The organism is Bradyrhizobium sp. 2TAF36, from assembly GCF_052114925.1.
In the GTDB taxonomy this organism is placed as follows: Bacteria; Pseudomonadota; Alphaproteobacteria; order Rhizobiales; family Xanthobacteraceae; genus Bradyrhizobium; species Bradyrhizobium barranii.
Genome location: NZ_JBFRFR010000024.1, coordinates 57,133 through 111,092, shown reverse-complemented (window position 1 = coordinate 111,092; position 53,960 = coordinate 57,133). Strand labels below are relative to the sequence as shown.

General features: G+C 65.0%; 51 protein-coding genes (1 of these 51 running past the window's edge). 25 read left to right on the top strand and 26 right to left on the bottom strand.

Going from position 1 to position 53,960, the window contains the following annotated elements; all coding sequences use genetic code 11:
• Positions 1-330: 330 nt before the first annotated feature.
• The 3 genes from AB4Z51_RS15705 to AB4Z51_RS15695 all read left to right on the top strand — a co-directional run bounded on the left by AB4Z51_RS15705 (position 331) and on the right by AB4Z51_RS15695 (position 3,573).
• Positions 331-1,797, top strand: coding sequence for an amidase family protein (locus AB4Z51_RS15705; RefSeq protein ID WP_441497617.1), 1,467 nt, complete (start codon positions 331-333; stop codon positions 1,795-1,797).
• A 146-nt stretch (positions 1,798-1,943) separates the two neighbouring features.
• Positions 1,944-2,525: a TetR/AcrR family transcriptional regulator gene (locus AB4Z51_RS15700; protein WP_085402515.1), complete on the top strand. Its 582-nt coding sequence runs from the start codon at positions 1,944-1,946 to the stop codon at positions 2,523-2,525.
• A 115-nt stretch (positions 2,526-2,640) separates the two neighbouring features.
• On the top strand, positions 2,641-3,573 hold the full coding sequence (locus AB4Z51_RS15695; RefSeq protein ID WP_085402516.1) for an outer membrane protein: 933 nt from the start codon (positions 2,641-2,643) through the stop codon (positions 3,571-3,573).
• A gap of 76 nt (positions 3,574-3,649) precedes the next feature.
• Here AB4Z51_RS15695 and AB4Z51_RS15690 read toward each other — a convergent pair whose 3' ends face one another.
• The 6 genes from AB4Z51_RS15690 to AB4Z51_RS15665 form a co-directional block, all read right to left on the bottom strand.
• Positions 3,650-3,856 carry a YodC family protein gene (locus AB4Z51_RS15690; RefSeq protein ID WP_028153663.1) on the bottom strand — a complete coding sequence of 69 codons (207 nt, stop codon included), beginning with the start codon at positions 3,854-3,856 and terminating at the stop codon, positions 3,650-3,652.
• A 329-nt stretch (positions 3,857-4,185) separates the two neighbouring features.
• Positions 4,186-4,935 carry an HAD family hydrolase gene (locus AB4Z51_RS15685; protein WP_094184197.1) on the bottom strand — a complete coding sequence of 250 codons (750 nt, stop codon included), beginning with the start codon at positions 4,933-4,935 and terminating at the stop codon, positions 4,186-4,188.
• Positions 4,926-5,813: an oxygen-dependent coproporphyrinogen oxidase gene (hemF, locus tag AB4Z51_RS15680; protein ID WP_441497616.1), complete on the bottom strand. Its 888-nt coding sequence runs from the start codon at positions 5,811-5,813 to the stop codon at positions 4,926-4,928. The genes AB4Z51_RS15685 and hemF overlap by 10 nt, the downstream gene beginning before the upstream one ends.
• A gap of 115 nt (positions 5,814-5,928) precedes the next feature.
• On the bottom strand, positions 5,929-6,294 hold the full coding sequence (locus AB4Z51_RS15675; protein WP_028153666.1) for a 6-pyruvoyl trahydropterin synthase family protein: 366 nt from the start codon (positions 6,292-6,294) through the stop codon (positions 5,929-5,931).
• A gap of 17 nt (positions 6,295-6,311) precedes the next feature.
• Complete coding sequence (gene queE, locus AB4Z51_RS15670) at positions 6,312-6,947, bottom strand: 7-carboxy-7-deazaguanine synthase (protein WP_085402518.1); 636 nt, start codon at positions 6,945-6,947, stop codon at positions 6,312-6,314.
• 24 nt (positions 6,948-6,971) lie between these two features.
• On the bottom strand, positions 6,972-7,424 hold the full coding sequence (locus AB4Z51_RS15665) for a tRNA (cytidine(34)-2'-O)-methyltransferase (RefSeq protein ID WP_085402519.1): 453 nt from the start codon (positions 7,422-7,424) through the stop codon (positions 6,972-6,974).
• Positions 7,425-7,702: 278 nt separating this feature from the next.
• On the opposite strand from AB4Z51_RS15665, the gene petA reads away from it, so the two are divergent.
• From petA to AB4Z51_RS15640, 5 genes are all read left to right on the top strand, one after another.
• A complete protein-coding gene (gene petA, locus AB4Z51_RS15660; protein ID WP_063985148.1) occupies positions 7,703-8,233 on the top strand; it encodes a ubiquinol-cytochrome c reductase iron-sulfur subunit in 531 nt (176 codons plus the stop codon).
• 62 nt (positions 8,234-8,295) lie between these two features.
• The gene (fbcH, locus tag AB4Z51_RS15655) at positions 8,296-10,359 is read left to right on the top strand and encodes a cytochrome b/c1 (RefSeq protein ID WP_441497615.1); all 2,064 of its coding nucleotides are present in this window, start codon (positions 8,296-8,298) and stop codon (positions 10,357-10,359) included.
• A gap of 145 nt (positions 10,360-10,504) precedes the next feature.
• Positions 10,505-11,179, top strand: coding sequence for a dienelactone hydrolase family protein (locus AB4Z51_RS15650; RefSeq protein WP_085402587.1), 675 nt, complete (start codon positions 10,505-10,507; stop codon positions 11,177-11,179).
• Positions 11,180-11,411: 232 nt separating this feature from the next.
• Positions 11,412-13,577, top strand: a complete 2,166-nt coding sequence (locus tag AB4Z51_RS15645; protein ID WP_441497614.1) for an anthranilate synthase component I — start codon at positions 11,412-11,414, stop codon at positions 13,575-13,577.
• A 9-nt stretch (positions 13,578-13,586) separates the two neighbouring features.
• Complete coding sequence (locus tag AB4Z51_RS15640; protein ID WP_038943444.1) at positions 13,587-14,126, top strand: adenine phosphoribosyltransferase; 540 nt, start codon at positions 13,587-13,589, stop codon at positions 14,124-14,126.
• 24 nt (positions 14,127-14,150) lie between these two features.
• Here the strand turns inward: AB4Z51_RS15640 and AB4Z51_RS15635 are convergent, their stop codons facing one another.
• From AB4Z51_RS15635 to AB4Z51_RS15595, 9 genes are all read right to left on the bottom strand, one after another.
• Complete coding sequence (locus tag AB4Z51_RS15635) at positions 14,151-14,483, bottom strand: GIY-YIG nuclease family protein (protein ID WP_085402521.1); 333 nt, start codon at positions 14,481-14,483, stop codon at positions 14,151-14,153.
• Between the two features lie 92 nt (positions 14,484-14,575).
• Positions 14,576-15,244, bottom strand: coding sequence for a hypothetical protein (locus tag AB4Z51_RS15630; protein ID WP_085402522.1), 669 nt, complete (start codon positions 15,242-15,244; stop codon positions 14,576-14,578).
• A 60-nt stretch (positions 15,245-15,304) separates the two neighbouring features.
• Positions 15,305-16,057 carry a hypothetical protein gene (locus tag AB4Z51_RS15625; protein ID WP_085402523.1) on the bottom strand — a complete coding sequence of 251 codons (753 nt, stop codon included), beginning with the start codon at positions 16,055-16,057 and terminating at the stop codon, positions 15,305-15,307.
• A gap of 194 nt (positions 16,058-16,251) precedes the next feature.
• Positions 16,252-17,454: a M48 family metalloprotease gene (locus AB4Z51_RS15620; RefSeq protein ID WP_085402524.1), complete on the bottom strand. Its 1,203-nt coding sequence runs from the start codon at positions 17,452-17,454 to the stop codon at positions 16,252-16,254.
• A gap of 32 nt (positions 17,455-17,486) precedes the next feature.
• The gene (locus AB4Z51_RS15615) at positions 17,487-18,047 is read right to left on the bottom strand and encodes a LemA family protein (protein ID WP_014497379.1); all 561 of its coding nucleotides are present in this window, start codon (positions 18,045-18,047) and stop codon (positions 17,487-17,489) included.
• A 136-nt stretch (positions 18,048-18,183) separates the two neighbouring features.
• Complete coding sequence (locus AB4Z51_RS15610) at positions 18,184-19,161, bottom strand: small ribosomal subunit Rsm22 family protein (protein ID WP_085402525.1); 978 nt, start codon at positions 19,159-19,161, stop codon at positions 18,184-18,186.
• A gap of 134 nt (positions 19,162-19,295) precedes the next feature.
• On the bottom strand, positions 19,296-22,760 hold the full coding sequence (gene smc / locus AB4Z51_RS15605) for a chromosome segregation protein SMC (protein ID WP_441497613.1): 3,465 nt from the start codon (positions 22,758-22,760) through the stop codon (positions 19,296-19,298).
• 218 nt (positions 22,761-22,978) lie between these two features.
• Complete coding sequence (locus AB4Z51_RS15600) at positions 22,979-23,635, bottom strand: DsbA family protein (protein WP_085402527.1); 657 nt, start codon at positions 23,633-23,635, stop codon at positions 22,979-22,981.
• 140 nt (positions 23,636-23,775) lie between these two features.
• Complete coding sequence (locus AB4Z51_RS15595) at positions 23,776-24,267, bottom strand: DUF721 domain-containing protein (RefSeq protein ID WP_028150718.1); 492 nt, start codon at positions 24,265-24,267, stop codon at positions 23,776-23,778.
• A gap of 128 nt (positions 24,268-24,395) precedes the next feature.
• Here AB4Z51_RS15595 and mutY point away from each other — a divergent pair, with 128 nt between their 5' ends.
• Together mutY and AB4Z51_RS15585 are read left to right on the top strand one after the other, a co-directional pair.
• Positions 24,396-25,535, top strand: coding sequence for an A/G-specific adenine glycosylase (gene mutY / locus AB4Z51_RS15590; protein ID WP_085402588.1), 1,140 nt, complete (start codon positions 24,396-24,398; stop codon positions 25,533-25,535).
• A 52-nt stretch (positions 25,536-25,587) separates the two neighbouring features.
• Entirely contained in the window at positions 25,588-26,010 is a 423-nt protein-coding gene (locus AB4Z51_RS15585; protein WP_085402528.1) for a PaaI family thioesterase, read from the top strand.
• A gap of 261 nt (positions 26,011-26,271) precedes the next feature.
• On the opposite strand, the gene AB4Z51_RS15580 is transcribed toward AB4Z51_RS15585, so the two are convergent.
• Positions 26,272-27,552 carry a flavin-dependent oxidoreductase gene (locus AB4Z51_RS15580; RefSeq protein ID WP_441497612.1) on the bottom strand — a complete coding sequence of 427 codons (1,281 nt, stop codon included), beginning with the start codon at positions 27,550-27,552 and terminating at the stop codon, positions 26,272-26,274.
• A gap of 141 nt (positions 27,553-27,693) precedes the next feature.
• Here AB4Z51_RS15580 and AB4Z51_RS15575 point away from each other — a divergent pair, with 141 nt between their 5' ends.
• A complete protein-coding gene (locus AB4Z51_RS15575) occupies positions 27,694-28,314 on the top strand; it encodes a glutathione S-transferase family protein (protein WP_085402530.1) in 621 nt (206 codons plus the stop codon).
• A gap of 125 nt (positions 28,315-28,439) precedes the next feature.
• Here the strand turns inward: AB4Z51_RS15575 and AB4Z51_RS15570 are convergent, their stop codons facing one another.
• Positions 28,440-29,363: a LysR family transcriptional regulator gene (locus tag AB4Z51_RS15570; protein ID WP_085402531.1), complete on the bottom strand. Its 924-nt coding sequence runs from the start codon at positions 29,361-29,363 to the stop codon at positions 28,440-28,442.
• 91 nt (positions 29,364-29,454) lie between these two features.
• On the opposite strand from AB4Z51_RS15570, the gene AB4Z51_RS15565 reads away from it, so the two are divergent.
• The 6 genes from AB4Z51_RS15565 (at position 29,455) to AB4Z51_RS15540 (ending at position 37,965) form a co-directional block, all read left to right on the top strand.
• Entirely contained in the window at positions 29,455-29,898 is a 444-nt protein-coding gene (locus tag AB4Z51_RS15565; protein ID WP_085402589.1) for a nuclear transport factor 2 family protein, read from the top strand.
• A 53-nt stretch (positions 29,899-29,951) separates the two neighbouring features.
• The gene (locus AB4Z51_RS15560; RefSeq protein WP_085402532.1) at positions 29,952-30,119 is read left to right on the top strand and encodes a DUF1127 domain-containing protein; all 168 of its coding nucleotides are present in this window, start codon (positions 29,952-29,954) and stop codon (positions 30,117-30,119) included.
• 131 nt (positions 30,120-30,250) lie between these two features.
• Positions 30,251-30,835 (top strand): biliverdin-producing heme oxygenase, encoded by a 585-nt coding sequence (locus AB4Z51_RS15555; protein ID WP_085402533.1) that lies wholly within the window; start codon positions 30,251-30,253, stop codon positions 30,833-30,835.
• Entirely contained in the window at positions 30,832-33,378 is a 2,547-nt protein-coding gene (locus tag AB4Z51_RS15550; protein ID WP_135216715.1) for an HWE histidine kinase domain-containing protein, read from the top strand. Before AB4Z51_RS15555 ends, AB4Z51_RS15550 begins: the two co-directional genes overlap by 4 nt.
• 270 nt (positions 33,379-33,648) lie before the next feature.
• Entirely contained in the window at positions 33,649-35,658 is a 2,010-nt protein-coding gene (locus AB4Z51_RS15545; protein ID WP_085402535.1) for a HAMP domain-containing methyl-accepting chemotaxis protein, read from the top strand.
• A 297-nt stretch (positions 35,659-35,955) separates the two neighbouring features.
• Positions 35,956-37,965: a methyl-accepting chemotaxis protein gene (locus tag AB4Z51_RS15540; RefSeq protein ID WP_071916158.1), complete on the top strand. Its 2,010-nt coding sequence runs from the start codon at positions 35,956-35,958 to the stop codon at positions 37,963-37,965.
• Positions 37,966-38,023: 58 nt separating this feature from the next.
• Here the strand turns inward: AB4Z51_RS15540 and AB4Z51_RS15535 are convergent, their stop codons facing one another.
• Complete coding sequence (locus AB4Z51_RS15535) at positions 38,024-38,710, bottom strand: glutathione S-transferase family protein (protein WP_441497611.1); 687 nt, start codon at positions 38,708-38,710, stop codon at positions 38,024-38,026.
• A 161-nt stretch (positions 38,711-38,871) separates the two neighbouring features.
• Entirely contained in the window at positions 38,872-39,747 is an 876-nt protein-coding gene (locus AB4Z51_RS15530) for a LysR family transcriptional regulator (RefSeq protein ID WP_085402537.1), read from the bottom strand.
• Positions 39,748-39,850: 103 nt separating this feature from the next.
• On the opposite strand from AB4Z51_RS15530, the gene AB4Z51_RS15525 reads away from it, so the two are divergent.
• On the top strand, positions 39,851-40,741 hold the full coding sequence (locus tag AB4Z51_RS15525; protein WP_085402538.1) for an SDR family NAD(P)-dependent oxidoreductase: 891 nt from the start codon (positions 39,851-39,853) through the stop codon (positions 40,739-40,741).
• A gap of 16 nt (positions 40,742-40,757) precedes the next feature.
• Here AB4Z51_RS15525 and AB4Z51_RS15520 read toward each other — a convergent pair whose 3' ends face one another.
• Complete coding sequence (locus AB4Z51_RS15520; protein WP_441497610.1) at positions 40,758-41,084, bottom strand: hypothetical protein; 327 nt, start codon at positions 41,082-41,084, stop codon at positions 40,758-40,760.
• 179 nt (positions 41,085-41,263) lie between these two features.
• Entirely contained in the window at positions 41,264-42,394 is a 1,131-nt protein-coding gene (locus tag AB4Z51_RS15515; protein WP_071916153.1) for a site-specific DNA-methyltransferase, read from the bottom strand.
• A gap of 401 nt (positions 42,395-42,795) precedes the next feature.
• On the opposite strand from AB4Z51_RS15515, the gene ypfJ reads away from it, so the two are divergent.
• Together ypfJ and moaB are read left to right on the top strand one after the other, a co-directional pair.
• The gene (gene ypfJ / locus AB4Z51_RS15510) at positions 42,796-43,731 is read left to right on the top strand and encodes a KPN_02809 family neutral zinc metallopeptidase (protein WP_441497609.1); all 936 of its coding nucleotides are present in this window, start codon (positions 42,796-42,798) and stop codon (positions 43,729-43,731) included.
• Positions 43,732-43,887: 156 nt separating this feature from the next.
• Positions 43,888-44,451 (top strand): molybdenum cofactor biosynthesis protein B, encoded by a 564-nt coding sequence (gene moaB / locus AB4Z51_RS15505; protein WP_085402539.1) that lies wholly within the window; start codon positions 43,888-43,890, stop codon positions 44,449-44,451.
• A gap of 238 nt (positions 44,452-44,689) precedes the next feature.
• Here moaB and AB4Z51_RS15500 read toward each other — a convergent pair whose 3' ends face one another.
• From AB4Z51_RS15500 to AB4Z51_RS15490, 3 genes are all read right to left on the bottom strand, one after another.
• Positions 44,690-44,818 carry a hypothetical protein gene (locus AB4Z51_RS15500; RefSeq protein ID WP_275552127.1) on the bottom strand — a complete coding sequence of 43 codons (129 nt, stop codon included), beginning with the start codon at positions 44,816-44,818 and terminating at the stop codon, positions 44,690-44,692.
• Positions 44,818-45,795: a bifunctional helix-turn-helix transcriptional regulator/GNAT family N-acetyltransferase gene (locus tag AB4Z51_RS15495; protein ID WP_441497608.1), complete on the bottom strand. Its 978-nt coding sequence runs from the start codon at positions 45,793-45,795 to the stop codon at positions 44,818-44,820. The genes AB4Z51_RS15500 and AB4Z51_RS15495 overlap by 1 nt, the downstream gene beginning before the upstream one ends.
• A gap of 66 nt (positions 45,796-45,861) precedes the next feature.
• Complete coding sequence (locus tag AB4Z51_RS15490) at positions 45,862-46,437, bottom strand: glycosyl transferase (protein ID WP_085402541.1); 576 nt, start codon at positions 46,435-46,437, stop codon at positions 45,862-45,864.
• A gap of 334 nt (positions 46,438-46,771) precedes the next feature.
• On the opposite strand from AB4Z51_RS15490, the gene AB4Z51_RS15485 reads away from it, so the two are divergent.
• Both AB4Z51_RS15485 and AB4Z51_RS15480 read left to right on the top strand, forming a co-directional pair.
• Complete coding sequence (locus tag AB4Z51_RS15485) at positions 46,772-47,611, top strand: RMD1 family protein (protein ID WP_085402542.1); 840 nt, start codon at positions 46,772-46,774, stop codon at positions 47,609-47,611.
• 176 nt (positions 47,612-47,787) lie between these two features.
• Positions 47,788-48,171, top strand: coding sequence for a hypothetical protein (locus AB4Z51_RS15480; RefSeq protein ID WP_071916148.1), 384 nt, complete (start codon positions 47,788-47,790; stop codon positions 48,169-48,171).
• 194 nt (positions 48,172-48,365) lie between these two features.
• Here AB4Z51_RS15480 and AB4Z51_RS15475 read toward each other — a convergent pair whose 3' ends face one another.
• The gene (locus AB4Z51_RS15475) at positions 48,366-49,547 is read right to left on the bottom strand and encodes an acetate/propionate family kinase (protein WP_135215914.1); all 1,182 of its coding nucleotides are present in this window, start codon (positions 49,545-49,547) and stop codon (positions 48,366-48,368) included.
• Positions 49,548-49,551: 4 nt separating this feature from the next.
• A complete protein-coding gene (locus AB4Z51_RS15470) occupies positions 49,552-51,939 on the bottom strand; it encodes a phosphoketolase family protein (protein WP_167768195.1) in 2,388 nt (795 codons plus the stop codon).
• 210 nt (positions 51,940-52,149) lie between these two features.
• Between AB4Z51_RS15470 and AB4Z51_RS15465 the strand changes: the two genes are divergently transcribed.
• From AB4Z51_RS15465 to AB4Z51_RS15455, 3 genes are all read left to right on the top strand, one after another.
• Positions 52,150-53,313: a PA0069 family radical SAM protein gene (locus tag AB4Z51_RS15465; RefSeq protein WP_085402545.1), complete on the top strand. Its 1,164-nt coding sequence runs from the start codon at positions 52,150-52,152 to the stop codon at positions 53,311-53,313.
• A gap of 23 nt (positions 53,314-53,336) precedes the next feature.
• Positions 53,337-53,792: a VOC family protein gene (locus AB4Z51_RS15460; RefSeq protein WP_085402546.1), complete on the top strand. Its 456-nt coding sequence runs from the start codon at positions 53,337-53,339 to the stop codon at positions 53,790-53,792.
• 76 nt (positions 53,793-53,868) lie between these two features.
• Positions 53,869-53,960, top strand: the start of a protein-coding gene (locus tag AB4Z51_RS15455; protein ID WP_085402590.1) for a ribonuclease HII. 760 nt of this gene lie beyond the right edge of the window; 92 of the gene's 852 nt are visible here — the first part of the coding sequence; it begins with the start codon at positions 53,869-53,871; its stop codon lies beyond the right edge, outside the window.

The following is a 53,960-nucleotide window of genomic DNA, read 5'->3' as shown; positions in this document are numbered from 1 at the left end:
GCCTCCAAAAGCGCAATATCGCGTCGCGATACCCACTTTGGCCAGTCATTGGACGCTCCGACGCGAGACATCGGCCGCCTGCAACGATTGGCGACCACGGCCGCGTGCCGACCTATCCGTTTGCACACACCCAAGACCCAAAGCAGAAATCGCCGTTGAAACCAATCATTGCCCGTAATCCATCGGCACCTCACGCTCATGTGTCCCCGGCGAGGCCACCAATTCTATTGAATTACGATCGTAATTTAATATTGTGACCGTAATGGCATCGAGCTGAGCCGCTGTTGGGCGGCGGCCGGGTGCCGCCAAACAGCTCCTAGCGAGGATTTCATGGACGACACGACCACGGCCTCACGCCACGTCGCATCGCGACAAACCACAGATGTCGACTCGCTTGGGCTCGCAACCGCTGCAGCAGCGATTCGCAACGGCGACATCACCTCGGAGGCCTACACCGCGGCGCTCTTACAGCGCGCCCGAGCGCTTGCCGAGCTGAACGCCTTCATCACTATCGACGAGGCCGGGGTGCTCGCGGCCGCGAGGGCCGCAGACAAATCGCGTGCGGCCGGATCGGCGGCCCCGCTCCTTGGCGTGCCGCTTGGGGTGAAGGACAGTTATTTGACGAAAGGGCTACCTACCAGCCTGGGCGTCGAAGGCCTCGCTCACTTCGTGCCGCGCGAAGATGCCGACGCTGTCCGGTCCATTAAGGGGGCAGGCGCCTTGGTCTTCGGCAAGAACAACCTCGTCGAGATGTCATACGGCTTGACTGGTCACAACGCACGTTATGGCCAGGTGAAGAATCCGCACGCACGAGATCGCGTGTCGGGCGGCTCCTCGAGCGGCTCCGCCGCATCCGTGGCCGCCGGCATCGTTCCCGCGTCCTTGGGCGGTGACACCGTTGGGTCCATCCGGGTACCCGCATCGTTCTGTGGGGTCGTGGGCTTCAAGCCAACCACTGGACGTTGGCCACGCGACGGCGTTGCGCCGATCTCCCATACGCTCGATACGACGGGCGTGTTCGCCCGAAACGTCGAGGACTGCATTTTGGTGGATCAGGTCGTGACCGGTGAACAAGCTGCGGAGTTCTCCAACGGCGGCTACGACCTGAAGGGAGTCCGGCTGGCCTTCGCGCCGCGACAGTTCCTGGATCTGGTGGACTCGGAAGTCGAGACCCGCTTCCGCGAGGTGGTTCGGCGCTTGCAGGACGCCGGCGCCGAGATCGTTGAAGTAGATCTTGGCGACGATTTCAATTCCCTCGTCCAAACCGCAACATGGGGCATCTTCGCTCATGAGACGATGGGCGAAATTTCGGAATTTCTTCGCCGCCATGACATTCCGACCACGTTCGAGGCCATTTATGAGGGCCTTAAGCCCCAACTTCGGCAGGCGTGGGGGCACATCGTGCTGCCGGGTGGCGCAGGTGCTACCTCGGCAGAGGCCTATCAGACTGCGCTCGACGTGAGCCGGCCGGAAATCCAGCGCCGACTCAACACGGCGTTCGTCTCTCATGGGGCGCTGGTCATTCTGCAACCGACCACGCCCTGCACGGCGCCTTTGATCGAGGAGCAGGCGACCGTCCATATCGGGGGGCAGGAAGTTAGCTACCTCGCTTTGGCGAACCGCACCGTGTCGGCAAGCAGCGTGGGGTTGCCCGGTGTCAGCCTTCCTGTTGGCTTGTCTCGCGCGGGGCTGCCGATTGGGCTTGAGCTGGATGCCCCCTTAGGGAGCGACCGAGGGCTTCTAAACCTTGCCCGCGGCATCGAGGGCATCTTGGGCGCAGAGTCGAGTGCGATCTAACGTCGTGATCGACCAGCATCCGTTTTCAGTCGGTTTGGCCGCGATGATGTCGATCCAGTGGCCTAGCAACTTGATCGCGACCTCCAAGCTTTGCTGGAAGCGGCCGCAGCGTAAGGGCTGCGGGATATTGGTGGAGAGGAGAGAAGATGCGCTTCGAGAAAGGTCATAAGGCGGCGACGCGACGGCAGATCATCGATGTGGCGTCGAAGTGCATGCGCCGGAACGGCATCTCCGCCACCGGGATCGCCGGGATCATGGACGAGGCCGGCCTGACCAAAGGCGCATTCTCTCCGCACTTCGAATCCAAAGATGCGCTCGTTCGCGAGGCGCTGGCGAGCGCGCTCGACGACCAGCAACATCGCCTCGATGAGGATCAGCGGAGCGGCCCGGACCTTGAGGGCGCGATCCGGAGATACCTGAACCGTGCTCACCTCGAAGACCCGACGGGCGGATGCCCCTCGGCGGCGTTGCTCCCCGAAATCGCCCGACAGCCCCTGTCCACAAGGAAAGATTACGAGAAGGGGCTGCGAAGCTACGTTGCGACATTGGCCGCACTGCTTCCTGACGCAGATGCATCAGCGAGCCGCCGCCGCGCGACCGCCATCTTCGGCCTCATGGTGGGCACCCTTCAGTTCGCGCGGGCCGTGCCCAACGCTGCGCAGGCGGAGCAGATCCTGGAAGGCGGCGTTGAGGCCGCCTTGCACTTGGCACGAGCTCCCTCTCGCTAGATTAGGAAGCCGGGAGAGGCAGTCCCTCGAGGTCCGCTTCACCAAACAGAGCAGACACGGCGTCGCATTGTCCGCCCCGAGCAGCGAAGGGCGTCGCCGGCTCCGAGCGCAACGATTGGGCGATCTGATTCGCGCATTCAATCGCGCTTTGATGCTGCGTTGGTTTTGCTTCATGATGATTGGCAGGCCGCCAGTGCGGCTCAATAAGGGGGGTGTTGAAATGAGGAAGTTTTCGCTTGTATTGCTGTCGACAGTCGCTCTCGGCCCGATCACAGCCCAGGCTGCGGATCTGGCGCCGGTCCGTATGTCGTCGAAGGCTCCCGCTCAGGTGGGCAACTGGACGGGATTCTATATCGGCGGCAACGTTGGTTATGGCTGGGGCAGCTACGGTGCGTCGAACGCCACCGGGACAATCGTGAACTCGAATGGCGGTTCGGGCATCTATGCCTTCAACCCCGTGTCCGGCAACGGTAATGGGGTCACCGCCGGCATCCAGGCCGGCTACAACTGGCAGATTGAGCAGACGGTGCTCGGCATCGAGGCTGATTGGCAGTATCTCAATTCAAAGGCCAGCACCGGCAACTCGGCTATTGCTGTTCCCGTCTTCATCGGCGGCAATTTCAGCGGCAGCACGTCCGTCAGCACCGATTGGTATGCGACCTTCCGTGGCCGAGTGGGTTATGCGTTTGGGCCGGCGTTGCTCTACGCGACCGGCGGTATTGCGTTGGCCGATACCAAGGTCAGTGCGAACGCTACGGGCAGTATCGTCACTGCCCTCTTCCCGCCAACCCTGGGACCGCTGGGCTCCATGAGCGCTTCTGACAGCGCCGTCCTGATCGGCTACGCGGTTGGCGGCGGTTTCGAATATGCTCTGGGGGCAGGGTGGTCGGTCAAGGGCGAGTATCTGCACATGGGTTTCGGCACGAAAGGCTACAACTTGACCGGCTCGCTTCAATCGCCGGCCGGGTTGACGGGCGTCATCGCGACTCACGTCGATATCAAGCCGAGCTTCGACATCGCCCGCGTTGGTGTGAACTATCGCTTCTGATCAGCGGATCTGAAGACGTGAAGAAAGGGAGACTTCAGGTCTCCCTTTCTCGCAATCGCAGGCCGCTTAGGCGTGCCTACTCGTCATCCTCGTCTTCGTCCTCATCCTCGTCGTGATCTTCCACTTCCAGGCGGTCGAGCGCGGCCAGCGGCAGTGTCTCGCGGAACAGATCGCCTTCCGAGCCCATCCAGAGGCAGAGGATGTCGTCGCCTTTCACCTCTGCGACGGTCAGCGGCTGGCCGCCGGATTTCAGCATCACGACGTCGCCGGTTTTCAGTTCCATGGATGGTCCTTTCGGGGTTGATCGACGAGAGGGGAGGCTAGCAAGCCGTCATGACAGGCCGATCACGGGCTATGGGACCCGTGAATTGGCTGCGGCTTGCACAGACTGCCGAAACGTCGATGGCAGAGGTTCGAGTGGGGGATCGCTCGAGGTCACCAGGGGCTATTCCGTCCCAGGCGCGGCGATGATGGCATCATGCGCCTGTTTTGCCCGACGCGTCAAATGATTTCGTAAAATCAGCAATGCATTGCGTTTGCGGCAAGCTGTTGAAATTGCAGCAGCCGGCTACTGTGCATGGGGTTGTTTTCGATGTTTTGTTTTCGCCTGGGTTACGGCTGGTCCGGCACGAGTTCGGTCAGCGAGCGGATGATGCGGTCGGGCTTGACGGCCGAGCCTTCGGGCAGGCCGTCGCCATGCACGTCGATCCAGATCGAGTAGATGCCGAGGCGCTGCGGCGTCACGACTTCCCATTCCAGATTGTCGCCGATCATCCAGGTGTCTTTCGCGGTGACGCCGAGCGCCTCCATCGCGTGCAGATAGGCGCGCTCCTCGGGCTTGCCGAAACCGTGCTCGCCCTCGATCTGGATGTGATCGAAGCGATGCGTGAGCTCGAAGCGCTCGACCTTGGCGCGCTGCATGTCGGCGGCGCCGTTGGTGACCAGCGCGAGTTTGACGCCGCGTGCCTTGAAAGAGTCGATCGCATCATGCGCACCGGGGAACACGAAGATCGCTTCTTCGCGATAGGTCGTGAAGCGGTTGGCGAGGCGATCGGCGAGATCGTCGGAGAGGGCGCGGTGGCCGTCGGCGGCGAGCGCGGCGAAGCCGCCCCGCACCGTGAGCCGCCGTGCCTCGCCAAGCTTCATCCGCCACGCGGCTTCCGCATTCGCCCAGAAGTTTCGTGCGAAGGCCAAAACTGCGGTCGCGACCTGCTGCGGCGGCAGCGGCGCGAGCTCGTCGGCAAATTCTTCTGCGATCGTATTCCAGGCGATCTCGGGCCGGCCGTAGGCCGAAAGGATGGTGTCGTCCATGTCGATCAGCATGGCGCGCGGCAGCGGAGGCATCGCGGTGCTCATGGCCATTTCACCTCCGGCGGCAGCGACGACAGGATGGAGTCCACGTTGCCGCCGGTCTTGAGCCCGAAGATGGTGCCGCGGTCGTAGAGCAGGTTGAATTCGACATAGCGTCCGCGCCGGATCAATTGCTCCTCGCGATCCTCAGCGGTCCAGGCGCTCGCGAAATTGCGCCTGACGATGTCAGGGTAGATTTTCTGGAAGGCGCGGCCGACATCCTCGGTGAAAGCGAGGTCGGCGTCCCAGTCGCCGCTGTCGTGCCAGTCGTAGAAGATGCCGCCGATGCCGCGCGCCTCTTTGCGGTGCGGCAGGTAGAAATACTCGTCGCACCATTTCTTGTACTTGTCGTAGTCGGCAACGCCGTTCGGGCCCGTGCAGGCCTCCTTCATCGCGGCGTGGAAGGCGAGCGTGTCGGGATCGTCCTGGGTGCGCCGGCGGTCGAGCACCGGCGTGAGATCGGCGCCGCCGCCGAACCAGSYTTTYKTGGTGRCGAYGAAGCGGGTGTTCATGTGCACGGCGGGCACGTGCGGATTGCGCAGATGCGCGATCAGCGAGATGCCGGAGGCCCAGAACTTGGGGTCGTCTGCCGCGCCGGGGATCTGGGCGCGAAACTCGGGCGCGAATTCGCCGTGCACCGTCGAGCAATGCACGCCGACCTTCTCGAACAGGCGGCCGGACATCATCGACATCACGCCGCCACCGCCGGGCGCGCCGGTATGATCGGTGCGCTGCCAGGGCGTGCGTTTGAAGCGGCCGGCATCGCCCGGATAAAGGCTTTGGGGGGCGTCATCCTCCAGCCGCTCGAAGCTCGCGCAGATGTCGTCGCGCAAAGCTTCGAACCAGGCGCGGGCGCGCGTCTTGCGGTCTTCGATTGTCGAGATGTCCATGTCCAATTCCAAAACCGGTCTCGTAGGGTGGGCAAAGGCGCTCTTGCGCCGTGCCCACCATATTCACTGTCGTCTTGATTGGTGGGCACGCTTCGCTTTGCCCACCCTACGAAGTCTAACCCTGCGGACCGTAATAGGTGCAGCTCTCGTTGCAACTGTCGCGGTGGATGCTGACGCGGGTGAGCTTGCCGATATGCTGGAGCCGCTCCCAGACGAAGCGCGAGAGGTTTTCCAGCGTCGGTGTGCCCAGCGCCTCGATCTTGTTGAGGTATTTGTGGTCGAGCGTGAGCCGCACGTCCTCGATGGCGCGCTGGACGAGGCCGAGATCGACCACCATGCCGGTCGCAGGGTCGGGCGTGCCGCGCAACGTCACCTCGGCGCGGAAGGAGTGGCCGTGGATCTCTTCGCTTGCGGCGCCAAAGGTCGTCCCCGACAATGAGTGCGCCGCCTCGAAGCGGAACGATTTCGTCAATTCCCACATCTGTTCGAAAACCAATCCTATCTGATGCCGAGCGATTTATGCGTCTGCACGCTCAGCCGCCATTGCGGATGGCGCAGGCAATAGTCGATCGCACGCACGGTGTTTTGGGCAACCTCGGGTCCGTCCATCGGTTGCAGCGAGAAGCGTTCGAAGGCGAGACCCTCGAAGGTCTCGGGCGCGGCGAGGGCCTGCGGATAGACCAGCTTCAGCTCGTGGCCGCGGCGCTGGACGAGCTCGCTGCCGCCCTTGGGGCTGACGCAGATCCAGTCGAGCCCCTCAGGCGCCACAATCGTGCCGTTGGTCTCGACGCCGATCTCGAAGCCGCGGGCGTGGAGGGCGTCGATCAGGGCGGCATCGACCTGGAGCAGCGGCTCGCCGCCGGTGAGCACCACGTAACGGTTGCTGTCGGTGGCAGCCGTCCATTGCGCGGCGACGGTGTTGGCGAGTTCCGCGGCCGAGGCATAGCGGCCGCCGAGCGTGCCGTCGGTGCCGACGAAGTCGGTGTCGCAGAATTTGCAGGTCGCGGCCTCGCGGTCGGCCTCGCGGCCGCTCCAGAGGTTGCAGCCGGCAAAGCGGCAGAACACGGACGCGCGCCCGGCATGGGCGCCTTCGCCTTGCAGGGTCAGGAAGATTTCCTTGACCGCGTAACTCAATGATCTCTCCTCAACATCTCAAACTTACGGGTTCCGGAGCTGCCGCAGCGCCTCGCCTGCGGCCATCGCCGCGGTCATGGCGACATTGAGCGACCGCAGCCCCGCCGTGATCGGGATCACCAGCCGCGCGTCCGCAGCCTCGACCACCGCGTCGGTGACGCCGGCGCTCTCGCGCCCGAATAGCAGGATGTCCGACGTCTGGTAATGAAAATCGCGGTAATCGGTGGCGGCCTTGGTGGTGAACAGCAGCAGGCGGTAGCCCTGTGTCGCACGCCATTCCTCGAATTTCGACCAGGAGTCGTGGCGGGTCACGCTGACATGATCGAGGTAGTCCATTCCCGCCCGGCGGAACAAGCGGTCGGAGAACGGGAAGCCCGCCGGCTCGATGATGTGGGCGGCCATGCCCAGGCAGGCACAGAGCCTGAGAATCGTGCCGGTGTTCTGGGCGATGTCGGGTTGGAAAAGCGCGATCTGCATGGGCTGTATCGGGGTCGGTGCGGGCCGGAAATGTCTCAATAAAACATCGCTGGCTGCGGAATTCGTGCATTGCACGCCCCCACGCCGTTAGCGGGCTTGCGCTCGCCCGGCAAGGGTGCCAATAGAACGATTCTGGACTGCTGTTTTCGCCTTGTTTCGGTGGGGACAAGTGAAGTTCTGCCGCCGCGGGGGGCCGCGGGCGCCGGCACACTGTTTTGGGGACCTTGGGGGCTCCCGGAACGGTTCCGTCGGCAGCATAAGAAGAAAGGGTTGGAATCGTGACGACAGCGTCTTCGGCGGACCATCCGACACGCCGTGATTTCTTATTCGTTGCAACGGGGGCAGCTGCAGCAGTAGGGGGCGCAGCTGCGCTCTGGCCCTTCATCTCTCAAATGAATCCTGATGCGTCGACCATCGCCGCCGGTGCGCCGATCGAGGTCGATCTCAGCCCGGTCGCCGAGGGGCAGGACATCAAGGTGTTCTGGCGCGGCAAGCCGATCTACGTCAGCCACCGCACCAAGAAGCAGATCGACGAGGCGCGCGCCGTCAACGTGGCGAGCCTGCCCGATCCGCAGTCCGACGAGGCCCGGGTCAAGCCGGGCCACGAGCAGTGGCTGGTCGTGATCGGCATCTGCACCCATCTCGGCTGCATCCCGATCGCTCATGAGGGCAATTACGACGGGTTCTTCTGCCCCTGCCATGGTTCGCAGTACGATTCGTCCGGCCGCATCCGCCAGGGGCCCGCGCCCGCGAACCTGCCGGTGCCGCCGTACCAGTTCGTTTCCGACACCAAAATCCAGATCGGCTGAGCTTCGGGCCTTCGCCCGAAGCTTCGCGCCGTCTCGTCGTTATATTTCCTCAGGATCGCATCATGAGCGGACCATCCGACTACCAGCCGAGCAATCCGGCCCTGCAATGGATCGAGCGACGTCTGCCGATCATCGGTCTCGTCCATTCCTCCTTCGTCGTCTATCCCACCCCGCGCAACCTGAATTACTGGTGGACCTTCGGCGCCATCCTCTCCTTCATGCTGGGGATGCAGATCCTGACCGGCGTGGTCCTGGCGATGCACTACACGCCGCACGCCGATCTCGCCTTCAAGTCGGTCGAGCTGATCGTCCGTGACGTCAATTACGGCTGGCTGCTGCGCAACATGCATGCCTGCGGCGCGTCGATGTTCTTCTTCGCGGTCTACGTCCACATGCTGCGCGGTCTCTATTACGGCTCCTACAAGGAGCCGCGCGAGGTGTTGTGGATCCTCGGCGTCATCATCTACCTCCTGATGATGGCGACGGGCTTCATGGGCTACGTGCTGCCGTGGGGCCAGATGAGCTTCTGGGGCGCCACCGTCATCACCAATCTGTTCTCCGCCATTCCCTATGTCGGCGAGAGCATCGTGACGCTGTTGTGGGGCGGCTATTCGGTCGGCAACCCGACGCTGAACCGCTTCTTCTCGCTGCACTATCTGCTGCCGTTCCTGATCGCTGGCGTCGTCGTGCTCCACGTCTGGGCGCTGCATGTCGCCGGCCAGAACAATCCTGACGGCGTCGAGCCGAAGACGGAAAAGGACACGGTGCCGTTCACGCCGCACGCGACCATCAAGGACGGGTTCGGAGTCGCCTGCTTCCTGCTGCTCTACGCCTGGTTCATCTTCTACATGCCGAACTATCTCGGCGACGCCGACAACTACATCCCGGCGAACCCGGGCGTGACGCCGCCGCACATCGTGCCGGAATGGTATTACCTGCCGTTCTACGCGATCCTGCGTTCGATCCCGAACAAGCTCGCGGGCGTGATCGGGATGTTCTCGGCGATCATCATCCTGTGCTTCCTGCCCTGGCTCGATGCCGCCAAGACCAGGTCGTCGAAGTACCGGCCGCTGGCCAAGCAGTTCTTCTGGATCTTCGTCGCGGTCTGCATCCTGCTCGGCTATCTCGGCGCGCAGCCGCCGGAAGGCATCTACGTGATCGCCGGCCGGGTCCTGACGGTCTGCTACTTCGCCTACTTCCTGATCGTGCTGCCGCTGCTCTCGCGCATCGAGACGCCGCGGCCGGTGCCGAACTCGATCTCGGAGGCGATCCTGGCCAAGGGCGGCAAGGCGGTGGCTTCGGTCGCCATCGCGCTCGTTGCCGCCGGCGCGCTGTTCCTCGGCAGCCTTCAGGACGCTCGCGCCTCCGAAGGCAGCGACAGGCCGCCGGGCAACAAATGGTCGTTCTCCGGCCCTTTCGGTAAGTACGACCGCGGCGCGCTCCAGCGCGGCCTGCAGGTCTACAAGGAGGTCTGCTCGAGCTGCCATGGCCTGTCCTACATCGCCTTCCGCAACCTCGCGGAAGCCGGCGGCCCCGGCTATTCGGTGGCGCAGGCAGCGGCGTTTGCGTCCGACTACAAGGTCAAGGACGGCCCGAACGATGCGGGCGACATGTTCGAGCGCCCGGGCCGGCCGGCGGACTATTTCCCCTCGCCATTCCCGAACGAGCAGGCGGCCCGTGCGGCGAACGGCGGTGCGGCGCCGCCCGATTTGTCGCTGATCACCAAGGCGCGCTCCTACGGCCGCGGCTTCCCTTGGTTCATCTTCGACTTCTTCACCCAGTACCAGGAGCAGGGCCCGGACTATGTCGCGGCGGTGCTCCAGGGCTTTGAGGACAAGGTGCCTGAAGGCGTCACCATCCCCGAAGGCTCCTACTACAACAAGTACTTCCCGGGCCACGCCATCAAGATGCCGAAGCCGCTCAGCGACGGCCAGGTAACCTATGGCGACGGCTCGCCGACCACGGTCGCGCAATATTCCAAGGACGTCACCACGTTCCTGATGTGGACCGCCGAGCCCCACATGGAAGCGCGCAAGCGCCTCGGCTTCCAGGTGTTGGTGTTCCTGATCATCTTCGCGGGCCTGATGTACTTCACGAAGAAAAAGGTCTGGGCCGACTCCCACTGAGCGGATCGAGACGAAAATGAAGAGGCCCCCGCAAGGGGGCTTTTTTGTTGGACACGAGCGTGTGTTGTTTGGCGCGATTGCCTATCGCTCGCTCAAACGCCAAAATACCGCCAACCGCTCCCCCAGAAACTCATCGGAGGACACCATGGGAACCACCATCACCTTCAAGCGCCCGGACGGCAAGGACGCCTCGGGCTATCTCGCCAACGCCGCGCGCGGCAACGCGCCGGGCGTGGTCGTGATCCAGGAATGGTGGGGCCTGTCGGATCAGATCAAGGGCCTGTGCGACCGCTTTGCGCTCGCCGGCTTCGATGCGCTGGCGCCCGATCTCTACAAGGGCAAGGTGGTGCCGTATCACGACACGGACGCCGCCGGCAAAGAGATGAACTCGCTCGATTTCATGGACGCCACCACGCAGACCGTGCGCGGCGCCACGCAATATCTGTCGCGCAACGGCGCCAAGGTCGGGCTAACAGGCTTCTGCCTCGGCGGCGCCGTCACCATCATCGGCGCGACCAAGATTCCGGAGCTCGCGGCCGGCGTCGTCTTCTACGGCATCCCGCCCGAGCAGGCGGCCAAGCCCGCCGACGTCAAGATCCCGCTCCAGGCCCATTTCGCCAACAAGGACGACTGGTGCACGCCGCAACTGGTCGATGCCTTTGAAAGCGGCATGAAGGCCGCCGGCAAGTCGCTCGAGCTGTTCCGCTATGATGCCGAGCACGCTTTCGTCAACGAGCAGCGCCAAGCCGTGCACGACCGCGAAGCCGCCGAGCTCGCCTGGGGCAGGGCGACGGAGTTTTTCCGGAAGCATCTCGGCTGATCGCCTGGAGCTCGGACGGCGCCCGCCCACCCTTGACGCCGTCCCCGCGCCATGGTGAGTATCCGCCCCATGAGCACCGCCGTCCGCCCAGCCCGTCTTTGGTGGCGCACCTCCTAAAGAGGTGGCCGGTGCGATTTCATTTCTCAAAATCGTCGAAGGTCGCCACGCAGTGCGGCGGCCTGATCGTTTGTCCTGTGTGGCGTTTCCTCGGCAAGTTTCGTAAGAGGACGACATGAACAGGACAGTCTTTGCCCTCCCGGCTCGAAGCGACTACGTGACCCGCGGCGGTCTCGCGATCACGCGTGTGGCGGAGCAGTTCACTGGCGGCGCCAACAGGCTCGACGATCTCATCAACCTGCTCGACCGCCGCCGCGGCGTGATGCTGTCCTCGGGCACGACCGTGCCCGGCCGCTACGAGAGCTTTGACCTCGGCTTCTCCGACCCGCCGCTCAAGCTCGAGACCACAGGCGTCAATTTCAAGCTGGAAGCGCTCAATGAACGCGGCCAGGTGCTGATCGCCTTCCTCGCAGACGTGCTGCACGAGCCCTGCGTCGTGATCTCCGAGAAGACCGCCACGCGGCTTGCCGGCCACATCATCCGCGGCGATGCGCCGGTCGAGGAAGACCAGCGCACGCGGCGCGCCAGCGTGATGTCGCTGGTGCGCGATCTCGTCGCCGCCTTCTCCGCCAACGATGACGGGCTGCTCGGCCTGTTCGGCGCCTTCGCCTACGACCTCGTGTTCCAGATCGAGGACCTCGTGCAGAAGCGCGCACGCGAGCAGGACCAGCGCGATATCGTGCTCTACGTCCCCGATCGCCTGCTCGCCTACGACCGTGCGACCGGCCGCGGCGTGGTGCTGAGTTACGATTTTGCGTGGAAGGGCAAGTCCACCGAAGGCCTGCCGCGCGAGACCGTCGAGAGCCCGTACCTGAAGACACCGCGCCAGGGCTTTGCCGATCACGCGCCTGGTGAATATCAGGCCACGGTCGAGACCGCGCGCGCGGCTTTCGCGCGCGGCGATCTGTTCGAGGCGGTGCCCGGACAACTCTTCGCCGAGCCCTGCGATCGCTCGCCGGCGGAAGTGTTCCAGCGCCTCTGCGTCATCAACCCGTCGCCCTACGGCGCGCTGATGAATCTCGGCGAGGGCGAGTTCCTCGTCTCCGCCTCGCCGGAAATGTTCGTGCGCTCCGACGGACGCCGCGTCGAGACCTGCCCGATATCAGGGACGATCGCGCGCGGCACCGATGCGATCGGCGATGCCGAGCAGATCCGCCAGCTCCTGAACTCGGAGAAGGACGAGTTCGAACTCAACATGTGCACCGACGTCGACCGCAACGACAAGGCGCGCGTCTGCGTGCCGGGCACGATCAAGGTCTTGGCGCGCCGCCAGATCGAGACCTACTCAAAACTGTTCCACACCGTCGATCACGTCGAGGGCATGCTGCGTCCCGGCTTCGACGCGCTCGATGCCTTCCTTACCCATGCCTGGGCGGTGACGGTGACGGGCGCGCCAAAACTCTGGGCGATGCAGTTCGTCGAGGATCACGAGCGTTCGCCGCGGCGCTGGTATGCCGGCGCGATCGGCGCGGTGAATTTCGACGGCAGCATCAACACCGGCCTCACCATCCGCACCATCCGCATGAAGGATGGTCTCGCCGAGGTGCGCGTCGGTGCCACCTGCCTGTTCGATTCCGATCCCGCGGCCGAAGACCGCGAGTGCCAGGTCAAGGCCGCAGCCCTGTTCCAGGCGCTGCGCGGCGATCCGCCAAAGCCGCTGTCGGCCTTCGCGCCCGATGCGACCGGCTCGGGCAAGCAGGTGCTGCTGATCGATCACGACGACAGCTTCGTGCACATGCTGGCCGATTATTTCCGCCAGGTCGGCGCCGACGTCACCGTGGTCCGCCATGTGCATGCGCTCGACATGCTCAAGCGGAAGAGGTGGGATTTGCTGGTGCTGTCACCCGGACCAGGCAGGCCCGAAGATTTCGGGATCAAGAAGACCATCGATGCGGCGCTGGAGAAGAAGCTGCCGGTGTTCGGCGTCTGTCTCGGCGTGCAGGCGATCGGCGAATATTTCGGCGGGGAGCTCGGTCAACTCACGCATCCCGCGCACGGCCGGCCCTCGCGGGTGCAGGTGCGCGGCGGCCGCCTGATGCGCAATTTGCCGAACGAGATCGTGATCGGCCGCTATCACTCGCTCTATGTCGAGCGCGACAGCATGCCCGAGGTGCTTGATGTCACCGCCAGCACCGAGGACGGTGTCGCCATGGCGCTCGAGCACAAGACGCTGCCGGTTGCCGGCGTGCAGTTCCATCCGGAATCGCTGATGTCGCTCAGCGGCGAGGTGGGCCTGAGGATTGTCGAGAATGCGTTCCGGCTGGATGCGCGCGTTGATTGAGAGGCACCAATGACCTTTGACCACGATCTGAAGGCGAGCGTCCGCACCATCGTCGACTATCCCAAGCCGGGGATCATGTTCCGCGACATCACCACGCTGCTCGCGGATGCGCGCGCGTTCCGCCGCGCGGTCGACGAGCTCGTCAATCCCTGGGCCGGCAACAAGATCGACAAGGTCGCCGGCATGGAGGCGCGCGGCTTCATCATCGGCGGCGCGGTGGCGCATCAGCTCTCCGCCGGCTTCGTGCCGATCCGCAAGAAAGGCAAGCTGCCGCACACCACCGTGCGCATTGCCTACTCGCTCGAATACGGCATCGACGAGATGGAGATGCATGTCGACGCGATCCAGCCCGGCGAGCGCGTCATCCTGGTCGACGATCTCATCGCCACCGGCGGCACCGCGGAAGGCGCGGTGAAGCTCCTCCGCCAAATCGGCGCCAATGTCGTCGCCGCCTGCTTCATTGTCGACCTCCCCGATCTCGGCGGCGCCGCCAAGCTGCGCGCGATGGACGTGCCGGTGCGAACGCTGATGACGTTCGAAGGGCATTGAGCCGCGTCGCCACCCCGGCGATCGTCAGATCGCCTCGGCCTTCAATGCGGACCGCCAATGCAGCATGCGCTCCTTCAGGAGCGCGTTCCTGACGTAGTCAGTCTCCTCATTTTCCAGCCGCTCGCATTCGCCGAACGTCAGGCCCGCCTCGCCATGCGCGTTCCACGCAGCCTGGAGGGTACGGCAGGTGTGGCTGCCCTGGCGGAGCGAGAACCAGATGCGGTTCTGGATGGTCTGCAGGTTCGGCGCCTGGCCGACCCAGGCCTCGCCCGATGCCGCGCAGCGGACGACGTAGATGCCCGCAATGGTCTTGCGCTCCTTGTAGGCGGCGATGGCTGCCTTCCGGTCGATGCTCACGGGGGTGGGACCTTGCTGAGAGGGATACCGATCTCCGCCTCAATAGGCGCGGTCAGCCCCGCAGTCAATATTATCCGGGTAAAATTATCGCCTCAGGAGCTTTGTAGGATCAGGCTGAGCTCGAGCTCGCGGAAGGCGAGGTAGTTCCGCCGGGTCCACTGGTGCAGCTCGGTGGAGGCGTCCTTCTCCTGGCGCAGATAGCCGGTGAAGGAGAAGTTGAGCCGGTCGATATAGGTCTTGAGGAAGCCGGGTAGCGCGGGCAAGCGGAACAGCCGCCCGGTCGCCATCGCGGCCGGCAGCTCGCCGCGCACGATGTGCTCATTGTCCACCGTGATCAGGTTCATCCGCGGGATCTGTCCGCGCAGCATCTCGTGGGCGCGGGCCGAGACGCGGTCGGTGTCGGCGACGAACAGGATCATCGGCGCGACGTGCCGGCGTGCGGCCTCCTTCAACAGGCCGATCTCGTCGGTCATCTTGAAGAACTCGTCGAAGGCGTGGAAGCCGAGGTCGATCACCTTGGCTAGGCCGTCATCGACGATGACGCGGTCCATCAGCTGCATCTTGCCGTAGGTGTCGATCACATCAGCCGTTTCGGTGACCTTCGGCAGATAGTCGAGCAGCGACGGTTCCTTCAGGTTGACGTCGAAGGCCGCGACGTCGCCGTTCTTGAGCAGCAAAAATTCGCTCAATAGCCGCGCCAGCAGCGTCTTGCCGACCTGCGGGCGGGGCGAGCAGATGATGTAAAGGGGCGTCGCGGGCATCGACAGCTATATCAGGCGAACTCACCGTCCAATCCAGCCGTATCCGCCCGGGCTCTGCAACTATTTTTCGCTGTTGCGGGTGGCGGGCTTCGAACCGACGATGTCGGTCAGCCGGATCCGGTCGAACTCGCTCCAGACATTCGCCAGCCAGTGGCGGACATAGCCGCGCAGCACGAAGGAATAGTTCGCGGCTTCGTCGTTGATGCCCTTGTTGGCGACGAATTTCAGGAACGGGACGGAGGACACTTCGACCTGCTCATAGGCCATTTCGTTGAGCTTGGGGATGGTCAGCTCGGTCGCGTCCTTGATGCGGTGGAAGTAGGAATTGTAGGTCGCCTGGTCCCACTGGAAGAACTGGGTGTCGTTGATGAAGTTCTTCACCAGGAAATATTTTGCGCCGCCCATGAAGCCTGCGGTCTCGGCGATTTCGTCGAGCGACGCGATCGAGGGGCCCAGGATGTGGAACACCGCGAAGGTGATCTGGCCGGCCTTGGCTGCGTCGAGGAAGCCGATGTCGCGCAGCGAGGCCAGCGCCGGCGAGAGCAGGCCGGCGCGGACGTCGATCACGGTCACCGACGGGCTCGCCGCGTTGAGCGTGTCGAAGATCTTCATCTGGTCCGAGGTCGTCATCATGTCGACGATCTCGGTGATCTCGGGGTGAAAGCGCTTCAGGGTTCCGCGCGGCGACTCCGTGTCGAAGGCGCGCGTCGGTACGTTGTTGGCGGAAAAATAATCGAGCAAGGTGCGCGACACCGTGGTCTTGCCCACCCCGCCCTTGTCCGCGCCCACCACAACCACTGCCGGCTTTGCCATTGCTGTCCCCTAACGCGCCCTCCGATTGCGCCTTGCAATCGGTCGGGCCCCAAATCGATGTCCCAAGTCTGCTGTTGGGCGCGAACATGGCAGAAACAAGGGAGAATTCAAATCCTCGGCCTCTGGTTGTGGCAATTTCCGAGGTTTTTCCCAATCGCAACGCAACCCTTCGCAAGTCGCTTAAAATCCCGCCCTTAACGACGGCCCCATGGACCCATCGGATTGCCGGCTGCAGTTCCGGAGGGGGCGGGCACGGGCGGTGGACCGGCCGAGCTGCCTGCATCGTCCCAAGGCCCCTGGCGCAACGGCGGCGGGCCGTCCTGCCGCTTCACCTGTGCCTCAGGCTCGTCCGCCTCGTCGGGCGGCGGCAGCGGGCCGGGATCATGGCCGCCGGCGAACTTGACCAGCGCGTCGACCCGGGACTGCACCGAGGGATGGGTCGCGAACAAATCGGCAAAGCCCTCGCGCGGATTGTCGACGCAGAGCTCCATCACCGCCGAAGTCGCGCCCGGCAGCTCGCCGCGGTTCTCGATCTTGCGCAGCGCCGAGATCATGGCGTCCGGATCTTTCGTCAGCTCGACGGAGCCTGCGTCGGCGAGATATTCGCGCGAACGCGACAGCGCGAGCTTCACCACCTGCGACAACAGCCACGCCACCACGATCAGCACGACCGCGATGATGATCACGATCACCGCGCCGCCGCCGGAGCTCTTGCTGTCGCTCGACGACGAGGACGATCGCGACGATGAGGACGAGCCCGACGACCACGAGCCGCCGGAGCCGGAGCTCCAGTTGAAGCTCGTGAACAGGCGGAAGAACAACTCGCCGAAGAAGCCGACCACGCCGGCGATGATGACGGCGACGACCATGAGCTGGACGTCGCCGTTCTTGATGTGGGTCAGCTCGTGGCCCAGCACCGCCTCGATCTCCTTGTCATCAAGCGCATTGAGGAGACCCGTGGTCACGGTGATCGAATATTGCCGCGGATTGAGGCCGGTCGCGAACGCGTTCAGCGCCGGGCTCTCCATGATCTTCAGCTTCGGCATGGTGATGCCGCGCGAGATGCAGAGGTTTTCGAGCAGATTGTAGAGTCGCGGCTCTTCCTGCCGGGTGACGTCGTGGCCGCCGGTCACGGCATCGATCATTGACTGGTGGAAGAAATAGGCGATGACGATCCAGACCGCCGCCGCGATCGTCGCGAACGGCGCGGCGACGATGAGGTCGTGGAAAGCGCGGCTCAGATAGTAGGCGACAGTGCCATTGCTGTTGATGACGACTTCCGCGACCAGCGCGCCGGCATAGACCAGCACGTAGACCAGCATGAACAGGCCGGCGAGCAGCAGCATCGAACGAAACTTGTTCGAGGCGATGTGCGTGTAGAGACCATACGCGGCCATGACGCGATGCCCTGCCGGCCTATCGGCTCAACTCAGAACTTCACCTGCGGAGTGGCCTCGACTTCGGTGCGGCTGGCGCCGAGATCGAAGAAGTCCTTCTTGGTGAAGCCGAACATGCCGGCGAACAGGGCGGCGGGCATCTGCTGGATGCCGGTGTTGTACTCCTGGACCGCGTTGTTGAAGAAGCGGCGGCTCGCCGCGATCTTGTTCTCGAGGTCGGAGAGCTCACTGGCGAGCTGCTGGAAGTTGGCGTTGGCCTTGAGGTCCGGATAGGCCTCCGACAGCGCGATCAGCCGGCCGAGCGCGCCGGAGAGCTGGTTCTCGGCGGCGGATACCTGTGCCGGTCCCTGCGCCGACATCGCCGAGTTGCGCGCCTTGATGACGTCGTCGAGCGTGCCACGCTCATGCGAAGCATAGCCCTTCACCGTCTCGACCAGGTTCGGGATCAGATCGTGGCGCTGCTTGAGCTGCACGTCGATGTCGGCAAAGGCCTGGCCGACGCGCTGGCCCAGCGCCACCAGCCGGTTGTAGGCGCTGAACGCCAGGAACACGAGGACGACGATGACGCCGAGAACGATCCAGCCGGTCGACATGGAGAACTCCTGAAGGGGGAAGCAGGCGGGCGCAGCCTAGACCAAATTGGCACAGGACGAGAGCCCGGCGCAGAGGAAGGTAAGACTTGGTCGAATGGGGAACCATCCGAGTTCAAGGCAAAAGCGTCCGACGAAGTTAACTTTCGGCAATGACCGCGTCGCCCCAGCGCCAGCGCCGGGCGCTTGCATAGCCGGCCTTGTCGCGCCGCGGGACCTTGGTGATAGCGAGGCCGCCCTCCGTGCAGAGCTTTGCGGTGATCTCGGCTTTGCCGACATCCGGCGGCGCCAGCACGCGCGCGGCACGTGTTGCGGGCGCTGTCCGGGTCAGGGCGGTGTAGATGAAGCGCTCGTCCTCGAACGGCACGTCGGCGCCCTTGATCTGCCGGTGCGCCTGCGAGCGCGGCAGGCGTTGGCTGAAATGGCACCAGTCGGGCGCTACGAGGGGGCAGGGTTTTTCGTGCGGGCAGGGCGCGGCGACGTAGGCACCTAGCGCGATCAGCTGCTGGCGCAGCGCGAGGATGCGCGCGTAGCCGGCCGGTGTGCCGGGCTCGATCACGACCAGCGCGTGGCGTGCTTTCGCCCACATCGTTTCCGAAAGCTTGCGCTGATCGGTCTCGCTGAGCTCGCCGATGACGTAGCTCGCGACGACGAGATCGGCTTGCGAGACCTCGGCGAGATTGGCACCGGCGTCGCCCGGCAGATAGCGGCAATCGGCGAGACGTGTGCTGTCATGCGCCAGTTCGAGCGCGAGACGGCTGAGGGTGGCGTTGGCGTCGAGCAGGGTAAAATCCTGCAGCGACGGAAAGGCCTCAGCAGCGGCCCAGCTCGCGGTGCCCGGGCCTGCGCCGACGTCGAGCAGGGTTTCCGGGGCGAGGTCCGGCGCCATCTCGGTCAGCGCATTCAGGCTGGCGGCCACGGCCGCATAGGTCGCTGGCATCCGCGCCAGCGCGTAGGCGAGCGCATCGGCCTCCGACTTGATGGTGCCGGAGGTGCCGCCTGCGCGATAGGCGGTCGAGATTTTTTGCGAGCGCTGTGCGGCGTCGGTGCGGGAGAAGCCCTGAAGCTTGCCGTCGAGGGCGGCTTTCAGTTCGGCGGGGAGGGTGGGTGAGATCATTTTCTCATCGTCATGCCCCGCGTAGGCGGGGCATCCAGTATTCCGAGACGGCGCCGTGAACCGAGAGGCCGCGGCGTACTGGATCATCCGCTTTCGCGGATGATGACGTCAATAGGTGTGGAACGACCGGAGGCTCACGCCACGTTCTGGTCGAGAATGTCCACCGCCTCTGACAGGCTCACCGACACCAGTTGCGAGACGCCGCGCTCGGCCATGGTGACGCCGAACAGCCGGTTCATCCGCGCCATCGTGATCGGGTTGTGTGTGATGATGATGAAGCGGGTGTCGGTCGAGCTGGTCATCTCGTGCAGCAGGTTGCAGTAGCGCTCGACGTTGTGGTCGTCGAGCGGTGCGTCGACTTCGTCCAGCACGCAGATCGGCGAGGGGTTGGTGAGGAACACCGCGAAGATCAGCGCCATCGCGGTCAGCGCCTGCTCGCCGCCCGAAAGCAGCGACAGCGTCTGCGGCTTCTTGCCCGGCGGCTTTGCGATGATCTCGAGACCGGCTTCGAGCGGGTCGTCGCTCTCGATCAGGTGCAGCGCGGCCTCGCCGCCGCCGAACAGCTCGACGAACAGGCGCTTGAAGTGGTTGTTGACGACCTCGAACGAGGTCAGGAGCCGCTCGCGCGCTTCCTTGTTGAGGCTCTGGATGCCCTGGCGCAGCCGCTTGATGGCTTCGACGAGGTCATCGCGCTCGGTGACGAGGCCGGTGTGCTGGGTCTCGACCTCGCGCAGCTCTTCCTCGGCGCGCAGGTTCACCGCACCCAGGCGCTCGCGGTCGCGGCGCATCTTTTCGAGGTCTTCCTCGATGTCGTGCAGCGGCGGCAGCTCGGCGCCGGGCTCGATCTCGGCGAGGCCGGCAACGGCCTGCGGCTCGACCTCCAGCATGTCGCGGATCTCGCGCTCGATGTCCTCGAGCCGGCGCCGTGCGCCTTCCATGCGCTCCTCGGCGCGGGCGGTTGCTTCGCGGGAGCTCGACAGCGCTTCGAGTGTCAGCTTGGCGACGCGATCGGTTTCGGCCATCGCGGTCTCGGCCGAGGCGAGCGCGTCGGCGGCCATGCGGCGGTCGTTTTCCGCGTATTCGATCTCGGTGATCAGCGCGCTGCGCTTCTCGGCGAACACGGCGGGCGCGTTTTCGAGATCGCTGCGCTCGATCGAGACCTCGGTGATGCGGGTCTGGATGGTGTCGATGTGTGAGGCCGCACTCTCCTTGCGGTTCTGCCACTCGGTGCGCTCGGCGAGGATCGCCTGCACGCGGCGGTCGGCGAGCTCCGCTTCGCGCGCCAGCGCCTGCGCCTCGGCGCGGACCTGGGCGGCCATGCGGCGATGGCCTTCGATGTCGCTGCGGACGGCGGCGAGACGGGTCTCCGTGTCCTCGCTCGACGGCAGCTCGGTGATGCCGGCCTCGGCATATTCGTACGCGGCCTCGGCCTCGGCGCGGTCGGCGGCGAGGCGGCTATGGGCTTCCGACAGCGTCGCCTTGCGCGCGGCGCGGCGGCTGATCTCGCGTTCGGCCGTCGCATGGCGCTCACGCGCGACGTTGAGCTCGCGCTGGGCGGCGCGCCAGGCATCGCGGCTCGCACCTTCGGTGCTGGCGGCCATCTGCAGCTCGGACTCGGCGTTCTCCAGCGCCTGACGCTTGATCTGCGCGTCGATGCGGGCCTGCTCCAGCTCGTTCTCGATGTCGACGAGGCGGGCGCGCTCGGCGAGGCGCCGTGCCGCACCGGTCGGGGCGTGGGCCGCGGCGACAAAGCCGTCCCAGCGCCAGACGTCGCCTTCGGGCGAGACCAGCCGCTGGCCGGTCTTGAGCTGCGAGACCAGTTCGGCGCCCCGCTCGCGCGGCACCACGCCGATCTGCGCCAGGCGGCGCGCCAGCTCGGCGGGCGCCTGAACGTGGCTCGCGAGCGGCACGACGCCCTCGGGCAGCTCCGGATCGCCGTCGGTCACGCCGGCATTGGTCCAGCGCATCGGCGCGGACGGATCGACCGGCGCGTCGAGATCGTCGCCGAGCGCGGCACCGATCGCCTTCTCAAAGCCCTTGTCGACGGTGATGCCGTCGATGATCGGCGGCCACAGATTCTTGGTCTCGCCGTTGACGATCTTGGAGATCGTGCGCGCCTCGGTATCGAGGCGCTGCACGCGCTTGTCGGCTTCGACGAGCGGCGAGCGTGAGGATTCCAGCGTCTGGCGCGCGGCAACATGCGCAGCTTCGCTGGCCTGGGCCGCGGCTTCCGAAGCGGCAAGGGTCTGCTCCGCGTTCTCGACCGTTGCGGTCAGCTCGTCGAGATCGCCGAAGCCGCCGGTCTCGTCGGCAAGCTTCTGCTCCTCGGCCGCGACGTTCGAAATCTCCTGGTCGAGCCGGGCGAGCTTGTCGCGGTGGGTGCGGACATTGGCTTCGAGCTGGTTGCGCTTGGCGGTGAGGTCGGCAAGCGCCGTGGTGAGCTCGGCGAACTGGTGCTCGGTTTCGGTCAGCACCGCCTCGGCTTCGCCGACGCGCTCGTCGACGCCGGAGCGCTTCTCGACCCGCGACTTGATCTCTTCCTTCAGCTCGGCGTCTTCGGTGTCGAGCCGCTGGAGCGCGACGTCGGCGTCCATGGTCTGCTGCTGGGCGCGCGAGATGTCGCCCTCGAACTGGGCGAGGCGCCGCTCTAGCTCGGCGACGCGCTCCTTGGCGCGCTCTTCCTCGCGGTCGAGCAGTTCGCGTGCATTGGTCAGGCGCTGCAGCCCGGCCGCGGCGCGCGCTTCGGCATCGCGCAGCGCCGGCATTTCGGTGGCGCGGATCGCCTGGATGCGGGCGGCTTCGGCCTGGTGCTGGGTGCGCTCGGCCATTTCGCGAACCGCGAGATCATGGGTCTGGCCGGATTCGTTGACGTCGGCATGCGCGCCGATCCAGCGCAGGTGGAACAGCGTGGCTTCCGCCTTGCGGACCTTGGCCGCGACCTCGCGATAGCGCACGGCCTGGCGGGCCTGCTTCTTCAGGCCTTCCATCTGGCCGGCGAGCTGGCCGATCACGTCCTCGACGCGGGTGAGGTTGGTTTCGGCGGCTTTCAGCCGCAACTCGGCCTCGTGGCGGCGGGCGTGCAGGCCGGCGACGCCGGCAGCGTCTTCCAGCACGCGGCGGCGCTGCTCGGGCTTGGCCTGGATGATCTCGCCGATCTTGCCCTGGTGGACGAGGGCGGGCGAGCGCGCACCGGTGGCGGCGTCCGCGAACAGGATCTGCACGTCGCGCGCACGCACGTCGCGGCCGTTGATGCGATAGACCGAGCCCGCCTCGCGCTCGATGCGGCGGGAGATTTCGAGCAGCTGGCTGTCGTTCATCGCCGCCGGCGCGGTGCGATCGGTGTTGTCGATCGTCATCGTCACTTCGGCGTGGTTGCGCGCAGGACGGTTGCCGGAGCCGGCGAAGATCACCGCGTCCATGTCGGCCGCGCGCAGCGACTTGTACGAGGTTTCGCCCATCGCCCAGCGCAGCGCCTCGACGAGATTCGACTTGCCGCAGCCGTTGGGTCCGACCACGCCGGTCAGGCCGGGCTCGATGACGAAGTCGGTGGCCTCAACGAAGGACTTGAAGCCGTGAAGGCGCAGGCGGGTGATTTTCATAAGCACGCATCTCTGTTGGCAGGCGCGAATCCCCCTGCCGGGACAATACCATGGAAGGCAATGTCACTCTCTGGGTGAGTCGCGCGAGGCGCCTCATGCGGTCGGACAATGGCCGCGGTGCGCCGCGAGGGCAACCGGCGAAAACCGCTTTTCCCAAGGGATTTATGCCGGGAAAGATACGGCTTTCGAGATGCGAATCAGGCGTTGAGCGGGGAAAATCAGCTCTTCAGCAGCGGATTGATCTTCTTGGCGAATTCATCGAACGAGGCTTCGCCCTTGATCTTCTCGCCGTTGATGAAGAACGTCGGCGTCGAATCCACCTTCAGAACGTCGCTGGCGTACTTCTGGTCGGCGGCGATCTTGTCGAGCAGCGCCTGGTCCTTCAGGCAGGCCTCGACCTGCTGCTGGGTGAGGCCGGCCTGCTTGCCGATCCGCGTCAGGGTCTCGGTGGTGTTCTTCAGCACCCAATCGTTCTGCTGGCGGAACAGCATGTCGGTGACCGCGAAATATTTCGACGCGTCGTCCTTGGCGATGCAGCGCGACAGCATCGAGCCGGCGGCGGCCTTGATGTCGAGCGGGAACTCGCGGAAGATGTAACGCACCTTGCCGGTGTCGATGTATTCCGACTTGATCTTGGGGAACACCTGCTCGTTGAACGCCGCACAATGCGGGCAGGTCATCGAGGCATATTCGGTGATGGTGACGGGGGCGTCCTTGGCGCCGAGTGCCATGTCGGGCAGCGACACGGGCTTGGCCACATCGGCGGCCGACTGCGCCATCGCCTCGGAGATGAACCGCAGCGGCGACAGCCCGGCGAGCGCGGCAAGACCGGTCAGCGACAGCATCGTGTTGAAGGCGCGGCGGGTGATGATCAAGGTCGGCTCCCGGATTGGTGTGGTCTCGCCCCAAGGTTCTTATCAAAGTTCCCGTTCAGGCGGCCTGTCGCTAGCTTGAAACGTAGTTCGAGGCAATGGCGAGCGACAGGGACGGGTTCAGATTACCGGCGGAATGAGGCTCAATTTCGCTTGATGGCGGCCCCGAGCCGCGCCAGCGCTGTCTTCAATTCTTCATCTTCGATGTCCCCCAGGCTCTCCGCCACCTTGGCCACCGATTTGGGATCCGGCGGACCGGGCCGGACCGGCGGCCGGGCGCGCGACAGGGGGGCCTGGCGGAAGGCGAGCTTGCCGACCGCGCTCCAGCCGAAGAAGCGATTGACCCGCTCCAGGATCACGTCGGCGGAGTGCTGGATCTCCAGCGCCATCGGCCCCTCGACCCGCAGCACCAGGGTCGCCGGCTCCTGCGGCTGGCCCTCGACCGGCCGCGGCCATTGCATCTTCAAAGGCTCGGCATGGGCCGCAATCTCCGGCCCGGCAATCTGCGCCCATCGGGTCACCAGCTCGCGCGCCGCAAAACCCTGCTTGGCATAGGCCTCGGCAAAGACGTCGTTGAGCAGCAGCGACAGCGGCTTGGCGCTGATGGGACCGGGTCTGGGAGGGAATTTGGACATGGACCCTTATAGCACCTTGGAGCGCAGGCCTCACCATTGGGGAGCGTTCCGCGAAGAAAGACGTGGATGCCCGCGACGAGCGCGGCCATGACGTGGAGAGGCCGGCGCGTTGCCGCTACAGTGAGGGCATGAGCCCCAAATCGGCACTAATGGCCAAGTCGGAACCAATTCAGTCGGAGGCATCGGCTCGCCCAACGCTGTTGCTCGCCTGGTACGACCGCCATCGCCGCCGTCTGCCATGGCGCGCGATGCCCGGCGAGACCTCGGACCCTTACCGCGTCTGGCTATCGGAGATCATGCTCCAGCAGACCACCGTGAAAGCCGTCGGCCCCTATTTCGAAAAGTTCGTCGCGCGCTGGCCGGATGTCACGGCGCTGGGCCGGGCGTCGCAGGATGACGTGCTGCGGATGTGGGCCGGGCTCGGCTATTACTCCCGCGCGCGCAATCTCCATGCCTGCGCGGTGGCCGTGACGCGCGAGCACGGCGGTGTGTTTCCGGACACGGAAGAGGGGCTGCGCGCGCTGCCGGGCATCGGGCCCTATACGGCGGCCGCGATCGCCGCGATCGCGTTCGACCGCCGCACCATGCCTGTTGACGGCAACATCGAGCGCGTGGTGTCGCGCCTGTTCGCCGTCGAGGAGGAGCTGCCGCAGGCCAAGCCGCTGATCCAGCAACTGGCGGCGACGCTGCTTGCGGACGCTCGCGCCGGCGACGAGACGTCTCGTGCTGGCGACAGCGCGCAGGCGCTGATGGATCTGGGCGCCTCGATCTGCACGCCGAAGAAGCCGGCCTGCTCGCTCTGTCCGCTCAATGAGGATTGCACCGCGCGTGCGCTGGCGACGCAGGAAACGTTTCCGCGCAAGGCGCCGAAGAAGAGCGGAACGTTGCGGCGCGGGGCTGCCTTCGTCGTGACGCGCGGCGGCGAGCTGCTGGTCCGCTCGAGGCCCGAAAAAGGCCTCCTTGGCGGCATGACCGAGGTGCCGGGCTCGGACTGGCTGGCCGGCCAGGAGGACGCGACGGCGAAGCAGCAGGCACCGGACCTGAAGGGGCTGTCGCGCTGGCAGCGCAAGGTGGGCGTCGTCACCCACGTCTTCACGCATTTTCCGCTGGAGCTGGTGGTCTACACGGCGAAGGCCGAAGCGCGTACGCGCGCGCCCGAGGGCATGCGCTGGGTGCCGATCGCGACCCTCGCCGGTGAAGCGCTGCCCAACGTCATGCGCAAGGTGATCGCACACGCGCTGGACCCTTCAAGGGCCCCACCTTCCTGACAGCACGCTGGCAGCAGCGCTACGCTATCAGCGCCCGATACGGAGGCTGCCAATGGTCAAGACCGCACTCAACAACTTTCCAAGGCCGCCCTGCGCCGAGCTGCTCGGATGGCGCCTGCTCGATGCCCGTCCGGAGGAGGGCTGGATCAGGCTCGCCTTCGAGGGCAAGCCCGAGTTCTGCAATCCGGCGGGCTTCATCCAGGGCGGCATGCTCTCTGCCATGCTCGACGACACCATGGGGCCGGCCGTGCTGGTGATGAGCGAGGGCCGGCTCTACACCACCACGATCAGCATGACCGTGAATTTCCTCAGCCCCGCAAGGCCCGGCCCGATCATCGGTGAGGCCAGGGTGACGCAACTCGGCAAGACGATTGCGTTCGTCGAGGCGAAGCTGATGGCGGAAGACGGCACGGTGCTGGCGACGGCGAGCGCCAGCGAGCGGCTGCTGGAGGCGGCGAGGGTGGTGGGGAAATAGTCGAGCCGCGCATTCCTCTTCCCTTCTCCCCTTGCGGGAGAAGGTGGCATAGGCGGCCTTCGGGCCGCCGTTCTTAAGAGAACGCCGAAGCGAAGCTTCGGCTATGGCGCCGGATGAGGGGTTTCTCTCCGCGAACTCAAATGCGAGTTGGACTCGCGGAGACGGACCCCTCACCCAAGCGAGTGTATGTTTGCCAGTGGTGCTGCCCTCTCCCGCAAGGGGCGAGGGCACATTAATGCGCATCTCGCTTCTTGCGCGAGCTCACGCTCCCATCCGCTTTGCATCCGCGCTCACGATCGGCGGCTTCGCATTCAGCGCCTCGACCTGGAAGCCGGCGACGCGCTTGTAGTTTGCGGCGATGTCTTCCAACTCCTGCTGCGACAGCACGTCGGTGACGATGTCGTAGCCGTCGGGCGCGCGCTCCTCGACGAGCTGCATCACCTGCTCGGGGCCGTTCTTGCGGTTGAGCAGGACGAGGTCGGTGGTCGCAGGCCTCCGCTCGGCCTCATAGGCGAGCAGCGCCGCGGTCGTCGGGCCATGCGCCAGGATCTCGCGGGTGATGGTGCGGGCATCGAGGATCGCCTGCGAGGCGCCGTTCGAGCCGATCGGGTACATCGGATGCGCGGCGTCGCCCATCAGCGTGACGCGGCCGAAGGTCCATTGCGACACCGGATCGCGGTCGACCAGCGGATATTCGTAGGCGTGCGGGCAGTTCTTGATCAGGCCGGGCACGTCCAGCCAGTCGAACTGCCAGCTCTCGAACCAGGGCAGAAACTCCTCCAGGCGCGCCGTGCGGTTATAGTCCTCGCGCCGCCACTGATAGGTCGGCGGCATGTGGCGCTCGGCAACCCAGTTGATCAGATGGTTGCCCGCCGCATCGGGCGCCTTCGAAATCGGATAGCAGACGAATTTCAGGATCTCGTGCCCGGCCATGATCATGGTGCGGCCGGTGAGGAAGGCTTTTGACGGCGTGACGCCGCGCCAGAGGATGCGGCCATTCCAGATCGGTGGTCCCTCCTGCGGATAGAGCTTTTCTCGCACGGCGGAATGGATACCGTCGGCGGCGATCAGGATCGCGCCGTCGTAACTGCCGGCAGCCTTGCCGGTCGCCCTGTCGATGAAGTCGGCGCGCACGCCGTTTTCCGTCTCGGTCCAGCCGGTCAGATGGTGGCCGGTCAAGATATTCTCGCGGCCGAGCCGCTCGATCGCGGTGTCGAGCAGGAGCTGCTGGAGGGTGCCGCGATGGATCGAGAATTGCGGCCATTTGTAGCCGGCTTCCAGCCCGCGCGGCTCGCTCCAGATCGGCTTGCCGTGCTTGGAGAAATAGGCGAGTTCGCAGGTCCGCACGCCGCTGGCGTCCAGTCTGTCCATCAGCCCGAGCTCGATCAGCTCGCGCACGGCATGCGGCAGCACGTTGATGCCGACGCCGAGTGGCTTCAGCTCGGCGACGCTCTCGAACACTTTTACGGGAACGCCGATTCCGTGCAGGCTGAGCACAAGCGTCAGCCCGCCGATGCCGCCACCGGCGATGAGTACCGTCATGACAAAACCCCTCCGATTGCGGGCGTCTTGGCACAGGCGGGCGGCGGTGGGCAACTGCGAAGAGCAAAAGCACGGAGAACGTCGTGCTATGGACCTTGGGGACGACAGCCGTTAACTTCCAGCTTTCCCATGAGGTCCGACATGTTCAAGCTCTACTACGCCACCGGCACCTGCGCGCTCGCCACTTACATCACCCTGGAAGAGGCCGGTGCCGACTACACGGCCGAGCGGCTGAGCTTCAAGACCAACCAGCAGAACAGCCCGGATTACCTCGCGATCAACCCGAAGGGCCGCGTGCCCGCGCTGGTGACCGATCGCGGCGTGCTGACCGAGACGCCCGCGATGCTGGCCTATGTCGCGCAGACCTTCCCCAAGGCGAAGCTCGCGCCGCTCGACGATCCCTTCGATTTCGCCCGGGTGCAGTCGTTCAACTCCTATCTCTGCTCGACCGTGCACATCAACCATGCCCACAAGATGCGCGGCGCGCGCTGGGCTGCCGAGGAGAGCTCGTTCGCCGACATGAAGGCGATGATTCCGAAGACCATGGGCGCCTGCTTCTCCCTGATCGAACAGAAGATGTTCAAGGGACCGTGGGTGATGGGCGAGCAGTACACGATCTGCGACCCCTATCTCTATACCCTGTCGACCTGGCTCGAAGGCGACAGCGTCGACATCAACGCCACGCCGAAGATCGCCGACCACTTCAAGCGCATGTCCGACCGTCCCGCCGTGCGCAAGGTGATGGACGCGCAGAAGGCGTAGGAACGTAGCTCTCGTAGGGTGGGTTAGACGAGCAGATGCGCGAAGCGTATCTGCTCGGCGTAACCCACCTCTGTTTGTCTCCGCAGATGCAAAAGTTGGTGGATTACGCCTTCGGCTAATCCACCCTACGATAGCTTGCGCTTGGCTTGCTCCAATTCACGTCCCGTCTCCAGCATCAGTCGCCGCAGCCAGATCGAGCCGGGGTCCATCTGCGCGCGGGTCGGATGGAACATGAACTGCTCGTCGATCCCGGGGTCGAGCGGCGGCGTCACCGTGACGAGGCCGAGCTGCTTCGACAGCGCGGCGATCAGCCGGCGCGGCACGAAGGCGACGAGGTCGGTGCGGGCGGCGACGTGCAGCGCTTCGAGATAGCCTGACACCACCAGCGAAATGTGTCGCTCGATGCCCTTGGTGCGCAGCCAGGTGTCGATCAAATCCTCGCTGCTGCCGCGGATGATCACGCCGACATGGCGTGCGGCCAGGAACGTCTCGCGCCGCTTCAGCTTCGCAGCCATGGGATGGCCGCGCCGCACCGCCAGCGCGTCGCTGTCGGTGTAGAGCAGCTGGCGGTGAAAACCCTTGAAGGCGTTGCCGATCGAGATCACGAGATCGATGGTGCGGGCGAATTCTGCGTGGAAGATCGTCGACCCTCGCCAAGGCACGACGTCGATGCGGACGTTGGGGGCGGCCTGGGTGACTTTCTCCATCAGGGGCGGCATCAGCAGCTCGACCGCGAGATCAGGCATCATCAGGCGGAATTGCCGCTCGCTGCGCGCGGCGTCGAAGTCGTCAGGTATGAACAGCCCGCGCACCTGGTCGAGCGCCTGGGCCAGCGGCGCGCGGAGCGCTTGCGCCCGCGGCGTCAGCTCCATGCGCGCGCCGGTGCGCACCAGCAACGGATCGCCGAAGATGTCGCGCAGGCGTTGCAACGCATGGCTCGTGGCCGGCTGCGACAGCCCGATCCGAAGCGCGGCCCGGCTGACATTGGCCTCGCGCAGCAGCGCGTCGAGCGCGGTCAGGAGATTGAGGTCAAGCGAATTCAAATTCATGAGGCGAATAGATATCATATCCACTATCGATTTGAAGAATTCTTATCCGGCAGGGATGATCTCCGTGTTGCCACCAAACGGAGATGCCGCCATGAGCGCGAGCGCCAACAAGAAACTGATGCAGGATATCTTTGCCGCCGCCGCCAGCCCCGATCCGGCCGCACGCGACCGGGCCCTGTTCACCGCAAGCCTTGCCGACGATGCCAGATGGGTCGTGACCGGCCAGTATTCCTGGTCCCGCACCTTCACCGGCAAGGAGGCGATCCTCAACGATCTGCACGGTTATGTGCGCACCCGCTTGCGCAACCGGACCCGCACCGTAGCTCACCGTTTCATCGCCGATGGCGACGTGGTCGTGGTGGAAGCCAAGGGCGACAACGTCACGCCCGAGGGCGTTCGTTATGACAACGACTACTGCCTGGTGTTTCGCCTCGAGGACGGGAAGATCAAGGAGATCCGGGAATATTGCGACTCGACCCTGACCGAGAGGGCGCTTGGTCCGTTTCCGCAGACGCCCGTGAGGGCCGCGAGCTGACCGGATTGAGGACCATCTCGTCCGCCGACCGGTGCCGTCGGCCCCGTTCGGCGATGGTCGTGTCGATCTGGCGCAGGCTGATAGCGATCGTCGTTGTCAGGCGCGAGCGGTCCCAGGCCCGGTACCAGCTCGCCGCCATGAGCGAACGGGAGCTTCAGGACTGCGGCATGACCTGGGCGGAGATCGCGTACGAACTGAGGAGACCGGTGCGACGGAGTTAGACGAACGGACGAGATCCAGCCGCCGCCTGCCTCCCATTTTATCGGAGCCGGCGGAACCTTCGGGTTCCGCCGGGCGTTTGCTCGGTTCGGGGGCAATCGCGCCCCCGGCATTGCACGCGTTTGGGAAATTCATGCTGGCTGGGGTTTCGGACGTTTCAACACAGGTGGGCCGCAGCTTTCCCGGACTCCGCGAACGATTGAGAGATGCGACTGCGAATGCGCACCGCGAGCTCGATGCGCAGCTTTCGTCGTTCGACCTCACGGTCTTGTCCGGTTACCGCCGTTTCCTGCAAGCCAGCGCCGGCGCACTTCTTCCGCTCGAAGCTGCGCTTGTGCAGGCTGGCGTCGCCACGATGTTTCCGGATTGGCTGGAGCGGGCGCGTAGCGCCGCAATCGCGGCCGATCTCGGGCAGCTCGGCAGCGCCGCGCAATCCACCGTATCCGTGCCGCCGCTGACGCGCAGTGGCATGCTCGGCACGTTGTATGTTCTGGAGGGCTCCCGTCTCGGCGCAAAGTTTCTGCTGAAGGCGGTCGCGGATGCGGGCGATCCGCGCATCGGCGAGGCCACCGCGTATCTCAGTCATGGCGCGGGCAAGCGGCTCTGGCAGAGCTTTCTGGCGCAGCTTCAAAACGAAGAGGATTGCGACGCGGACGAGACGATCGAATCGGCACGTGTCGCTTTCGCGGCCTTCGAGCAGGCGGCGGACCGCGCATGAACGAGGCGGTCAATCTCACCAATTGCGATCGCGAGCCGATCCACATTCCCGGCAGCGTCCAGCCGTTCGGCTTCCTGCTCACGGTGCTGTCGGATTTCACGATCTGCATGGCCTCCGACAATGTCGGCAGCTTTCTTGGGACTGACGTCGCCGACCTGCTGCAGCAGCCGCTGTCGCGCGTCATCTCGGAAGCCGCCGTCGAGACCATTCGCGGCCGCGTCGATCATCTCACCGGCCCGGATACGACCGAGCGCCTGTTCGGTGTCGAGCTCCAGGCGGGCAAGCCGCCTTACGATCTCTCCATCCACTTCTCCGGCGCCTATCTGGTCATCGAGGCAGAGCCCAGCGTCAACGAGCCCGGCGTCAATTCCGGCGAGCTCGTCCGCCTGATGCTGGAGCGAATCCGCAAGACGCGCGGCATGACCGAGCTCGCCCGCGAGGCGGCGCGCCAGCTCAAGGTCCTGACCGGCTTCGACCGCGTCATGGTCTATCAATTTCATCCGGACGGATCGGGCGAGGTGATCGCYGAAGCTGCGGAAGCCGGCCTCGAACGGTTTCTCGGCCTGCACTATCCGGCCTCCGACATCCCCAAGCAGGCCCGCATCCTTTATCAGCGCAACTGGCTGCGCATCATCGCCGATATCAATTCGAAACCAGCCGCGTTGTTTTCGACGGCAACGCACAATGCGGGGCTGCTCGATCTCTCCATGAGCGTGCTGCGCTCGGTCTCGCCGATTCACATCGAATATTTGCGCAACATGGGCGTCGGGGCCTCGATGTCGGTGTCGATCCTGCGCGACGGCAAGCTGTGGGGCCTGTTCGCCTGCCATCATTATTCGCCGCGCTACATCTCGTTCGAGAAGCGCACCGCGTCCGAGCTGTTCGGGCAGATGTTCTCCTGGATCGTGGAGGGGCGCGAGCGCGAGGGCAATGTCGCCTATGAGATGCGCGCTCACCAGGTGCAGGAGCGGTTGATCGAGACCGCGGCCTCGCACGAGCACAGCCGGCGCGCGATCGTCGACTTCCTCGGCGACTATCGCGGGATGATCGATTGCGACGGCGTGGCGGTATGGTCCGACAACAAGATCACGCTTCAGGGCCAGACGCCGACCGAGGACGAGGTGAAGGAGCTGGTCGCCTTCATCAACCGGACCTCGCCGGGACGGATTTTCGCCAGTGCCGAGATTGCCAAGGTCTATGCTGCCGGGCAGTCCTTTCGCGACCGCGCAGCCGGATTTCTCGCCATTCCGATCTCGCGGACTCCGCGCGATTGCCTGATCTTCTTCCGGCGCGAGGTCGTGCGCTCAGTGAACTGGGCCGGCGCGCCCGACAAGGTCTATGACGAGGGACCGAACGGACCGCGCCTGACGCCGCGCAAGAGCTTTGAGCTCTGGCAGGAAACGGTGGCGGGCCAGTCGAAACCTTGGTCCACGGCCGACATCCGCATCGCCGAGAGCCTGCGCGTCACGCTGCTCGAAGTGATCCTGCAACTGTCCGACCTTGCCGCCCGCGAGCGTCGCGGCGCGCAGGAGCGGCAGGAGTTGATGATCGCCGAGCTTAATCACCGCGTCCGCAACATTTTGAGCCTTGTCCGCGCGCTGGTCGCGCAGAGCAAGGACACTGCAACTTCGGTTGAGGAGTTTGCCGGCGTGCTCGGTGGCCGCATCCAGGCTTTGGCCCGCGCCCACGACCAGATCACCAATTTGAACTGGGCGCCGGTTGCGCTGCGCTCGCTGGTCGAGTCCGAGGCCGGCGCCTATCTCGGCGCGCGCGCCGGCCGCGTGAAGATGGGCGGGCCCGACGTCGCGCTCGATCCCAAGGCGTTCGCGACGCTGGCGCTGGTCGTGCACGAGATGATGACCAATTCCGCCAAATATGGCGCGCTGGCCGATTCCACCGGCAGCGTCGAGGTGGTGTGGCGCCTYGATCCATCTTCCAGCCTTGTCATCGAATGGAAGGAGAGCGGCGGGCCGCCGGTGCAGCCGCCGTCGCGCCGCGGCTTCGGGACCACCATCATCGAGCGTTCCGTCCCCTTCGACCTTAAGGGCGAAGCCGAAATCCGGTTCGACCTGCTCGGGGTGCAGGCCAAGTTCATCATCCCGCCCAATTTTGTCGAACTGGTGCCATCAATCGGAGGAGCCGCCATGCGCGTCGAGGAGCAGCAACCCGCCCGTCCGCGAATTTCCGAGACCGCGCTGATCGTCGAGGACAATCTGATCATCGCCATGGCGGCCGAAGTCATCCTGCTCGATCTCGGTGCCCGCCATGTCGACACTGCGGCGAGCGTCGACCAGGCGTTGCGCGCGATCGAGCGCACGCGTCCGGGCTTTGCGCTGCTCGATCTCAACCTCGGCAACGAGAGCAGCATCAAGGTGGCCGAGAAGCTGAAGGAGATCGGCGTGCCCTTCATGTTCGCGACCGGCTATGGCGAGCGCGCGCCGATCCCGGAAGAGCTGGCGTTCGCGCCGGTGGTCCAGAAGCCCTACACGCTGGAAGTCGTCGAGAACGCGCTCGGCAAATTGCAGGGGACGGTCGCTCAATAGACATCCATCCCGGCGACGCGTGCAGCGCTCTGCAAGCGGCTGCGGGCTTTGCACCGAAACCTGCGCAACTGCCGATAAAATCAGCAGGTCCTGTGCGGGCCGGCACACACATGCGCGAAAAATCGGAAGGTTCAATTAACGAGTGTCCCTCATTGTACCGCGGTGCAGCGTGGGTGCCGAAAAGCGACTCGCGGCTGCCGGGGGTGGCCGTGACGATTGCCGGGGTCGTTCGTCCGCCCGAATTCACATGCACCTGGGTGGACAGTGGGAATGCCGAACTTTCGTTTGCGGATCAGGGGACGCCTGTACGCGGGTTTCATGGCCTTGGTGGCGGTTGGTCTCGTGATGGCGGTGGTCGCCATCTGGAATTTGCGGTCCGTGCAGGACCAGGTCGCAAAGGCTTCGGCATTTTCGGACAGCACGGCGCGGGTCCTGGAGGTCTCGACCCATCTTCAGGCGATCCAGCGCGCCAATCTGCGCTACATCTACGACGCCAGCGAGCCCGCAATGAAGGAGGCCGCAGAGCGTGAAACCGCGGCGACCGAGCTGTTGAAGGTCGGGGCGCAGGGAACGCTCTCCGAGGAGCGGCGGAAGCTCTACAACGATCTGATCGCCGACATCGCGAAAATGCGAAGCCTGCGTGACAATCTCGGCGACGCCGTCAACGAGGCGCGGACCGGCAAGGCGACGCTGCTGCCGAGCGGTGACGAGCTGACTGTCAAGATGGGCAAGCTGGTCGATGTGGCGCGCGCAGCCGTCGACGAAGACACCGGGGCCCTCGTTGCGGACCTCGAATCCAGACTCCTGCTCGTCCAGATCGCGAACTGGCGTTTCCTGGCCCTGCGCGACAGCAAGGGGCCCGCCAACTTCAGAACCAATGTGGACAGGGCGTCGCAGCGCCTCTCGGCGCTCGAAAAGAGCCCGCAGGCGACCGAACTGCGTACGACGCTCGCGCCGGTGAAGACCTCGCTCGGAATCTACAAATCCGCGTTCGAGACGACGTCGGCCGCGATGCTGCAGGCCGACGAGATCTACCACAAGAGCCTCGCGCCCCTCATCGTCGACAGCATCGCCAAGCTCAAGGTCGCGGAAGCCGCCTTGAAGAAGGACTACAAGGAGTCGCGCAGCCAGGCCGAAGCCGTGATTGACGGCACGACCACCGTGCAGGCGATCGCGGGCGGCCTTGCCACCCTGTTCGGATTGATCGTCGCCTTCCTGATCGCCCGCAGCATCGTCGGTCCCCTGACGTCGATGACGCGAGCGATGGGGCTGCTGGCCGGCGGCAATCTCGAGGTCGGGATTCCCGGGCGCGGCAAGGCCGACGAGATCGGCGACATGGCCAAGGCGATCGAGGTGTTCAAGACCAACATGATCGACACCGAACGGCTGCGCACGGAGCAGACCGAGACCGAGGCGCGGCAGGCGGAGAGCCGCAAGGCCGACATGGTCCGGCTCGCCGACCAGTTCGAGCAGGCGGTCGGCGAGATCGTCGACACCGTGTCGTCGGCATCGAACGAGTTGGAGGCGTCGGCGGGCACCCTGACGACGACCGCGACGCGCGCGCAGAATCTGTCGACCGAGGTGGCGTCGGCGTCACAGGAGGCCACGGCCAATGTGCAGGCGGTGGCGTCCGCGACCGAGCAGCTGTCCTCCTCGGTCACCGAGATCGCCCGCCAGGTGCAGGAATCGGCCCGGATCGCCAACGAGGCGGTCGGGCAGGCAAGCAGGACCAATGAGCGCGTCGGCGAGCTGTCCAAGGCGGCCGCCCGCATCGGCGACGTGGTCGAGCTGATCAGCACGATTGCCGGCCAGACCAACCTCCTGGCGCTGAACGCCACCATCGAGGCCGCGCGCGCCGGCGAGGCCGGCCGCGGCTTTGCGGTGGTCGCCTCCGAGGTCAAGGCGCTGGCCGAGCAGACCGCGAAGGCGACCGGCGAGATCGGCCAGCAGATTTCGAGCATCCAGGCCGCGACCGAGCAGTCGGTCGGCTCCATCCGGGAGATCAGCGGCACGATCGAGCGGCTGTCGGAAATCTCGTCGGCGGTGGCCGCCGCCGTGGAAGAGCAGGGCGCGGCGACGAAGGACATCTCCCGCAACGTCCAGCAGGCCGCCCATGGCACGCAGCGCGTCTCGATCAATATCGGCGACGTCCAGCGCGGCGCCTCCGAGACCGGCTCGGCCTCCTCGCAGGTGCTCTCGGCGGCGCGCTCGCTGTCTTCAGACAGCAACCGGCTGAAACAGGAAGTCGCGAAGTTCCTGGACTCGGTCCACGCTGCCTGATCGGCGCCGACCCGCAAAAGCAAAAGGTCCACGCGCATGCGCGTGGACCTGCCATGGCGGCGTGGTGGGATGAGGACATCGCTCGCGCGCGCCACCGCTTGATGTCCGGAATACGGTGGTGTCTTCGTCGGCTTCTCCGTATTCGACACCGGTAAAATACAGCCGCAATTAACAATTGTTCCGCATTGTACGGCAGCGCAGCGCGATTCTCGCAGGCGTGGCTGCAATGATCAGTCGTTGCAATCGCGCCAAGGTCGTCGGCTGCTTCTGCTTTTCTGCTGCAATGGGTGGACAGTGATGCCGAGCTTGCGTTTGAGAATTCGGGGGCGTCTCTACGCCGGATTTTCGGTTCTCGTGGTCGTTGGTTTGATCATGGCCGCGGTTGCGGTCTGGAATTTGTGGGCCGTCCAGGGCCAGATGGCGCGGCTCTCCGCGCTCTCGGACAACACCGCCCGCGTGCAGGAAATCTCGATCAACCTCCAGGCGCTGCGGCGTGCCAATCTGCGTTACATCTATGACGCCAACGAGCCGGCCTTCAAGGAGGCTGCGGAGCGGGAGGCGGCGACGGCCGAGCTGTTGAGGGCCGCGGCCAAGTCGACGGTCTCCGAGGAGCGGCTCAAGATCTACAATGGCCTCGTCGGCGACGTCGACAAGATGAAGTCCCTGCGCGAGCGCATGGGCGCTGCCGTCAACGAGACGACGAAAGGCAAGGCCACTTTGCTCGCCGGCGGCGACGAGCTCACCGCCAACACCGGCAAGCTGGTCGAGGCCGCGGGTGCAACCGGCGACACCAGCGTGACCGCCCCCGTCGCCGATCTCGAATCCAAGATCCTCCTTGTTCGTGTCTCAAACTGGCGCTTCCTCGCCGTCCGGGACGCGAAGGGGCCGGCGACCTTCAGGACCAATGTCGATCGGGCGCAGCAAGCACTCAAGTCACTTGAGGGGGCCGGTCTCCCGGACGAGGTCAAGGCCGCGTTCGGGCCGATCAAGAGTTCACTTTCGACCTACAAGGGGGCTTTCGAGACGACATCCGCCGCAATCCTCCAGGCCGATGAAATCTACCGCAATGAGATCGCCCCCTTGATCAGCGATAGCGTCGACAGGCTCAAGGTGGCGGAGACCGGATTGAAGGCCGACTACCAGAAGTCGCGCGCGGCCGCCGATGGCGTCATTGCCAGCACGACCTGGATTCAGGAAGTCGCCGGCGGCCTTGCGGTCCTGTTCGGCGGCCTCGTCGCCTTCCTGATCGCGCGCAGCATCGTCGGACCGCTGACCACGATGACCCGGGCGATGGGAGCCCTCGCCGGTGGCGATCTCAAGGTTGAGATCCCCGGCCGCGGAAATCGCGACGAGATCGGCGAGATGGCCAAGGCGATCCAGGTGTTCAAGGAGAGCATGGTCGAGACCGACCGCCTGCGCCACGAGCAGGTCGAGGTCGAGGCGCGGCAGGCGGAGAGCCGCAAGGCCGACATGCGAAACCTGGCCAATCAGTTCGAACGAGCGGTGGGCGAGATCGTCGACACCGTGTCGTCGGCATCAAACGAGCTCGAGGCTTCCGCGGGCACCCTGACCACGACGGCCAGCCGCGCCCAGGATCTGTCGACGGAAGTCGCCAGCGCCTCCCAGGAAGCCTCGGCCAATGTGCAGGCCGTTGCCTCGGCGACCGAGGAACTGTCCTCCTCGGTCTCGGAGATCGCCCGCCAGGTGCAGGAATCCGCCCGCATCGCCAGCGAGGCTGTGGGTCAGGCAACGCGGACCAACGAACGGGTCGGTGAACTGTCCAAGGCCGCCGCCCGTATCGGCGACGTGGTCGAGCTGATCAGCACGATTGCCGGCCAGACCAATCTGCTGGCACTGAACGCGACGATCGAGGCGGCGCGTGCGGGCGAGGCCGGTCGCGGCTTTGCCGTGGTCGCCTCCGAGGTCAAGGCGCTGGCCGAGCAGACCGCGAAGGCCACGGGCGAGATCGCCCAGCAGGTCTCCGGCATCCAGGCCGCGACGGAGGAGTCGGTCGGCTCGATCCGGGAGATCAGCGGCACCATCGAGCGGCTGTCGGAGATCTCGTCGACGGTTGCGGCGGCCGTGGAAGAGCAGGGCGCTGCCACACAGGAAATCTCCCGCAACGTCCAGCAGGCCGCTCACGGCACGCAGCGCGTATCGACCAATATCGGCGACGTGCAGCGCGGAGCCTCCGAGACCGGCTCGGCCTCCTCGCAGGTGCTCTCGGCGGCGCGCTCGCTGTCTTCAGACAGCAATCGGCTGAAGCAGGAAGTCGCAAAATTCCTGAGCTCGGTCCACGCCGCCTGAGCCGCAAACGCAAAAGGCCACGCGCATGCGCGTGGCCTCCAAAAGCTGCGTCGCGCGATCAGGCGACCTTCGTCGTCATGTGCTTGAACATGTTGGCGCGCGCCTCGTCGTCCATCTCGGCCTTGAAGGTGAACTTGTCCTTCAGCGCGATCGCGCGCGCCGCCGCCGGCCGCGCCGAGCTCTCGTCCACCAGCCGCTTCACGTTCGGATAGCGCGCAAAGGCATCGTCGCCGAGCTTGAACGGCACCATCCGCGCCCAGCCCCACAGCGCCATGTCGACGATCGAATAGCTGTCGCCGACCATGTAGCAGCGGCCTTCAAGGTGACCGTCGAGAATCTTGTAGTGGCGATCGGTCTCGTACTGGTAGCGGTTATGGGCGTAGTCGTGGTTCTGGTCCTTCGGCGCAAAATGCTTGAAGTGCACGGCCTGGCCCGAATACGGCCCGACGCCGGTGGCAATGAACATCAGCCATGACAGCGTCTCGCCGCGGACGTTGGCGGCGGGAAGGAACTTGCCGGTCTTCTCGGCGAGGTAGAGCAGGATGGCGTTCGAGTCGAACACGATGGTGCCGTTGTCGTCGATCGCCGGCACCTTGCCGTTCGGATTGATCTTCAGATAGTCCGGCGCGAACTGCTCGCCCGTGCGGGTGTCGATCTTGACCGGCTCGAACGCCAGGCCGGCCTCTTCCAGATAAAGCGCGACCTTGGTCGGGTTCGGCGAACCGTTGAAATAGAACTTGAGCATGTTTGTCTCCCCAATTCCCTTTTTAGAGAATGAATGCAGCGTCGCGGCCTTCTGTGCCTGAACATGGCCGGGGAGAGCAACCGGCGAGTTTGCCGGGCGGTGTCTGCGCGGTACGCAGATCAGCCTGCGTAACAAAGGCCGATCGCCGCCGTAATGACGATTCAAGTCCGGCTGAGCCGTTCCCGCAGGAATTCAATGAAGCGCTGCGTCTTGGCTGGCAGCAGGCGCGTCTCGGTGACTGCGTAGACGGTGACGGGCGAGCCCTGCCATTGCGGCATGATGCGACGCAGCCGGCCATCCGCCACTTCGTCGGCCACGATCTCTTGCGGAAGAAAGGCGATGCCCGTGTCGAGCGTTGCGAGGCGGCGGATCAGTCCCACGTTGTTRAGCCGAAAACGGCCGCCGACGTCGGTCTGCTCCATCTGCGTGCCCCTGTGTAACGTCCACGCACTCACCTTCGTCATGCACAAGCATTGATGACGGGTGAGGTCCGCCGGTTCATGCGGCTCGCCGTTGGTCTCGAGATAGCGCGGCGAGGCGTAGAGATATCCCGGCATACGGGCGAGCGGCCGCGCGATCATGTGGGATGGCTCTGATTCTCCGACGCGGATCGCCAGATCGAACGGCTCCGATACGAGATCGACACGTCGCGGCGTCAGGTCGAATTCGAAATCGATGTCGGGATATTGCCGCGCGAATTCGGCGATCAACGGTGCGAGGTAGGTGTTCGCGAAATCCACCGGCAGCGAGACGCGGAGCATGCCGCTCGGCTGCGCCAGCATCCCGTCCAGTTGCTCGTGCGCCAGGCGCGCCTCGTCCACGATGCGCTTGCAGCGCTCGAAGTAGATCTGGCCGGCTTCGGTCAATTCGATCTTGCGGGTCGTCCGGTTCAACAGGCGAAGCCCGATCTCCTTCTCCAACAGATCGATCCGGCGCGACAGCGTCGAATTGGGCATGTCGAGGGTCTTGGCGGCGCGACGGAAGCTGCGGGCCTTCGCGACCTCCACGAACAGCGCCATATCGTTCAACAACGCCATTTCATTATTCCATCAGTGGATCAATCAGTTCCATTTTACGGCATTTATTCCATTGAGTGGAAGGTCCATCTGCCCTTTGCTGACATTGCAGGGCAAGCCATCCATGAAACGCGTAGAACTCGACAAGAACCTGAAGGTGAATCCGCCGGCGCTCGAAGGCCTCAGGCTCGCTGGATTGAATGTGGCGGTGATCGGCGGCACCGGCGGCATTGGCCGGGCGTTCAGCCGCCAATTGGCGGCCAAGGGGGCGCGTGTCCTCGTCGTCGGCCAGACGTTCCGCGATCAGAACGTGCCGGGCATCGCATTCATGCAGGCCGATCTGAGCCTGATGCGAGAAGCCAGGCGGATCGGCCGTGAGCTTCCCGCCGAGACGCTCGACATCGTCGTCTTCACGACCGGCATCATGGCGGGGCCCAGGCGTGAGGTGACGGCGGAAGGCATCGAACGCGATCTTGCCGTCAGCTATCTGAGCCGCTTCGTCATCCTGAACGCGATCGCCTCTCGTCTTGGAAGGGACAGGGCCACGGCCACATTCAAGTCTCGGATATTCGTCATGGGATTCCCCGGGACGGAGCAGAGGGCCGATGTCGCCGATCTGAATTCGGAGCGGCGCTACAAGCGGTTCGCAGCCCACTCGAACACCGTGGCGGGCAACGAAGTGCTCGTCCTCGAGGCCGCCAGGCGCTTTGCCGATGTCGATGTGTTCGGCCTTAATCCCGGCTTCGTGAAGACCGATATTCGCGCCAATCTGTTCGGGTCGCGTGCGCTCGTCTCGCTGATCAACTGGCTGACCAGCTTCATGATGGTCGAGCCGGACGCCTATGCCGAGCGACTGGTGCCGCTCCTGGTGTCGCCTGATCTCAACGGCCGCAGCGGTGTCATGCTCAACAACAAGGCTGAGGCGATCCTGCCGAGCCCTTCGTCTGCGGAGCGATCCTATGCGACGGCGCTCATGGATGCCTCCGATCGATTGATCGCCCGTCTGGCGCCGTGAGGCCGCGCCTCGACGCTCAACTGGAATAGAGCAGGCCGACGACGGCGATGACGATCATCCCGGCGCCGACAGCGTCCAGCCGCATCGCGAGCCGCGTTGCGGCGTGCATGCTGGAGGTCCGCGCCTTGCGCTCCGATCCGCGCGCGTAGCCGTGCACGATGACGTCGTGATTGAAATTGTCGTGGGCCTCGTTGCTGCTGGCCAGCCCGACGCAGACCACCAGCACGCCGAAGATGGCGAGGCCGAAAAAGCCGAGCAGGGCGATCAGGAACATCGGAAACATGCCGAGCAGGAAGATCGGCAGCAGCGGCACCAGCAGCAATGTCTCGGACTGTCGTCGCATGGGAGCCGGACCGGTCAGGACGGGGCTGATCGGTGAAATCTAGTCCTGGCTGTGGCGGCATTCAAGGAGCCGTAGGGTGGGCAAAGGCGCGAAGCTCCGTGCCCACCGCGTCGCTTGCGGCATATTCCAAGGTGGTGGGCACGCTTCGCTTTGCCCACCCTACGGGACCGCGGAGAAAACTACTCCGCCCCGATCCCCGCACGGATCTCGGCGCGGAACTCGTCGATCAGCTTGAGACCCTTCTTGGTCTCGACATGCCAGAAGGTCCAGCCGTTGCAGGCTTGCGCCCCTTGCGCCACGGCGCCGATGCGGTGGATCGAGCCGACCTTGTCGCCCAGCATGATGGCGCCGTCGGCGCGCACGAGTGCGCCGAGCTTCTTCTTGGCGTCGAACAGCTTCGTGCCGGGCATGATCATGCCGCGCTCGATCAGCTCGGAGAACGCGACCCGCGGCGCTTCGCGCGCGGTCATGAACGGAGCGAGGCTTTCCTCCGGCAGCGGCTCGACCGCGGCGATGCGCGCTTCGGCGGCCTTCGCGTAGGTCTTGTCGCGCTCGAAGCCGATATAGGAGCGGCCGAGACGTTTTGCGACCGCGCCGGTGGTGCCGGTGCCGTTGAAGGGATCGATCACGAGATCGCCGGGTTTCGACGACGACAGCAGCACGCGCGCGAGCAGGCCTTCCGGCTTCTGCGTCGGATGCACTTTCTTGCCGTCGGCGCCCTTGAGGCGCTCCTCGCCGGTGCAGAGCGGGATCAGCCAATCGGACCGTGCCTGCACGTCCTCGTTGGCGGCCTTCAGTGCCTCGTAGTTGAACGTGTAGCCCTTGGCCTTCTCGTCGCGCGCGGCCCAGATCATGGTCTCGTGCGCGTTGGTGAAGCGGCGGCCGCGGAAATTCGGCATCGGGTTCGACTTGCGCCAGACGATGTCGTTCAGGAGCCAGAAGCCGAGGTCCTGCATGATCGCGCCGACGCGGAAGATGTTGTGATAGGAGCCGATCACCCAGATCGTCGCCGACGGCTTCATCGCGCGGCGGGCGGCAAGCAGCCAGGCGCGGGTGAAATCGTCATAGGCGGAGAACGAATCGAACTTGTCCCAGTCGTCGTTGACGGCATCGACATGGGATTCGTCGGGGCGCTTCAGATCGCCCTTGAGCTGGAGATTGTAGGGCGGATCGGCGAACACGAGGTCGACCGAACCGGCCTGAAGCTTCGACATCTCGGCGACGCAATCACCGAGGATGATGCTGTGCGAAGCGGACTCAAAATTTGTGCGGGGCGCCCTTGCAGACGCCCCGCGACGCGACACTACCATGACTCAAGAACTCTGACTCAGGCGACGCTGTCGGCGACGCGGGACCAAACAACCGACTGACCGTTACAATGGAGCGGCAAAGTAAAAATCGACTTAACCCGCCGCTTTGGTGAGCAGCCCTCGCATCACGCATTGTGCGCGTTTCGCTCTGCGCATTCGTCGTGTTTTCCAGTGTATTTCGTATTTCTTCGCGTTGCGGGAGCAGTCAGGTCGCCAAATTTCTCTCGGAAAAAATTGCACGACCCCGGAAAAAATTGCTGGCATCGGCATGCTGTCGCACTAGGCAATAATTGCCGAGCGGGATATTGATTAACGCATTGGAAATTTTACGTGTGTGGCGCGTTGAGCTTTCGCGCTTATGCGCCCAAATGACGCCAATTGAGGACTGAGGGAAACCCGCCATGCGTTATGATGATTTCCGCCGCAGCGACGACATTGAGGATCGCCGCGACGGCGGTGGCGGCATGGGCGGCGGCGGAGGCGGGTTCGGCCTGCCGATGGGCGGCGGCGGTCTGGGCATCGGCACCATCATCGTGCTCGGCCTGGTCGGTTATGCCTTCGGCATCGATCCGCGCATCCTGATCGGCGGCGCCGAGATCCTCACCGGCGGCGGCCAGGCGCCTTCCTACCAGACCGATCGTCAGTCGACCTCCGCCAAGCGCGGCGCGCCGACCGACGAGATGGGCAGCATGATCTCCGGCATCCTCGGCGAGATCGACGACCGCTGGAGCGAAATCTTCCAGGCCAGCGGCCAGTCTTACACCGGTCCGAAGGTCGTGCTGTTCCGCAACGTCACCAATGGCGGCCGCTGCGGCCGGGCAGAGTCGGCGATGGGGCCGTTCTACTGTCCGCCGGATCGTACCATCTTCCTAGACACCAGTTTCTTCCGCGAGGTCGAGACGCGCTTCCGCGGCTGCTCCGGCAAGTCCGCCTGCAACTTCACCACCGCCTACATCATCGCGCATGAGGCCGGCCATCACATCCAGAACCTGCTCGGCATCATTCCGCGCGTGACGCGGCTGCAGCAGCAGGCCGGCAGCAAGGCCGAGGCCAATGCGCTCCAGATGAAGGTCGAATTGCAGGCCGATTGCCTGTCCGGCGTCTGGGTCAATCGCGAGTCGAAAAAGCGTCCGAACTTCCTCGAGCCCGGCGACATCGACGCCGCGTTGACCACGGCGAGCGCGATCGGTGATGACACGCTGCAACGCCACGCCACGGGACGCGTCGTGCCCGATTCCTTCACGCACGGCTCGGCGGCGCAACGCAAGCAGTGGTTCATGACCGGCTACCAGCAAGGGACCGTCCAGGCCTGCAACACGTTCGGCAGCGGGTCGTAGTCGCCAGGACTTCGTGCCCCAGACGCAGCGCAGCGCTTCTTCAGCGGTGCGCTGCAGAGCCGGGGCCCACAATGCCGGTCTCTCAGCTCTGGGTCCCGGGTCTGCGACGCACCGCTGACGCGCTGCATCGCGTCCGGGACACGAGAGGAAGGACCAATGGCCTCGATCGACGAGTCAAAACAATTCATCCCGCTCAACATCGCGGTGCTCACCGTCTCTGACACGCGCGCGCTCGCCGACGACAAGTCCGGCCAGACGCTGGCCGACCGCCTCACCGCGGCGGGCCATCATCTCGCCGCGCGCGAGATCGTCACCGACGACGTCGAGGCGATCCGCGCCGTCGTCCGCCGCTGGATTGCCGATGCCGGCATCGACGTCGTCATCACCACCGGCGGCACCGGTTTTACCGGACGCGACGTCACGCCGGAGGCGATCGAGCCACTGTTCGAGAAGCGCATGGACGGCTTCTCGATCGCCTTCCACATGCTCAGCCACGCCAAGATCGGCACGTCGACGATCCAGAGCCGCGCCACCGCCGGCGTCGCCGGCGCCACCTACATCTTCTGCCTGCCGGGCTCACCCGGCGCCTGTCGCGACGGCTGGGACGGCATCCTCGCGGCCCAGCTCGACTACCGCACGCGTCCCTGCAATTTCGTCGAGATCATGCCGCGCCTGGACGAGCATCTGCGAAGGGCAAAGGCGCAGGGCGCGACGGTGTGAGTGCGTTGCTTTGACGCTGCTTTGCTGAGCTAGGCGCGGACCTCTTCCCTTCTCCCCTTGTGGGAGAGGGTGGCTCGCCGCGGAGCGGCGAGACGGGTGAGGGGTCTCCATCCGCACGGACCGCTCGGAGACATACCCCTCACCCAAGCGAGTTCGTATCTACTGGCGTCGCTGCCCTCTCCCGCAAGGGGCGAGGGCACAATCATGCGCATCGCGCCCGCTGCGACAGCGATAGCGACTAGCTCTTCCGCCGCAGCGAGCCCCACACCACGCGCCACATAGTCCGGCACGCTTCCGCGTGCAGCCGTCGTGCGCGGCGCTTGTAGAGATCGACGAGCTCTCCCGTGATGAGCGCGTGCCGCCGCATCAGAGATCGCGCTCCCAGGTTTCGCCGGTGAGGTTCTGGCCAAAGCTGCGATGCGGCTCGGTGGCGGTCAGCTTGAAGCCGGCATCCTGATAGATTTTTCGCGCGGCGACMAAATTGCTCTGCGTCCACAGCGTCATCMGCCGATAGCCGCAGGCGCGGGCAAAGGAGACGCATTCGGCGACCAGCCGTTGGCCTAGCCCCTGTCCGCGTGCGGCCGGATCGAGCAGCAACAGGCGCAGCTTGGCGACGTCGTCGCTGGCCTTGACCAGAAATACCGAGCCGACCGGCCGGCCCTCGATGTCGGCGATCCAGCAGCGCTCGCGCGAGGCATCGTAGGAGGTCATGTATTTGGCGACGATCTCGGCCACCAGCGCCTCGAAGCCGGAGTCGAAACCGTATTCGCTGGCGTAGAGCGCGCCGTGGCTCTGCACCACCCAGCCCATGTCGCCCGGGCGGGGCTCGCGCAGGGTCGCGCGCGGGGATGGCGTCCGCGGCATAGCGAGCAGCCGCTCGATCGTCTCCATCGCACCGGTGAGCTTGCTGCGCTCCTCATCCGGCAGCGGCCGCAGCATCGCGGCGACGTCGTCCTGGGACGAGCGTTCGAGCCTGGCGAACGCCTGGCGGCCCTTCGCGGTCAGGCTCAACTGAACCTGCCGGCGGTCGCTCGGAAGCGGCTTGCGCGCGATCAGGCCGCTCTCGTCGAAGTTCTGCACGATGCGACTGAGATAGCCGGCGTCGAGCCCGAGCGCGATGCCGATCTCCTTGGCCGACTGCTCGCCACCATGGGCCAGCTCGTAGAGCACGCGCGCCTCGCTCAGCGAGAACGGGCTCTTCAGGAGCTGCTGGTCGAGCACGCCGAGCTTCTGGGTGTAGAAGCGGTTGAAGGCGCGAACCGCCTGGACCTGGTCGTCAGCGACCTGTTCGGTCGAAGCGGGGCAGGATGGCGACGGGCTGGATGACGAAAGGGCAGATGGCATGGGTCACCTCGATAATTGCCATTGTCAAACAATTATTTGACTTTGGCAAGTATTAGATCGGTGACGTCAGCCGACCATGACGATCCGGCTGCGCAGCATGGTCCGGGACGAGCGGCCGAGCCGCCGGAGCAGCCGCGCCTCGGAACGGCGGGCCTGGGGCGGGTAGCCGCCGATCCGGTCGTAATGATCGCGCGCGATCAAGAGTCCCTGATCGCCGAGGGGGCCGACCAGTTTGCGCACCACGGCCCAGAGGACGTCGCGAAACCCGGTATCGGCATAAGGCGACCGTGTGTAGCGGAACACCGCCGCGCGATCCCTGCCGCTGGTCGAGACAGCCTGGATGAACTGGGTGGTTTCCTCGATCCAGCCGGTCTCCAGCACGGCGCCGGCCGGGAGGAACATCAGCCAGGGCGAACGGGCCTGGAGCGCGCCGGCGGCAAGCGCGGCGCCCTGCGAGGATCCCTCGAAGCCGATGAAACGGCAGCCTGCAACGTCCGCCACGCGCTCGATGACGCCGTTGCGGGTGCCGTCGACCAGCAGCACTTCGCGGATGACGCCCGCGGCGGCGCCGGGCACCAGCGCGGCGAGGGTTGCGACCGCCGTCTGCTCGACGCCTTCGGTCGGTATGATGACGCTCAGCATGATTGAGGCTTCGATGTCTGCACTTCGGGAGAAGCGTAGCTTGTTATGAATGTGTCATAAACACGCGGCGTCGCCGAGTGCAACTTTTCGCCGGTGTTCCGGCATGCGATGGTAGATCGCCGCCGGTCTATCGCAGCCGAATATGTCGTGCGCGGGTGGCCCTGTTGCCGAATGTTTCCGCGAATGTCGTTTCCGTGAGCTTCAAACGGGGGCTTTCTCTGCCGATATGATCGGGGCGAGGACGGCACGTTCCGCAAGGCTGCACCGGCAGTCTGACACAAACCTTGTGACGGGAAAAACGTGCAACGCTCGCCGCGCAAAGTGAGATAGTCCAGTGAACGCCGATCAACTTCCCGTTGGCACCACGCCAACATCGCCGAAGCCGGAGGCCGCGCCGACCCTGCGGATCCGCGCCGTGATGCTGGGCGAACGCATCAATCCGTCCGGGCTCGAGCTTGGCGCACCTGTCTCCTCGACGCCTGCTGCCTTCCGCGTCCATGCCGGGCTCGTCGTGATCTTCCGCTACGGCGTCGTGGTGCTGATCGGCCTCCTCCCTTCGGAGGAGAAGGTGCTGATCGACAGCCTGAAACCGCGGGTGACCGGCGAGCTCAGCCCTTTTGAAGAGGAGATCGCACAGGCGCAGCTCTGCAAGGATGAGAACGCCGAGGCGATCCAGCCCGGCGGGCCGATCTGCCTCGCCAAATTCTCCGACGATCGGCTGCTGATCGTTGCGGACGCGCTCGCCAAGAGCACCTCGCTCGCCCGCGACGAGCGCCGCGTCGCCGCGGTTTTCGACGTGATCGAGCCCTTCGCGCGGGGGCTCGCCGAGCAGGGCCGCACGCCGCCCCGGCGCAAGGGCATCCTGCAACTGATCGGCAATGCGCTTCTGGTCCAGCAGCGCGTCGCCGGCCGTGTCGCGGTGGCCGAGAAACCGGACGTGCTCTGGGAGAAGCCCGAGCTCGACCGCCTCTATGCCCGTCTCGAAGACGAGTACGAATTGAAGGAGCGCCTTGACACGCTTGAGCGCAAGCTCACCGCGGTCTCGGAAACCGCCAACGCGCTGACCGACATCATCGACACCCAGCGCTCGCTGCGTCTGGAAATCGCAGTCGTGGTGCTGATCGTGATCGAGGTCGTGATCGGGTGCATCCAGATCCTGTCGGGCACGCATTAGACCGGCCTGAGATCGGCCTGCACGCCACTGTGCGGGCGGGGAACCGTCGTTCATGTAGATGAACGTTGATCCAAATCAAAGGCACGAAGCTCCAGCGCACGAGACTTCGATCGGACCCGCGGTCAACGCGATGTGCAGCTGTCCGCGGCTTCCTCCCTCGAAGAAGGAGTACGCTGATGTTGCGTCAAGCTCTCATCGCTTCGGCAGCCGCAGCTATGCTGCTTGTCGCCTTCACTCCCGATGACGCATCTGCCCGCGGCGGTCGCGGCGGCGCCATGCGCGCAGGAGGTTTCCACGGCGGTGCCGTGCGGGCAGGAGGCTACCGCGGGGGCGCGGTCGCGGCGCGTGGATATCGGGGCGGTGCTGTCGCCGTGCGCGGCGGGCGTTACGGCTATCGGGGCGCTTATGCAGGGTATCGCGGATATCGTTACGGCGTCGGTGCGGCGGCAGTGGGGGCCGCGGCGATCGGCGCAGCTGCGACGGGGGCCTACTACCGCAGCGGCTGCGGCTATGACGCTTACGGAAACTATGTTTGCCCGGGCGGGTACTCTCCGTACTGAGCGGAGCGACGTAGTTGGCCCATGGTGCTCGAAGCGCTGGCGAAATCGTTTGCTTTGCGCACCATGGTCATTTCGACAGTGGCGCAGCAGCGCTGCGACAAGTCATGGCCCGACAAGTCATGGCCCGAGAAGTCATGGCCCGCTGAAATTCTCCCACGGGGGAGAAGGGAAAGATGCAGCGGTCGACCGGGCTTTCATTTCACTCGCAGCACAGCCGCGCAATGCCGAGCGATCGTCAGCTCCTCATTCGTCGGAATGACGAACACATTGACGGTGCTGCCACTGCTGCTGATCCGCTCGCGTGCCGCGTCATTCGCACCCGCGTCAATATGCACGCCGAGCCACCCGAGCCGCTCACCAATCGCGGTGCGGATTTCCTTCGCATGCTCGCCGATGCCGCCGGTGAAGACCAGACAGTCCAGCCCGCCCAGCGTGGTCGCCATCACCGCGACCTGCTGCGCCGCACGGAAGGTGAAGAGCTCGACCGCCTGCCGCGCCGCCGCCTCACGGCTCGCCAGCAGCGTGCGCATGTCGGCAGAGATGCCGGAGACGCCGAGCAGGCCTGACTCGTGATAGAGCAGGTGCTGGACATCCTCGACCGGCATCCTCTCGTGCTGTTGCAGATAGAGCAGCACGCCGGGATCGATCGTGCCGCTCCGGGTGCCCATCACGAGGCCATCGAGCGGCGTCAGCCCCATCGTGGTGTCGACGCTGCGGCCATCGCGCAAGGCGCACAGGCTGGCGCCATTGCCGAGATGCGCGATGATGGTGCGCTTGGCAATGAACTGCGGCGCGATTTTCGCGAGGCGCCCCGCGACATATTCGAACGAGAGGCCGTGAAAGCCGTAGCGCCGGATACCGCGCTCTTCATAGCGCCGCGGGATGGCGAAGCGGCTCGCGGGTGGAGCCATGCTGTGATGGAAGGCCGTATCGAAACAGGCGATCTGCGTCAGTTCAGGCCGGATCGTGCTGATGATGCCGACAGGTTCAAGGCAGCGCGGCTGGTGCAGCGGCGCCAGTGGCGTCAGTGCGTCCAGCTTTGCGTAGACGTCGTCAGTCAGCTCAACCGGGCCCGAATAATCCGGCCCGCCATGAACGATGCGGTGACCGACGGCGCGCAGGCGGTGGTCGGCAAAACGCTCCTCGATGAAGCCGAGCACGTCCGCGAACAGATGGCCGCTGTCCGCATCGGATGCTTCCCTCTGCGTCTCGAAAAGGTCTCCGCCCGCGGGGCTTTTCACCACGAGCCGCGGCTTCGCCTCTTGCTCGTCGAGCAGGCCCTTGCAGAGCAGGGCAGGCTCGGCCGCCGCGATGTCGAACAGGCCGAACTTGATGCTCGACGAGCCCGAGTTGAGGACGAGGACCGACACCGTCATGACGTCAACCCGTCTTGCCCGGCCAGACCCAGTCGCGGATTTCAGGCATGTCCTCGCCGTGTTCGCGCACATAGTGCGAATGTTCGATCAGTTTGTCGCGGAACTGCTGTTGCACCTGCGCGGCCCTGGTCGCCAGACCCGGCACGCGCGCGATCGCCTCGATCGCGAGGTGATAGCGGTCGAGCCCGTTGAGCACGACCATGTCGAACGGCGTCGTCGTGGTGCCTTCCTCGGCAAAGCCGCGCACATGCATTCCGGCATGGTTGGTGCGGTTATAGGTGAGACGGTGGATGAGATAGGGATAGCCGTGATAGGCGAAGACCACGGGCTTGTCTGATGTGAACAGGCTGTCGAAATCGCGGTCGGACAGGCCGTGCGGGTGCTGGTCTTTCGGCTGCAGCGTCATGAGGTCGACGACGTTGACGACGCGGATCTTCAGGTCGGGCAGCGCCTTGCGCAGCAGATCGACGGCGGCGAGCGTCTCCAGTGTCGGCACGTCGCCGGCGCAGGCCATCACGACGTCGGGCTCGCCATCCGCATCCTCCGTGCCGGCCCAGGTCCAGATGCCGATGCCGGCATCGCAATGCGTGGCGGCGTCCTGCATCGATAGCCATTGCGGGGCTGGCTGCTTGCCGGCAACGATCACGTTGATGCGGTCATAGGTGCGCAGGCAGTGATCGGCGATCCACAACAGCGTGTTGGCATCGGGCGGGAAGTAGATGCGGACGATGTCGGCCTTCTTGTTGGCGACGAGATCGACGAAGCCGGGATCCTGATGGCTGAAGCCGTTATGGTCCTGCCGCCAGACATGCGAGGTCAGGAGATAGTTCAGCGAGGCGATCGGTCGCCGCCAGGGCAGATGCCGCGTCACCTTCAGCCATTTGGCGTGCTGGTTGAACATGGAATCGACGATGTGGATGAAGGCCTCGTAGCAGGAGAACAAGCCGTGGCGGCCGGTGAGCAGATAACCCTCGAGCCAGCCCTGGCAGAGATGCTCGCTCAAAACCTCCATCACGCGGCCGTCTTGGGCGAGATGCACGTCGTAAGGCTCCGTCGGCTCCATCCAGACCCGTTCGGTCGCCTCGAACACGGCGTCGAGCCGGTTTGACGCGGTCTCGTCCGGACCCATGATGCGGAAGTTGCGCGCCTCGGCGTTGAGGCGGATGACGTCGCGCAAAAATTTGCCGAGCTCACGCGTCGCTTCGCCGGTGACGCCGCCGGGCTGCGGCACGTCCAACGCAAAACTGCGGAAGTCCGGCAGCTTCAACTCCTTCTTCAACAGGCCGCCATTGGCGTGCGGATTGGCGCCCATGCGCCTGTTACCTTCGGGCGCCAGAGCCTGGAGCTCGGGAATAAGCGCGCCGCTGCCGTCGAACAGCTTCTCGGGCTCGTAGCTGCGCATCCAGTCTTCGAGGATTTTCAGATGCGCCGGGTTCTCGCGACAGCCCGCAACGGGAACCTGATGTGCGCGCCAAAAGCCCTCGACCTTCTTGCCGTCGACCTCCTTCGGGCCGGTCCAGCCCTTCGGGCTGCGCAGCACGATCATCGGCCAGCGCGGCCGCTCGACGCTCTTGCGGCCGTCGCGGGCATGCTGCTGGATCGAGCGGATGCTGGCGAGCGCGACGTCGAGCGCATCCGCCATGGCCTGGTGCATCAATTCGGGATCGTCGCCCTCGACGAACAGCGGCTCGTGGCCGAACCCGCGGAACAGGTCGCGGATCTCCGCGTCGCGCATCCGTCCGAGCACGGACGGGTTCGCGATCTTGTAACCGTTGAGGTGCAGGATCGGCAGCACGGCGCCGTCATGGGCGGGATTCAGGAACTTGTTTGAGTGCCAGGACGCCGCGAGCGGGCCGGTTTCCGCCTCGCCATCGCCGACGACGCAGGCGACGATCAGGTCGGGATTGTCGAATGCGGCGCCATAGGCATGCACCAGCGCGTAGCCGAGCTCGCCGCCTTCGTGGATCGAGCCCGGCGTTTCCGGCGCCGCGTGGCTCGGAATGCCGCCGGGGAAGGAGAACTGCCTGAAAAGTTTTCGCAATCCGTCCGTATCGCGCGCGACGTCAGGATAGATCTCGCTGTAGCTGCCTTCGAGATAGGTGTTGGCCACCATGCCCGGGCCGCCGTGGCCGGGACCGCAGATATAGAGCACGCTGACATCGAGCGCGCGGATGACGCGGTTGAGATGGGCGTAGATGAAGTTCAAACCGGGCGTCGTGCCCCAATGTCCGAGCAAGCGCGGCTTGATGTGCTCCGGCCGCAACGGCTCGCGCAGCAGCGGATTGTCGAGCAGATAGATTTGCCCGACGGAGAGGTAGTTCGCGGCGCGCCAATAGCGATCGAGCAGATCGAGCTCGCTGCTCCCTGAGGCCGATTGTCGTTGATTTGTCATGTTCCTGCTGACTTTCACCCAGCGATCGTCACCAACTTTGTTCCGGTGCGATTGATCCCTGTCCGGCATCGAACAGGATCGCCGCGACCGGTGTGTTGCGTGAGGTCAAAGGACCGCGCCCGAAATTTGGGCGGCTACTGTGCATGGGGTTGTTTTTCAGTTTTTTGTTTGTGTTCTTGATTTGTTCYTTTGGCGTGCTATCTTGGCTTCATGAGTCCAGCATCCTCTCATGCTCTCAAGCACCCGCCGGTCACGGCGCCCTCCGAGCCGGCGGGTGCGGACTCTGATTTTCCCGAACTGGCGGTCGCCATCGACAAACAGCGCAGGCGAGGGCGGGGCGCCCAGTCCAATGCCAGCGGCCGCTTCGAGGCCGAGGCCCGCGTCGCCTTCGACGATGGCTGGCAGAGCCTGGAGGAGCTGCCGCCGTTCAAGACCACCGTTGGCGTCGACACCTCGCGCAAGGTGATCACCCGCAACGAATCCCCCGATATCGGCTTCGACCGCTCGATCAATCCCTATCGCGGCTGCGAGCACGGCTGTGTCTATTGCTTCGCGCGGCCGACGCACGCCTATCTCGGCCTGTCGCCGGGGCTCGACTTCGAGTCAAAGCTGTTTGCCAAGCCCGAGGCGCCTTCGCTGCTCGAGAAGGAGCTGGCCGCGACCGGCTACGAGCCGCGGATGATCGCGATCGGGACCAATACCGATCCGTATCAGCCGATCGAGCGCGAGCGTAAGATCATGCGCGGCATTCTCGAAGTGCTGGAGCGCGCCGGCCATCCGGTCGGCATCGTCACCAAGTCGGCGCTGGTCGTGCGCGACATCGACATTCTCGCGCGGATGGCCAAGCGCAACCTCGCCAAGGTCGCGATCTCGGTCACCTCGCTCGATCCAAAACTCGCGCGGACCATGGAGCCGCGCGCGGCGACGCCGCCGAAGCGGCTGGAGGCGCTGAAGCAGCTCTCGGAGGCCGGCATTCCGACCACCGTGATGGTCGCGCCCGTGATCCCCGCGCTGAACGATTCCGAGATCGAGCGCATTCTCGATGCCGCCGCCCATGCCGGCGTCAAGGAAGCCTCCTATGTGCTGCTGCGGCTGCCGCTGGAGGTGCGTGATCTCTTCCGCGAATGGCTGATGGCCAACTATCCGGACCGCTACCGCCACGTCTTCACCCTGATCCGCGACATGCGCGGCGGCCGCGATTACGACGCGAAATGGGGTGAGCGGATGAAGGGCACCGGACCGATGGCCTGGACCATCGGCCGCCGCTTCGAGATCGCCTGCGACAGGCTTGGGCTGAACAAGCGGCGCTCCAAGCTGACGACGGATCACTTTGCGAGGCCGAAGCGGAACGGCGATCAGCTCAGCCTGTTCTGACCGGGAAGCGAAAGAGGCGTAGCATGAGCCAGGAACTTGCCGCGCCGGTGCCGCGGCTCACCGTCATCACACTGGGTGTGAGCGACATTCGCGCCAGCATCGCCTTCTATGACGCGCTCGGCTTCTCGCGTCGGCTGAAGGGGACCGGCGAGGCCGTCGCCTTCTATGATACCGGTGGTCCGGTGCTGGCCCTGTTTCACTGGGATAAGCTCGCGGCCGATGCCAAGTTGCCGGACAATCCGAGGCCCGCGACCTTCCGCGGCATCACGCTCGCCTGGAACTGCGCCACGCGCGGCGAGGTCGATGCGGTTCTGGCCTTCGCCGTCGGCAAGGGCGCGGCACTGCTGAAAGCGGCGCATGAGACCGACTACGGCGGTTATTCCGGCTATTTCGCCGACCCCGACAGCCATCCCTGGGAGGTCGTGGTCGCGCCGGGCATCGAGGTCGGTGAGGACCGGCGGGTGCATCTGGCAGAGTAGGCGGCTGGTCTGAATAACGGGAATTGTCCGGGGTTCCCGGTTGCGCCGGCCGGGCCGCTTGCGCACGATCCCGGCCATGATTCGGGACAAGTCGACCAGGAAGCCGACCAAAGACGCGCCAGAGAAGGGCGCGTCGAAGAAGAATGCCGCCAAGAAGGCAGCGCTTGC

Excerpts from the sequence above, each read along its gene's own strand:
- AB4Z51_RS15650 (WP_085402587.1), top strand. The coding sequence starts at position 10,505 with ATGGGAACCACCATCACCTTCAAGCGCCCGGACGGCAAGGACGCCTCG.
- AB4Z51_RS15520 (WP_441497610.1), bottom strand. The coding sequence starts at position 41,084 with ATGCGACGACAGTCCGAGACATTGCTGCTGGTGCCGCTGCTGCCGATC.
- AB4Z51_RS15460 (WP_085402546.1), top strand. The coding sequence starts at position 53,337 with ATGAGCCAGGAACTTGCCGCGCCGGTGCCGCGGCTCACCGTCATCACA.
- AB4Z51_RS15560 (WP_085402532.1), top strand. The coding sequence starts at position 29,952 with ATGGTCGTGTCGATCTGGCGCAGGCTGATAGCGATCGTCGTTGTCAGG.
- AB4Z51_RS15675 (WP_028153666.1), bottom strand. The coding sequence starts at position 6,294 with ATGTGGGAATTGACGAAATCGTTCCGCTTCGAGGCGGCGCACTCATTG.
- AB4Z51_RS15585 (WP_085402528.1), top strand. The coding sequence starts at position 25,588 with ATGGTCAAGACCGCACTCAACAACTTTCCAAGGCCGCCCTGCGCCGAG.
- AB4Z51_RS15690 (WP_028153663.1), bottom strand. The coding sequence starts at position 3,856 with ATGGAACTGAAAACCGGCGACGTCGTGATGCTGAAATCCGGCGGCCAG.
- AB4Z51_RS15705 (WP_441497617.1), top strand. The coding sequence starts at position 331 with ATGGACGACACGACCACGGCCTCACGCCACGTCGCATCGCGACAAACC.
- AB4Z51_RS15620 (WP_085402524.1), bottom strand. The coding sequence starts at position 17,454 with ATGGCCGCGTATGGTCTCTACACGCACATCGCCTCGAACAAGTTTCGT.
- mutY (WP_085402588.1), top strand. The coding sequence starts at position 24,396 with ATGAGCCCCAAATCGGCACTAATGGCCAAGTCGGAACCAATTCAGTCG.
- fbcH (WP_441497615.1), top strand. The coding sequence starts at position 8,296 with ATGAGCGGACCATCCGACTACCAGCCGAGCAATCCGGCCCTGCAATGG.
- AB4Z51_RS15575 (WP_085402530.1), top strand. The coding sequence starts at position 27,694 with ATGTTCAAGCTCTACTACGCCACCGGCACCTGCGCGCTCGCCACTTAC.
- AB4Z51_RS15630 (WP_085402522.1), bottom strand. The coding sequence starts at position 15,244 with ATGCCCGCGACGCCCCTTTACATCATCTGCTCGCCCCGCCCGCAGGTC.
- AB4Z51_RS15685 (WP_094184197.1), bottom strand. The coding sequence starts at position 4,935 with ATGGCCATGAGCACCGCGATGCCTCCGCTGCCGCGCGCCATGCTGATC.
- AB4Z51_RS15645 (WP_441497614.1), top strand. The coding sequence starts at position 11,412 with ATGAACAGGACAGTCTTTGCCCTCCCGGCTCGAAGCGACTACGTGACC.
- AB4Z51_RS15500 (WP_275552127.1), bottom strand. The coding sequence starts at position 44,818 with ATGCGGCGGCACGCGCTCATCACGGGAGAGCTCGTCGATCTCTACAAG.
- AB4Z51_RS15595 (WP_028150718.1), bottom strand. The coding sequence starts at position 24,267 with ATGTCCAAATTCCCTCCCAGACCCGGTCCCATCAGCGCCAAGCCGCTG.
- moaB (WP_085402539.1), top strand. The coding sequence starts at position 43,888 with ATGGCCTCGATCGACGAGTCAAAACAATTCATCCCGCTCAACATCGCG.
- AB4Z51_RS15465 (WP_085402545.1), top strand. The coding sequence starts at position 52,150 with ATGAGTCCAGCATCCTCTCATGCTCTCAAGCACCCGCCGGTCACGGCG.
- AB4Z51_RS15570 (WP_085402531.1), bottom strand. The coding sequence starts at position 29,363 with ATGAATTTGAATTCGCTTGACCTCAATCTCCTGACCGCGCTCGACGCG.
- AB4Z51_RS15490 (WP_085402541.1), bottom strand. The coding sequence starts at position 46,437 with ATGCTGAGCGTCATCATACCGACCGAAGGCGTCGAGCAGACGGCGGTC.
- AB4Z51_RS15470 (WP_167768195.1), bottom strand. The coding sequence starts at position 51,939 with ATGACAAATCAACGACAATCGGCCTCAGGGAGCAGCGAGCTCGATCTG.
- AB4Z51_RS15545 (WP_085402535.1), top strand. The coding sequence starts at position 33,649 with ATGCCGAACTTTCGTTTGCGGATCAGGGGACGCCTGTACGCGGGTTTC.
- AB4Z51_RS15565 (WP_085402589.1), top strand. The coding sequence starts at position 29,455 with ATGAGCGCGAGCGCCAACAAGAAACTGATGCAGGATATCTTTGCCGCC.
- AB4Z51_RS15625 (WP_085402523.1), bottom strand. The coding sequence starts at position 16,057 with ATGGCAAAGCCGGCAGTGGTTGTGGTGGGCGCGGACAAGGGCGGGGTG.
- AB4Z51_RS15640 (WP_038943444.1), top strand. The coding sequence starts at position 13,587 with ATGACCTTTGACCACGATCTGAAGGCGAGCGTCCGCACCATCGTCGAC.
- AB4Z51_RS15580 (WP_441497612.1), bottom strand. The coding sequence starts at position 27,552 with ATGACGGTACTCATCGCCGGTGGCGGCATCGGCGGGCTGACGCTTGTG.
- AB4Z51_RS15615 (WP_014497379.1), bottom strand. The coding sequence starts at position 18,047 with ATGTCGACCGGCTGGATCGTTCTCGGCGTCATCGTCGTCCTCGTGTTC.
- AB4Z51_RS15525 (WP_085402538.1), top strand. The coding sequence starts at position 39,851 with ATGAAACGCGTAGAACTCGACAAGAACCTGAAGGTGAATCCGCCGGCG.
- ypfJ (WP_441497609.1), top strand. The coding sequence starts at position 42,796 with ATGCGTTATGATGATTTCCGCCGCAGCGACGACATTGAGGATCGCCGC.
- AB4Z51_RS15535 (WP_441497611.1), bottom strand. The coding sequence starts at position 38,710 with ATGCTCAAGTTCTATTTCAACGGTTCGCCGAACCCGACCAAGGTCGCG.
- AB4Z51_RS15610 (WP_085402525.1), bottom strand. The coding sequence starts at position 19,161 with ATGATCTCACCCACCCTCCCCGCCGAACTGAAAGCCGCCCTCGACGGC.
- smc (WP_441497613.1), bottom strand. The coding sequence starts at position 22,760 with ATGAAAATCACCCGCCTGCGCCTTCACGGCTTCAAGTCCTTCGTTGAG.
- AB4Z51_RS15665 (WP_085402519.1), bottom strand. The coding sequence starts at position 7,424 with ATGCAGATCGCGCTTTTCCAACCCGACATCGCCCAGAACACCGGCACG.
- AB4Z51_RS15540 (WP_071916158.1), top strand. The coding sequence starts at position 35,956 with ATGCCGAGCTTGCGTTTGAGAATTCGGGGGCGTCTCTACGCCGGATTT.
- AB4Z51_RS15700 (WP_085402515.1), top strand. The coding sequence starts at position 1,944 with ATGCGCTTCGAGAAAGGTCATAAGGCGGCGACGCGACGGCAGATCATC.
- AB4Z51_RS15480 (WP_071916148.1), top strand. The coding sequence starts at position 47,788 with ATGTTGCGTCAAGCTCTCATCGCTTCGGCAGCCGCAGCTATGCTGCTT.
- AB4Z51_RS15515 (WP_071916153.1), bottom strand. The coding sequence starts at position 42,394 with ATGGTAGTGTCGCGTCGCGGGGCGTCTGCAAGGGCGCCCCGCACAAAT.
- AB4Z51_RS15475 (WP_135215914.1), bottom strand. The coding sequence starts at position 49,547 with ATGACGGTGTCGGTCCTCGTCCTCAACTCGGGCTCGTCGAGCATCAAG.
- AB4Z51_RS15555 (WP_085402533.1), top strand. The coding sequence starts at position 30,251 with ATGCTGGCTGGGGTTTCGGACGTTTCAACACAGGTGGGCCGCAGCTTT.